Here is a 57,671-nt window from a genome sequence, read left to right as displayed (position 1 = left end):
GGTCACGACAGCATCATCGGGAACGGCTGGGTCGCGGTCCGCGACGGGCGCGTGGGCGCCGTCGGCGAAGGTACGCCGCCGGCCGCCCGCGAGCGGCAGGATTTCAAGTCAGGCATGATCCTGCCCGGCGCCATCGACGCACAGGTCCACTCCCTGTCACAGCGCAACCAGGAAGACTTCGTCTGGTCGACGCGCTCCGCCGCAGCCGGCGGTGTGACCACTATCGTCGACATGCCCTATGACGAAGGTGATCTGGTTTGTTCCGCTGCTGCGGTCGAGCGCAAGATCGCCCATGCGAGCAAACAGGCGCGCGTGGATTTCGCGCTCTATGGCACCATCGCCCCCGAAGAGGGTCCGGCACGCATCGCCGAACAGGCGAAGGCCGGCGTCGCCGCCTTCAAGTTCTCCACCTTCGGCACTGACCCCAAGCGCTTTCCGCGCATCCCCGCGCCGCTGCTCGCCGACTGCTTCGCCGCCATTGCGCCGACCGGCCTCGCCGCCGGCGTCCACAACGAGGACGACGAATTCATCCGCGATGCCGTCGCCAAGGTGAAGGCCAAGGGCGTCACCGACTGGCGCGCCCATGCCATGTCGCGCCCGCCGCTCGCCGAAATCCTCGCGATGCTGCAGATCTATGAGACCGGCGCTGAGACCGGTTGTCCCGCCCATGTGGTGCATTGTTCTGTCGCACGCGGTTATGACATTGCGGCGTGGTATCGATCCGAGGGTCATCACGCCACGGTGGAATGCTGCATCCACTATCTCGTGCTCGACGAGGAGAACGACGTCTCCCGCCTCGGCGGCAAGGCCAAGATCAATCCGCCGGTGCGCCCCCGCGCCGATGTCGAAGCGCTGTGGGCAGAGCTTGCAGCCGGACGCGTCTCGCTGGTCTCGACCGATCACGTCAGTTGGTCGGAAGATCGCAAGATCAATCCGGACATGCTTGCCAATGCGTCCGGCGTCCCCGGCCTCGAAGCCATGGTGCCGCTGCTGGTAAAGGGCCTCGTCGAACGCAAGCTGCCGTTGACCCATGCCGCGAAGCTGATGTCGTTCAATCCGGCGCGGCACTTCCGCATCGACGATCGCAAGGGCGCGCTGGCGCCTGGCCTCGACGCCGACATCACCGTGCTGGTGGACAAGCCCATCGTCTATGACGGTGCCGCAAGCGGCAACAACGTGGTCGGCTGGTCCCCCTATAACGGCATCACGCTGCCGTGGACCGTGGCTGCGACCTACGTGCGCGGCCAGCTTGCTTTCGATGGCAGCAAGGTTCTCGCCGAACCTGGCAGCGGACAATTCGTGCGGCCACCGCTGCTTCTCTCAGAGCGACTGCCGGTGGCGTGACGCCCGCCGTTCCGATCACCGACCACGTATCGAACACAAGAACATCTGCCGAGGAGACATTCCGATGGGACGTATTCTGACCGAACGCGATATTGAAGCCGCCGTGCGCGGCGGCGGCGTCTACGCTGCCGGTGGCGGCGGCTGGGCGGATCACGGGCGCATGCTCGGCCGCGCCGCGATTCTCGTCGGCAAGCCCGAGCTCGTGTCGATCGACGAACTCAACGACGACGACTGGGTCGCCACAGCCGCTGCGATCGGTGCGCCGGCGTCGACCACCGCCTGGGAGATGCAGGGCAAGGATTACGTCCGCGCGGTGCAACTGCTACAGGACGCGCTGGGTGAACCGCTGAAAGGCCTCATCATCGGCCAGAATGGCAAGTCGTCCACCATGAATGCGTGGCTGCCATCGGCACTGCTCGGCACCAAGGTGGTCGATGCCGTCGGCGATATGCGCGCGCATCCGACCGGTGACATGGGGTCGATCGGCCTTGCCGGCTCGCCCGAGCCGATGATCCAGACAGCCGCCGGCGGCAACCGCGCCGAGAACCGCTATATCGAGCTCACTGTGCGCGGCGCCACCGCCAAGGTCTCGCCGATCCTGCGTACCGCGGGCGACATGTCTGGCGGCTTCATTGCCTCCTGCCGCAATCCGGTGCGCGCGTCCTATGTGCGCGACAACGCCGCTTTGGGCGGCATCTCGCTCGCGCTGCGCCTCGGTGAAGCCATCCTCGCCGCCGAGCCGAAAGGACCGACTGCCGTGATCGATGCGATCTGCAAGGACACCGGCGGCTCCATCCTCGGCAGCGGCAAGATCACTGCGAAGAACGTCGTCTATACGCCGGAAGCCTTCGACATTGGCACCCTGACCATCGGCGAAGGCGACCGCGCCATCACGCTGCATGTGATGAACGAATATATGGCGATCGTCGATGCATCGGGCAATCGTCTCGCGACCTTCCCGGACATCATCGCCACACTGTCCGACGAGGCTGAACCGATGAGCGTGGGCCATCTCGAAGTCGGCATGAACGTGCATCTGTTCCATGTGCCGAAGACAATCATTCCGCTTGCCTCCAGCGTCAAGGATCCGGCGGTCTATCCCTCCGTCGAACGCGCCATGGGCATCGAGATCGCACGCTACGCACTGGCCTGAGACACGACAGGAGTCCGTCATGACATCAGCGAATCCACGGCACCCCGATTTTCCGATTCCCGGCGGCCCAAAGCTGCGCGCCAAGGGCTGGCGGCAGGAAGGTCTGTTGCGCCTTCTGGAAAACGTGCTCGCGGTCGGTGAGGATCCGTCGAACCTCGTCGTCTATGCGGCGCTGGGGCGCGCGGCCCGTAACTGGCCCGCACACAAGGCGATCGTGCAGGCTCTGACGACCATGGAGGAAGACCAGACGCTCGTCATCCAGTCCGGCAAGCCGGTCGGCCTGCTGCGCACGCACGCCAAGGCGCCGCTGGTGATCATGGCGAATTGCAACATCGTGGGCCAATGGGCGAAGGCTGAGATCTTCTACGAGCTCGAGCGCAAAGGCCTGATCTGCTGGGGCGGACTCACGGCCGGCGCCTGGCAGTATATCGGCTCGCAGGGCGTCATTCAGGGCACCTACGAGATTTTCATGCGCATCGCCGAGCGCCGTTTTGGCGGCACGCTCGCAGGGCGCTTCGTCCTCACCGCCGGGCTCGGCGGCATGGGCGGCTCGCAGCCGCTGGCAGGCCGCATGGCCGGCGCCGCGATCCTCACCGTCGACATCGATCCGGAACGCGCGCGCAAACGCAAGGAGATCGGCTATCTCGAAGAGATCGCGCCGGATCTCGACACGGCACTCACGATGATCGAGGCAGCCAAATCCGAACGCCGCGCTCTGTCGGTCGGGCTCGTCGGCAATGCCGCCGATATCTATCCGGAGATCGCCCGACGCGGCATCGTTCCCGATGTCGTCACAGACCAGACCGCGGCCCACGATCTGGTCTATGGTTACGTACCGCGCACGCGCTCGCTCGAGGAAGCGCGCATCATGCGCAAGACAGCGCCGGAACAATTGATGGAGGAGAGCCGCGCGTCGATTGTCGACCATGTGCGCGCCATGCTGACCTTCCAGTCGCGCGGCGCGGAGGTGTTCGACAACGGCAATCTGATCCGTACCCATGCAAAAGACGGCGGCGTTGCCAACGCCTTCGACATCCCCATTTTCACGGAAGCCTATCTGCGCCCGCTATTTGCGCGCGCCATCGGTCCGTTCCGCTGGATGGCGCTTTCGGGCGACCCCAAGGATATCGCTGCCATCGACGATCTCGTGCTGCGCCTGTTCGGTAACAATCAGATCGTCTCGAACTGGATCAAGCTCGCTCGCCAGTATGTGCCTTTCGAAGGCCTGCCGGCACGCATCGCCTGGCTCGGTCATGGCGAGCGCAGTGAACTGGCGCTGGGCGTGAATGAACTCGTTGCCAATGGCACGCTCAAGGGACCGGTCGCCTTCTCGCGCGATCATCTCGACGCCGCCGGCATGGCGCATCCGAACATCATGACCGAGAACATGCGCGACGGCTCGGATGCAATCGCTGACTGGCCGCTGCTCGACGCGATGGCGCTGTGTTCATCCCAGGCCGATCTCGTCGCCGTTCATTCCGGCGGCGGCGGCTATGCCGGCTACATGACCAGCGCCGGGGTCACCCTGATCGCCGACGGCACAGCCGCCGCGGCAGAACGACTCGCCATGGGCCTCGACAACGACACCGGCCTCGGCGTCATTCGCTACGCGGATGCGGGGTATGGCGAGGCCATCGACGAGGTCTCGCTCAAGCACATCCCGCATATACAACTCTAGAACGGTCGTTCCGAACACATTCTATGGCGTGTTGGGCGAGTGCCCGCGCCCGCGGACAGGCTTCGGCCGAGCGCCAGCTCCCAGTCCGTATCGCGCATTATGCAACCGTGAAAATCGGAAAATTCAGGGCGTCAGGGGCTCACGCGCGCCGGCAGAAGCCGACACCCCCAATTGCACAAAAGTCAGTCGCATCCGGAAGCGGGGAACACCGCTGGCAGGTGGTTGAAATTGCGGAGCTCTCTCTATAGACCGACGGAGCCAAAGCGATCCGCGGGCCCAGCCCGCCCTTTATCGCCTTGGCCTTTGGGGCGTCGCCAAGTGGTAAGGCAGGGGATTTTGATTCCCCCATGCGGAGGTTCGAATCCTCCCGCCCCAGCCATTTTTAGCAAGCGATTTCAATCCCTTATCGACTTGACGCCATTTTTGTTCTGAACAGCTTTCCTGCTTCGCCAGCTTGTGCGCGTGCCGCTTGCGGGTCGCCGACAAGGTCAGGCCTGAAGCCTCCGAGCGAGATGCTGACGGTGTGGATAGAGCAGTGCCATCGGCCTTGGGGGTCCTTCCAATAAAAAAGGCCCCGCTACTGCAGGGCCTCACATTTTCTGGTTGGTATTGTTCAAGCCCGACAAGTCGCCGTATGCACTTACGTTCCAGCGGACAAGCAGAGAGCTTGAATATCAGCCTTTGCCTGCCCAGGCCGGGCGTTCCCCTAACCATGGCGGCAGCGCCTCCCACTCGGCAGATCTCATCCGGCGCTCCTCGCCGCCAACATTGATGAAAACAAACGGTGCATCTTCCTGCCCTGTCTTGGAACCGGCGAACATCGCTGGTGTACCGTACGCATCTCGAATAGCCGTCTTGATCGACATATTTTCCTCGATCTGTGAGCTTGCGATGTCATGACTCTGACGCATCATCACTGCGTCAGCAGGCGCGCAGTTCGATAACTGCTGGAAAGTCCCGCACTAGCACGACAGAATCGACACTACTTCTTTCTGACCGCGCCCAGCGCCGGCATGATCTTGGGACCGCCGCCTTTGAGGCTCTCTGCAGCAGCGATCGTCTTGACCGGCACCTTCTTCGGTTTCTTGGTTTCGCGATTTCCCTTGGCCATATTGTACTCCCGCTGTGTGAGCCCGAGCGTTACCACGGCTGGCACTGAAAGACCGATTTATTATCACCGCTCTCTCGCTGACCTCCCACCGACTTGTTCCAACTTCCACACCTCGAAGATACTGATGGCTATTCGCGAAGAAAGAGCGCACCCTGCGCTCGCGCGCCTTGATGACCCTGATGGTCCCTGCCGAGCGCGCGCTGCTTTTGTCACGAAATTGTCCGATATGCCGCGGCTGGCGCAGCATTGCCAATTTTGAGCGATTGCCCTTTCAACCTTGAAATCGCGAGGCAGCAGATTGACGGTGTTCAGCCGCATTGCATTCATTGGCAATTCACTTCCACGCCGATGTGGAATCGCCACGTTCACTACCGATCTGCAAAGCGCAGTAGCAGCCGCCCGCGCAGACTCCAAAACCACCATCGTGGCGATGACCGATCACGGTCATATCTATGACTATCCAGCCACCGTTGGCATTCAGATCAATGACGGGCTGATCAACGACTACATACGTGCAGCGGAATTCCTGAACAGCGGTCATTTCGACGTGGTGTCGCTTCAACATGAATTCGGTATCTTCGGCGGCGAAGCCGGGAGCGATATCATCCAGCTTCTCTCGCTGCTCAAGATGCCGATCGTGACAACACTTCATACGGTTCTTGCAGAGCCCACCGCTGCACAAAAAGATGTCTTCACACGCGTTGTCGAGATGTCGTCGAGGGTGGTGGTGATGGCGGAGAAAGGTCGGGAACTGCTTCGGACCATCTATCAGGTCGCCGAAGAGAAGATCGAGATCATTCCACATGGAATTCCGGAATTCGCTTTTGTGGAGCCCGACGATGCAAAAACGAGGCTCGGTTTTGCCGACAGGTCTGTCATTCTGACGTTCGGCCTGCTTTCGCCCAATAAGGGCATCGAATTCATGATCGATGCGATGCCGTCCATCCTGAGCACCTGTCCGGATGCAGTCTATGTCGTATTGGGTGCAACCCATCCAAATCTGGTACATGACGAAGGCGAGACCTATCGCGAATCCCTCATTGCAAGGGCCCGCGAAGCTGGCGTCGCGGATCACGTTGTCTTCCTTGATCGTTTCGTTGACCAGGAGACCTTGCTCGATTTCATCTCGATGTGCGATGTCTATGTCACGCCTTATCTGAACGAATCCCAGATGACGTCAGGCACCCTGGCCTATAGTTTTGGCTTGGGAAAGGCCGTGGTATCGACTCCCTATTGGCATGCCCGCGAATTGCTTGCCGATGGCCGCGGCATTATCGTCCCGTTCGCGGACGCGAATGCGATCGGCGTCGAGATCGAAAAGCTCCTGATCAATGCGCCACTGCGCCAGGCGATGCGCAAGCGCGCCTATGCCAGCAGCCGCTCCATGACCTGGGAACGGACGGCCGATCGATACATGTCCGTTTTCGAGAACGCGGGTCGCCGCCACCGGCTCAAGACCATTGCAAAGTCGGATACGAGTACGCTCCTGCGAGATAGTCGCGCACCTCCCGAGATGCAGATTGGTCACTTCCTGTCGATGTGCGACGACACCGGGCTGTTCCAGCATGCGGTTCACAGTGTTCCGGATCGCTTGCATGGCTATTGCATCGACGACAATGCCCGCGCGCTATTGCTGGCATGCGCGTTGAACACTCCGGGGGAACTGCGTCTGTCGGAAGTCCTGACCTCCCGCTTTGCAGCTTTCGTCCAGCATGCGTGGAATCCTGAGACGCGCCGGTTTCGAAATTTTATGGCTTTCGATCGCAGCTGGCTGGAAGAAAGCGGATCGGAAGACAGTCATGGGCGCACGCTTTGGGCGCTGGGCGTTTGCGCTCTTTCGGATGCAAACCCCTCTCGGCGGACCTGGGCCGCAGCACTCTTTGCCGAGGCCTTACCAAAGGTCGGCGATTTCCTCTCGCCCCGTGCCTGGGCGTTCGTATTGCTGGGACTCGATGCGTATTGCACGGCCGTCACCGACAATAGCCGTGCCAATGCAATCCGGACGGTTCTGGCCGACAGGCTCGTCTCGCTTCTTGAGAAAGTCGAGACGAGCGATTGGGTGTGGTTCGAAGACGGACTTTCCTATGACAACGCTAGACTCTGCCAGGCTTTGATTCTCACCGGCACTGCAATGAAACGGCCGGACTATCTCAATGCCGGGCTGAGAAGCCTGCGCTGGCTGCTGACGCAGCAGACCTCGGCCAGCGGTCAGTTCAGGCCGGTGGGCACGGAGGGATTTCACGACATCCGGCGCCAGCCACGCAGCTTCGACCAACAGCCTGTCGAGGCTGCTGCCACCATCGCGGCCAGCCTTGCGGCGTGGCGCGCCGACCAAAACATCGAATGGAAGAGCGAAGCCGCCCGGGTCTTCGCGTGGTTCCTCGGCAGCAATGACCTTTCTATCCCGCTCGTCGATCTTGAGACAGGAAGCTGCCGGGATGGACTGCATCCGGACCGCGCGAATGAGAACCGCGGTGGCGAGTCAGTCGTATCCTACCTGCTCGGACTATCCGAAATTCGGCACATGGCACGTATCGCCGAGGATCAATCCAAGTCCGCGACCCGCGTGGCCTGATCACGTTGCACTCCCCCTCTCAGCAGACAATTGAGATTCCTTTTGCCCTCATCTCCGATACTGAATCGCCAGGCGCTCTATCTCCGGCCCGATGCGTCCCGAGTCATCGTACGGCCGTTTAAACCTGCGACGGAGCCACGTGATCTCAATCCGACCGAGAAAACGCGCGCCAATCATATTGTCGACCGGATCCTTGCGCTCCATCCTGAGCAGGCAGAACACCAGTTGGCCGACGTGCTCGAAAATTTTATGGGTCGCCACCGGAATTTGCTTCAGACGTTCGAGGCCCGCGCCGACGAAATGGAAGATGCGTTCCATGACCATAGCCAGTTCACGACGATTCAGCGTCAATTGATCGGCGCTTATTTCCTGAGCGAATACTCGTTTGAAGCGTCAGCACTCTTCAATCCGAGCATCGTGCCGCACCCCGATCAATCGGGAACGGCAGCCGGCGCCCTGCGCTTCATCCTCAGCCTGCGTGCCGTCGGAGAAGGCCACGTCTCATCCCTGACATTTCGCACTGGCCTTGTGGACACCGACGGGACCGTCAGCATCGATCCGACCGCACGCCTCGCATCAAATCCAGCAGTTCAACGCCTCGGGTCCGGGCCTGGCGGCGAGGATGTCGCCGTCACGTTCCGCAGCAGCGAGGATATCAGCGAGCGGGTCATTTTTCCGATTACGGAGTCGCAATCCAACGGCATCGAGGACGCGCGCTTCGTGAAATTCGAGCATTCGGAGCGAACGGTCTATTACGCCACATACACAGCCTATAACGGCAGGGCGATCCGCTCCGAGATCATCGAAACATCCGACTTCGTCTCGTTTCGTCTTTCGGCCATGCGAGGCAGCGCATCACACAACAAGGGCATGGCACTTTTCCCCCGGAAGATCGACGGGCGGTTCGCAATGATCGCGCGGCAAGACAATGAAAACCTCTACCTGATCTATTCGGATGATCTTTATACATGGGATGGCGGCACGCCGATCCTGAAGCCTGCCGCCCCTTGGGAGTTCGTTCAAATTGGCAACTGCGGCTCACCTATCGAATTAGATGAGGGCTGGCTATTGCTGACACACGGTGTCGGCCCGGTCCGCAAATATTCGATAGGAGCAGCACTGCTCGACAAAAACGACCCGACGAAGGTGCTGGGGCGCCTGGACGAACCGCTACTTCGACCTGCGCCGTCCGAGCGCGAAGGATATGTGCCGAACGTCGTCTATACATGCGGCGCAATGCGGCATGGCGATCAAATTATCTTCCCGTATGCGATTTCGGACAGTTACTCGAACATCGCGACGATCGATATAAGAAGCCTGCTCGCAGCGATGGACAAATAAGAGCTGACTTAGCTTTACCGTAGATGCAATAGGACGTGGCTTCTCTTCACGCCCAGCTCATCCGTGGTCGGTACCTCACCAAACGGCAGGTAGAACTCTGGGGAGACGCATAATGACCGGCGAAAAATCAAGGGCGCTCGTTCTTGGAACGACAGTCTTTTGGAAGAACGATAAAGATGACTTTGGCACCGTCATCGCCAAGGACTGGAGCAGCGTCACGGTCAAATGGGATAGCCGCGCCAGCCAGACCATCATGCACAACGATATGGATAGCTGCACGGCCGCCTGAATTTACTTGGCCCCAACGAGTATACCTGACCATCATTCGCGAGAGCCGACGCGACACCAACCGGCCGCTGAAATCATCGCGAAACGCCCGCCGGGACAAGTCCGACGGGCTGCCAGTTATGTGGTCATTTGGGCGACAGCCGGGCGCCACCAGACTTGCGGCGCCAGGCAAAAAGAGGCCGATCAGCCAACCCGCAGGTTTTCTGCCGACGTCTTGCCACGGTTGGCCACTTCCTCGAAGCTGACCTTGGCCCCTTCATTCAAAGTGCTCAGCCCCGCCTTCTCGACGGCCGAGATGTGAACAAAGACGTCCTTGCTGCCATCGTCCGGCTGGATAAAGCCGAAGCCCTTCGTCGCATTGAACCATTTTACTACGCCAGTGGTCACTTCAGTTCTCCCGTTTGTCTCTGGAGGATAGCAACGCTGAATTCAGGGAGGAGTCAATCAAGCAAACTTCCATCTCCTGAATTGATGCGGCTGTCTGCTGCCTGGACGACGGGTGGCGGTCATCCATCCGCACTGCCGCGATGCGACAGCGGCTTTCGGCAACATAATCTCCGGGAGACCCAACCGACGTGCTAGTGTCACCGAAGCCCAGCGCGGGCGGAGGACCAAACCATGGCTAAAGGCGAACAACGGAACAATCGCGAAGTAAAGAAGCCCAAGAAGGACAAGGCCAAGACGATCGCAGCAGCCCCGACCATGAAGGGCCTGATGCACCCCGAGGCGGAAAAGCCCCGAAAGAAATAGTCGAACAGAGCGCATCGTCAGCATAGCTGCGGCATCTGAGGTCACGGGCACCCGGCGCATGATCCATGCGCTCGACCGCGCTACTGTGTTCGCGACGATCGAGAACCAGCAAATTCAATCAAAATGTCCAATCCCCTTCCGGGGCGCTCCGACGCGCATCGGCGATCATGCCAGATGGAGCAATTATGACACATGAAGACCTGGAACTGATCCGTGAGATCGTTCTGCACGGCGGCGCAAAATATACGGCTGGCAATATCGATCGCAGCAAATACCAGCGCCTTGTCGATCTCGGGTGGCTGTCGCCCCTCGTCATGAACAAGACAGACATTGCCTATGAGACGACAAAAGCGGGCGAAGTGGCAGCGAGCTGACCTAGCCCCCCCCCCCGGGGAGCGGCTCTAGCCGCGCGCGACGATTTTTCCGGTCGCGAACTGCTCCAAAGCGTAGAGCGCACTTTCCTCATACGTCGCGCCCGGCAGCGGTTCTGCGACCACGATCAACTGGCCAATGGTCAATTGAACCATGCCATCCAGAATGTCGTAACTGGCTTCGTACGTCACGCCGGCCAATACCAATTCAACATAGCCATGCCAGAAACCCTTCAACTCCGACTCCCAACCAGGTCGATAAACGTCTGAAGCTCTGCAGAAAAGCGCTCGGCCTGCCCGGCATCCAGCCATAGTTTTATGGTCGACGTCGCCGACAGGACAAAGGCAACCCCGAAACCGCCCGCATTTGGCACACACAGCGCCGACCAGCTGTCAGCTTCGCTCACGATCTTCCGTTCGTTGGGAGTTCCCGTTTCCAGGACGTGATTAATCTGGATCTTAAGCTCGATTGCATCGTCGAACGACAGGGAAATCTCCTCTCCGCTGAAGTTCAAAATTAGCCAGCAATCTTTTTGCTTGGATTTGACGTCGGAGGTGAAATTGAAGGCCATGGTGGAACCATGCGCCTATGCCCGTGACGGTCAATCAAATTCGTCGCGACACTATGCGACTTGATGCACAGCCCTTCCGTAATCGCCTAGCTGCCTGCCAATCGGGAGCAAGTTTCATGTGGCAGCCAGGGTCTGCACGCTTTAACTGGACGTTGCGGCCTCGCGTTTGAGTCGCACTGAGGCGCAGACAAAGGGGCGATCAAATGGGCGACGGGTGGCAACCAATCAGCACCGCACCGAAGGACGATGAAAGGATCATCGTTGCGGGTGGAACATGGATACGCGGAAACAAGGACAAGCTGCCTCAGACATTTCCATGCCTCGTCATCTGGGACGAAACCGAGTGGCTCATTTGCGACAATGAAGGGCCGCGAGCGCTCATACGGGGTCCCAAAATCTGGATGGCAATCCCGCCCGCTGACTTGCCTTCAGCATCGGAATTGCTGAAGACGATCTGACGCATTTCATTAACCATACGATGCTACCCGTCCTGTAGCGCGGGTCTTGTCGAGCGTACCGCGCCAACTCTGGAGTCGCAGATGCAGGTCATCGAAATCACGGACCTCGTCGAGGCTAGGCGCGCTCGTCTGGCTCAATATCACGGGCTGCCGCGCGCACTTCAGCTGAACGGTCAAACAGTCACGGGATCGGTGAGATCCGTCGTGATGGATGCATCGGCAGAAAAGTGGACTGTAAAGCTCGTTGCAACGCCACCTGTCGTCGACAGAAAATATCGTCTGCGCCGCTCCGCCTAGAACCGGACGCGGACCCGCACGACGACATCCGACTTTCTTCACCTACGCCATACCGCGGTCGCATGTATCCGTAGGCCCCCTATTCTCCTGAACCAGCCACCCAAGGCACGGGCAGTCCAGCGGATTGACCTCAGCGATTCCGGCGGCAAATCAGAACCTTCGAATTAGGTCGACTTCCGAACATAAAGGGCATCTACTGCACCGCATCATCGCCCGTCCTTAGGCATTCACCGGTGACAGAGAGTTCGGTCGCGCTCCCGCCCAATGTCTCGGGACTGCCATGCCTACCTCCGAATGTACTTTGGAATCGCAACAGCACAGGTCCGGACGGTGAAGGCTTCTCACCTTGAAGCTGAGCACGCCGCGATGATCGCGCTTGCGGCAGCTGCTCAACTCCCTCACGGAGACGAGCGAACGCTTGCCATGCGAAAAGCCGGACAACTGCAACTAATCGCAGATGCGAGGAAGCATCGGCTACAGAAACCGGAAGCGACACAATTCGTGCTTCCAAAATAATATCCTCCATTCGTAATTTCCGACTGGAAGCGTAAGATCTAAAGATCATCGCAAGAACCACGGCTTCTACCGGCGTCTGTAAGCACTGTTTCCCCCTCAACAAGGGGTGGCCATATCAGAGCGTTGGACGATCAATATCCGGGATCGGCCTCTGCCTTTGGTACTACTGTCCCTCCTCTTGGCTCTTCTTAATTGTTGCCGCCGTCGTTATTCAGCAGGGCTAAATCACCTCCGGTCAGAACGCGTCATAATCTGCGTGACGCCAAATCCTCGATTGAACGGAAGCAGATCTTGCACGATCTCAACTTGAGAGGGTTTCTCAATGTCAGAGCTGGAATTCAGTGCCGTGAATGACCTTCAACACACGCCGCAGCACGCCAGATGTAACGAGCAGTCCGAATATGATGCGGCGGTCGAGGTTGCTGCGAAGGCAATCAGAAAGACCTGGGATACGATGGGCGACATGCCATCACCGCTTTACGAAGATGAAGCGCGGCAACTCGGTAGAGCAGCACTCGATGCCATTATCGCTTCGCAACCAGTCACTCGAACGACCACATGACCTCCATCAGGCTGGCAGACACGCAGCATCTGACGACGGCCTTTCCATGAACGGCGCGCGTGCTGCTCGGTACAGACGTTTGGCAGCCGCCCAAAGCAGTCCCGAGGTGTACCGGCTACTTATGCTTCTTGCCGACGAAGCCGAAAAAGGAATCCTCTGCATCTCAGCCTTCAAACACCGACGACCACCCCACATTGTCGCAAAATCAACGTGAAACGCGTGCGCGGCACGTAGTCATCGCGTCGGACAACATCAGCTTTATTTCTTCCACCACTGCAAGGACATGAACCGTTGAATTGGCTACCTATAGACACCGCACCACAAGACGGAACGCCAATATTCCTGGCTGGCGGATACGATGACAATTCGGATCATGCCATGGAATCCGAGGCGGAAAAAATGCGAACCGCCTGCCGCGCATGGTGGAACGACGGCGACTGGATTATTACCCTGGCTGAAGCAGGATGCGTCAACGTTACCCGGATTGATCCCACGCACTGGGCGCCTATTGAAGAACCGCGCTAGCCCAGCAGGATCGGATTGCGTTGCGGCACTTTTAACAATCAATCAAACAGAGGCTCAGAGTAAAATCCGCCTGCCAGGACCTCGAAGAGCGCTGCGTTTCCATCATACCGAGCCTTCCATCGCGTGCTGCTGAAGCCACTGTTGAACAGATCACCATCGTCCTGCACCTGCCATTCCCAGAAAAGCAGGGGATGTGGAGTGACTGTGACTTCCAGGTTTGGTTGGCGATACATAGCCACCATGTCGAGCCTCACTTTCGAAACAGCATTTACAAAAGGTCGCTTCCTGCCTGTTTATCTGAAGGCGCCGCGCGCCGTTCTGCAGCGATCGGGGCGCTTGCTCTTGCAGATGACGGGCGGAGTGCCTCTCATTCTGCAGTGATGATGACACCATCGAACCAGCCATCGATGACATTCACCATGCGCTCCTGAGTCGTCGCGTCAATCCAATTTACAGCGGGCCTCCACCAATCCGTCGGCCATATATCCGCCGTGCCCGGATTGACATACCTGATTATCCACCATCCATCCTGCGAGGCTAAACACGATGCGTGTCGCGATGTTAGCGCCTATATCCTGGCGAACTCCTCCCCGGCACTACGGCCCGTGGGAACTCGTGACGAGCTTGCTGACGGAGGCACTGCTCTTGCGGGGAGTTGACGTCACACTGTTTGCCACCAAGGACAGTTTGACATCGGGAAATCTCGCAGGTGTCGTCCCGGCACCATACTCTGAGGACCCGTCGCTCGACGCCAAGGCGTGGGAACTCCTGCATGTTGCAAATGTCTTCGAGCGCGCCGGCGAATTCGACATCATCCACAATCAGGCAGATTTTGTACCGCTGGGCTTCTCTCGCCTTGTGGACACGCCAGTCGTCACAACCATTCACGGCTTTTCATCAGCCCGTATCGTTCCGGTTTTCAAGGAATATGAGGATCGCGTCCATTATGTCGCAATCAGCGATGCCAATCGTCATCCCGACCTTCGCTATGCAGCAACGATCCATCATGGCATTCCGATCGACGAGTTTCCCTTCGATCCGCTTGGCAGCGACGATCTTTTATTCTTCGGTCGCATTCATCCCGATAAAGGGGCTGCGGAAGCGATAGCAACTGCCGAAGCGGTTGGCCGCCACCTCATCATGGCCGGTATCGTTCAGGATGCGGACTATCATCGACGTCATGTGGTGCCAGCACTGGGAAGGTCCGCGACTTATCTCGGTCCGGTCGGAGGTCTGGAGCGGACACGCGTTCTGGGATCCGCACGGGCATTGCTTCACCTGATCAATTTCGACGAACCATTCGGGTTATCAGTTGTTGAGGCGCTTGCCTGCGGAACACCGGTGATCGCGCGTAACCGCGGATCGATGCCCGAATTGATCACAGATGGCGTGACAGGTTTCCTGGTCAATAGCGCCCTCGAAGCTGTTCAAGCCGTTGAGCGCATTGGTGAACTGGATAGACGCGCCTGCCGGGCGGCGGTTTCTGAGCACTTTACCGTCGATAGAATGGCAGATCGCTACCTGGCTCTATACCAATCTATCCTGGGCTAACCGACGGAGAGCGAGATCGCCTTCAGGCCGTTTGCCGCCCTCGTCCACATATATTGAACACATAGACGTCGTAATATTCCTGGAGTTCGGGTTTTCGCCGAGCTTTATGGATCCAAACATGATTGCTATTTCGACACAGGTTCAGGCGCCTGATGACTTTCAGCGCGTGGCGTTCGACATAAGACACGGCAACCGCCGGATTGCGTGTACCCTGACGACCAAGTTTCCAACCAAAGATCAGGCCAAAAGGTACTTCCACGCCAACAGGCCGCTGATCGAGAAACTGGCGCGCGAGCAGATGGAACTGGTTGCAGCCAACGACGGTGAGATCAAGCTGGTGATGATTTAGAAGTCGCCCGCCATACTTGCCGTTTCTGCGAAACTAAAGGCCCGATCTGATCTTCAGGGTTGGCTCAAACGATGACGCAAGGAAATACCCACTATGGCGAAGTCGCTGCTTTCCAGACACGACCTCGAACATGCGGCATTGCTGCAAATCCGCAGCTGCTACGGGTGCGAAGATGTCACGGCCGTGATCATTGACGAGATCGCAGACCCTCGCTTTGAGACGAACTGGGGCATTCTCTCACTTCACCGAGCAGCCGACGTGCAATTGAGGCTCACCGCAGAGCTCAATACAGTCCGCGCGATTGACGGCACGCAAGAAAGATTGCGCAAGCTCTACAACCTCAAGACCAACTGAGCTCGCCTAACTTCTGGTGAAGCGCATAGTCCAGATCGACGGGGAGCGGTTCCGCCGCCCCAGGGCGAATTCCGTCGGGGGCCACCGCCTTTTCAGGAGGGTGCCTGGCAGCGCATTTTTGACCTCCTCGCGACACGCATCATCGACCAGCAGAATGTTCCCTTGCATGACGCGTGATAGGCAATCCCAGGATTATGTCGACTTCGGATGTAAAAATCGCTAGGTTCCTTCACATCACCTCGGTACGATAGGCGCTCGGTGACTGAGGGCCGTGTGTGCTCCCGCCTTGATGGGAGCAGCTTAGGTGTCATCATTTCGAGATAAGACCAACGTGCTTGTCGTCGAAGACGAGATGGTGCTGCGTATGCGAGCGGTCGACATCGTTGAGGATGCAGGATTTACGGCCGTCGAAGCGACGAATGCCGATCAAGCCATCAGCGTGCTTGAGGCGCGATCCGACATTTCGCTCTTGTTTTCGGACATCCAGATGCCCGGTAGTATGGATGGATTGAAGCTTGCTCATGCGGTCCATGAACGCTGGCCACAGATCAAGATCATCCTGGTATCCGGCCAGATAACCCCCTCAAGCGACGAGAAACCGGAAAACAGCCGCTTCTTTGGCAAGCCCATCGACAGCAAGGAAATGATCGCCGAACTGCAAGACATGATCGGTGCAGGCACCCTTGAGGTCGTTTCTGGCCAGGCAGGTTTGACCGTCAATCCGACGCGGCCAAGCCAGTCTGTCGCGGAAGAGACACTGACGGCCGAGAACGACAGCTTACGACTATTGCTGGAACAGGCTGGAATAGATGCCAAGCTGTTGCTCGCACAGGCCGGCATAGACGCCAAGGAGCGGGAAGCAGCCGACAAGCTGCAAAAGCTTGTGCTCGGCGAATTGCACCACCGCATCAAGAATACCCTCGCAACTGTAAGTGCGATCGCTTCACAAAGCCTTCGGACCGCCACCAGCGTTCAGCATGCGCAGCAAGCCATCGAGGGGCGGCTTCTTGCGCTCGGTCGAGCTCATGACCTCCTGATGCAGGTCAGTTGGGCGAGTGCCGGACTCGAGATGACAATCCGTAATGCCACCGAGCCCTATGACAACAAAGGAGTTGGCCGCTTCGCTGTCTCAGGACCGGAAGTAGATATGGGGTCGGGCGCAGTTATCGCCCTGGCGATGACGCTCAACGAACTTTGCACCAACGCCACCAAGTTCGGAGCGCTTTCGGACCCGAGTGGCATTGTTAAGGTCGACTGGACGATCGACGAGGCGTCGCAGCAACTGACCTTGAGCTGGATCGAAAGTGGCGGCGCGCTGGTCAATCCGCCCGTCCGCCGCAGCTTTGGCACACGCATGATGGAATCGCTCGGACGGCAACTAAGCGGCACTGTGCGCTTGGCCTACCCACCATCAGGCTTCACCTACACTCTGGAAGTACCGATAGCCTCGCTGAACAAATGAGTCGGTGGGTGGCTTGTTTGGCTCAATCTGTCGAGATTGGCCTGCATTTAGCGGCTTTTCTTACAAGCGAGAAGGTCGCTAGGTGGCAAAACCGGTCCCAGTAGCTGTCCAATTCCCGGAAGTCTCCGGCTAGCGCCGCGCTGCCAGAGAGACCGAAGGTCACCAAATAGACCTCGACTAGTCGGCAGCGTGCTCGGTCGGGCGCCATTACCCGCCAGAACCGTTCGAGAACACCCGGCTCGCGAGCACATCCGAAGCCTCCAGTGACATGATGTCATCGACGCTCAGTACGCGGTCGAGATCGGCGACAAGCCGATTGGCCTGACGCAACCGCATGCGATCGAGCGCGTTGCGGATCGAACGGGCGTTGGAGAACAGCGGCTGGGTCTTGCGCAGCGCGATGTAGCGGACGAACGCTGCGCGCGCATCGGCGCTGAATTTGTAGTTCATATCCCCAAGCATCAATTCGGAAATGGCGAGCAATTCGTCGTCGGCATAGTCGGGGAAATCGATGTGGTGGGCGATGCGCGAGCGGAAACCGGGATTGCTGCCGAAGAACTTGTCCATGCGGTCGCCATAGCCGGCGAGGATCACCACCAGATCCTCGCGCTGCGATTCCATCACCTGCAGCAGGATCTCGATCGCTTCCTGGCCGTAATCGCGCTCATTATCAGGCCGATGCAGGTAATAGGCCTCGTCAATGAACAACACGCCGCCCATCGCCTTCTTCAGGATCTCCTTCGTCTTCGGCGCGGTATGGCCGATATATTGCCCGACCAGTTCGTCGCGCGTCACCGACACCACATGCCCTCGCCGCACGAAACCCAGCTTATGCAGGATGCTGGCGATGCGCAGCGCCACCGTAGTCTTGCCGGTGCCAGGATTGCCGGTGAACGACATGTGCAGCGTCGGGTTGCCCGACGCCAGGTTCATGCGCTTGCGGATGCGCTCGACCAGCAGCAGCGAAGCGATCTCGCGAATCCGCGTTTTCACCGGCTTCAGCCCGATCAATTCGCGATCGAGCTGATCGAGCACCTCGCCGATGCCGACCTCGTCGAACTCACGGCGCAGATCGACCTGCGTCGCCGGCGGCGCGTCCCCGGCGCTATCGACCACCGTCAGCGTGCTCACGACCCACCGTAGCGCTGGCCTTCGGGGCGATCGACGGCATAGGATTTGGTCGTATAGCGGATGTTGCGGCCTTCCACCTCATGCCGCTCGAGCCGGAAGCCTGGCTCTTCCTTCGGACGGTTGACGATGAAGGAGAGCCGCACCGATTCCCAGCCATGGCTGGAATCGAATGCCGATAGCCGGATGTAGCGATCACCATACACCTTGCGGCATTCGGTCAATTCCATCAGCACGCCGGCGGCGTCGCGCAGATCGAACATCGGCAGGCCCCACATTTCCCAGAAATTGTTGCGGGGATGCGGATCGTCGGTGAATTCGATGTTCACGGCCCAGCCATTGGCGAGGCAATACTGCACCTGCTTTGAAATCTGCTCATCAGTGAGATCGGGCAGGAACGAGAAGCAGCCTTGGGTAATGCGCATGATCGTGCTCCTTACAGCGAGACGCTGGCGGTGGGGGCGTAGTCGGGCATGTCAGTGGATTCGTAGTTGAAGGTGACGTTCTTCCACGTCTCCAGCGCCGCCTTCAGCGGCGTGCAGGTCATCGCCGCCTTGGCAAGAATCTCCTCGCCTTCATGCAGGTAGTCGCGACCTTCGTTCCGAGCGAGGATCATCGCTTCCAACGCGACACGGTTGGCGGTGGCGCCGGCCTGGATGCCCATCGGATGGCCGATGGTGCCGCCACCGAACTGCAGGATGACGTCTTCGCCAAGGTGATCGAGCAACTGATGCATCTGGCCGGCATGGATGCCGCCCGATGCGACCGGCATCATCTTGTTGAGGCTGGCCCAGTTCTGCTCGAAGAACACGCCGTGTTCGAGCCGCATCGGATTGTAGTCTTCGCGGCAGATGTCGTAATAGCCGCGCGTCGTCGCCGGATCGCCTTCAAGCTTGCCGACGACTGTCCCGGCATGGATATGATCGACGCCGGCGAGCCGCATCCATTTGGCAATGACGCGGAACGAGACGCCATGATTGCGCTGCCGCGTATAGGTCGAATGCCCCGCGCGGTGCAGATGCAGGATCATGTCGTTCTTGCGCGCCCATTTCGCCATCGACTGAATCGCAGTGTAGCCGATCACGAGGTCGATCATGATGATGACGGAGCCGAGCTGCTTGGCGAATTCGGCGCGTTCGTACATGTCCTCCATGGTGCCGGCGGTGACGTTGAGATAGGTGCCCTTGATCTCACCGGACGCTGCCTGCGCCTTGTTGACCGCCTCCATGCAATAGAGAAAACGCTCGCGCCAATGCATGAAGGGCTGCGAGTTGATGTTCTCGTCGTCCTTGGTGAAGTCGAGCCCGCCCTTCAGCGCCTCATAGACGACGCGGCCGTAGTTACGACCGGACAGACCCAACTTCGGCTTCACAGTCGCGCCAAGCAGTGGGCGGCCGAACTTGTCCATACGCTCTCGCTCAACCACGATGCCGGTGGCCGGGCCCTGGAACGTCTTCACATAAGCGACTGGAAGCCGCATGTCTTCCAATCGCAGAGCCTTCAGCGGCTTGAAGCCGAACACATTGCCAATGATCGAGGCCGATAGGTTGGCGATCGAGCCGTTCTCGAACAGGTCGAGATCGTAGGCGATATAGGCAAAGTACTGGCCGGGCGAATTCGGCACCGGATCGACCCGAAAACACTTGGCGCGGTATTTTTCCGCAGCCGTGAGGCGGTCGGTCCACACCACGGTCCAGGTCGCAGTCGAGGATTCGCCGGCAACTGCGGCCGAAGCCTCGATCGGATCGACGCCGTCCTGCGGCGTCACCCGGAACAATGCGATGATGTCAGTGTCCTTGGGTACATAGTCGGGCTCCCAATAGCCCATCTTCTTGTATTCCATGACGCCGGACTTGTAGCGATCCTTGCCGCGGATCGTGATCGAAGCATGTTCATTCATGGTGGCCTCCTCGTTTGGATCCGGCGTCACCGGATGGAATAAGGTCTGTTCACTCGGCAGCTTGCGCGATGTTGCCGATCTTCGGGTCGAGCGCGCCACTGCGATAACGCTTCGCCATTTCGGCCAGCGGAATCACCTTGATCTTCGCGGCGTGGCCCGCGGTGCCGAATTGTTCGAAGCGTTCGCGACAGAGGTCGCGCATCGCGTCCATCGCCGGTTTCAGAAATTTTCGCGGATCGAATTCGCTTCTGGTTTGCGCGGCAACCTTCCGGAAGGCGGAGGTCATTGCGAGGCGGCAGTCGGTGTCGATATTGACCTTGCGGACGCCGTGCTTGATGCCGCGCACGATTTCCTCGACCGGTACGCCCCAGGTCTGCGGCATCTCGCCGCCGAATTGATTGAAGATGTCCTGCAGCGGCTGCGGCACCGATGACGAGCCGTGCATCACCAGATGCGTATTCGGCAGCCGGCGGTGAATTTCTTCGACGACCGTCATGGCGAGAATATCGCCGTCCGGCTTGCGCGAGAACTTATAGGCGCCGTGCGAAGTCCCCATCGCGATCGCCAGCGCGTCAACCTTGGTGGCACGGACGAAATCGACCGCTTGATCCGGATCGGTGAGCAACTGGTCGTGGCTGACCTTGCCCTCGACACCGTGGCCGTCCTCCTGCTCGCCGCCGCCATGCTCCAATGAACCGAGTACGCCGAGTTCGCCTTCGACAGAGGCGCCGATCCAGTGCGCGATATCGACCACGCGACGCGTGATGTCGACATTGTAATCGTAGTCAGCAGCAGTCTTGGCGTCGGCCTTCAGCGAGCCGTCCATCATGACCGAGGTAAAGCCGTGCTGTAGCGCGGTGGCGCAGGTGGACTCTTCGTTGCCGTGGTCCTGATGCAGGCACAGCGGAATCTGCGGATGCATCTCTTCCAGCGCATCGATCATCCTCGCCAGCATGAAGTCGTTGGCGTAGGAGCGCGCGCCGCGCGAGGCCTGGATGATGACCGGCGCATCGACCTCGGCGGCGGCCTCCATGATCGCCAGACCCTGCTCCATGTTGTTGATGTTGAAGGCCGGCACGCCGTAGCCATGTTCGGCGGCGTGATCGAGCAGCTGCCTCAGTGTAATGCGTGCCATAGGTCCTCCATTTCGTTGTCTTGTCCCGAACAACTCATTCGGCGGCAGCGATGCGCGAGCGGGCAATGCAGCGCATCGCCGCCGTTGCGACCGCCGCGGCGGTGATACCGAATTCGCGATACAGATCGTCCGCAGGCGCCGAGGCCCCGAATCCGATCATGCCAACGAACTCACCGCCATCGCCGAGCCAGCGCGCCCAATCGCCCTCGATCGCCGCCTCGACACCGACGCGCGGAGCGCTGCCGAGAATTGCGGCCCGATAGTCGCCGGGCTGTTGCCGGAACAAATCGAAACACGGCGCCGATACCACCGCGGCGCGAATGCCGTCATCGGCAAGCAGCTTTGCCGCAACAATCGCGATCGACACTTCGGAGCCGGTCGCGATCAGGGTGACGTCGCGGCCACCTTCCGGCTCGATGACGACATAGGCACCGCGCGCGACCCGATTGGTGGAAACGATGCCATCGCGGAACACAGGCAGCGCCTGGCGCGACAGGCAGAGCACCGACGGCGCATGGGGCGTCCGCAATGCGCAATCCCAGGCCTCGGCGGTTTCGACGGCGTCACCGGGGCGGAACACCAGCAAATTTGGAATCGCACGCAGGGAAGCCAGGTGCTCGACCGGCTGATGGGTCGGGCCGTCCTCGCCAAGCCCGATCGAGTCATGCGTCATCACGTGAATGACGCGGATGCCCATCAACGCGGCCAGCCGGATAGCAGGGCGGCTGTAATCGGCAAAGCACAGGAAGGTGCCGCCATAGGGAATTAGGCCGCCATGCAAAGCGACGCCGTTCATCGCCGCAGCCATGGCATGCTCGCGCACGCCATAATGGACATAGCTGCCGTCGAAGGCATCGTGCTGGATCGGCGCCTGCATCCTGGCGCGCGTGAGGTTCGAATGGGTGAGGTCAGCCGATCCGCCGAGCAGATTCGGCAGGACATCGGCAATGACATCGATGACGAGTTGCGAGGCCTGCCGGGTGGCGATCTTCGGCCGCTCCTGCAAGAAGTGGGCGCGAATCTTGGCCAGCGCATTGTCGTATCCGCCGGAAAGCTGGCCCTTCAGCGCGGCCTGGAAGTAGTCCCGCACAGCGCCGTCCAGACGCGCAACGCGCCCCGCCCATTCCGCATGCGCCGTCTGTCCGCGCGCGCCGACCGCGCGCCATTGTCCCGCCACCGCATCGGGAACGTGGAACGGGGCGTGTGGCCAGTGCAGCGCGTCGCGCGTCTTCGCGATCTCGTCCGCGCCCAGCGGCGCGCCATGCGCCTTCTCACTGCCCTGCCGATTTGGCGCGCCGAAGCCGATCACCGTGCGGCACGCGATCAGCGACGGGCGGTCGTTGTCGCGCGCCTGTGCAATGGCCGCGGCCACGGCCTCGGGATCATGGCCGTTGACGCGGTTGGCCGACCATCCCGATGCGATGAATCGCGCAAGCTGATCGTCCGAACACGACAGCGAGGTCGCGCCGTCGATCGAGATCTGGTTGTCGTCGAACAGCACGATCAGACGATTGAGCCGCAGATGTCCCGCCAGCGAGATCGCCTCGTGGCTGAGGCCCTCCATCAAGCAGCCGTCACCGGCGATCACGTAAGTGTAGTGATCGACGAGACCGTCGCCGAAACGCGCATTCATCAGGCGTTCGGCCAAGGCCATGCCGACCGCCGTGGCGATACCCTGGCCGAGCGGGCCGGTGGTCGTCTCGACGCCCGCGGTGTGGCCGTATTCGGGATGGCCCGGTGTCTTCGAGCCCCATTGCCGGAACGACTGCAACTGATCGAGCGTCACCTCCGCCGATCCGGTCAGATGCAGCAGCGCGTAGAGCAGCATCGAGCCGTGGCCGGCGGACAAGATGAAGCGGTCGCGGTCTGGCCAGGACGGATCGGCGGCATCGAATTTGAGGAAGCGCGAGAACAGCACCGACGCCGCATCGGCCATACCCATCGGCATGCCTGGATGGCCCGACTTCGCCTTTTCCACCGCGTCGATCGCGAGAAAGCGAATCGCATTCGCCATATCCGCGTGCGGAACGGTCGCTTGATCCATCTGGGGAGCGGGACTCTGAATATTCATGCCGTGCGCCTTTTGCGTTCCATCAATTGCAGGATCAGCGGGGTGAGGATGAGCTGCATCGCCAGATCCAGCTTCGAGCCGTGGATTACGATCGAGTTGGCGCGCGACATGAAGCTGTTCGGGATCATCGACAGCAGATAGGGAAAATCGATGCCGCGCGGATTCTTCAACCGGATCACCACCATCGATTCATCCGGCGTCGGGATCCACCGCGCGATGAAAGGGTTCGAGGTGTCGACCGTCGGCACACGCTGGAAGTTGATGTCAGTCTCGGCGAATTGCGGGCAGATGTAGTTCACATAGTCCGGCATCCGCCGCAGGATGGTGTCGGTGACGGCTTCCTGTGTGTAACCACGATCCTTGCGGTCGCGATGCAGCTTCTGGATCCACTCCAGATTGATGACGGGAACGACGCCGACCTTAAGGTCAGCATGCTGGGCGATATTGACCTTGTCGGTCACCACAGCACCATGCAGGCCTTCGTAAAATAGCAGGTCGGACTTGTCCGGCAGCGGGCCCCATTCGGTAAAGGTCCCCGGTGCCGCCCCGTATAATTTGGCTTCGTCCTCGTCGTGCACGTAATGACGAGCGGTGCCGGTGCCGGATTCGCCGTAGTCGCGGAAGACTTTCTCCAGCTCCTCGAACAGGTTGGTTTCCGGGCTGAAGTGGCTGAAGTGCTTGTTGCCCTTCTCGCCTTCCTCCAGCATCTTCGTGCGCATCTCGACGCGGTTGTAGCGATGAAACGCATCGCCCTCGATATAGGCGGCGGCGACTTTCTCGCGACGGAAAATGTTCTCGAACGTCTTTTTCACCGACGTGGTGCCGGCGCCCGATGAACCCGTGATCGATATGATGGGATAGCTGCGCGACATTTTGCTCTGCCCCCGGCTCAGCGAAACAGGCCGCGCCGCGCAAACAGCGGCGCGTCGCTATTGTCGAACATCGGCTCGATTCCTTCGTGAATGGCGGCAACGTCGCGAACGCCGCGCATCGAGCCCATGATCAGCGGCACGCGCTGGTGCGGCGTTCGCGCCGAGACTTCGAGGATGCGGCGACGGCCGGTGGTTGCGGAGCCTCCGGCCCATTCCATGACCAACGCCATCGGGTGTGCTTCGTATAAAAGGCGGAGGCGCCCTTCGCGGTATCCAGGGCGCGCGTCGGCCGGATAAAGGAACACGCCGCCACGGACAAGAATGCGAAGTGACTCGGCGACCAGCGAGCCGATCCAGCGCATGTTGAAATCAACACCGCCGTTGCCGCCAATGCCGGCCAGGCATTCGTCGATATAGGTCCGTACCGGACCGTGCCAGTGCCGCCGGTTCGACGCGTTGATGGCGAATTCCGGCGTATTGGGCGCAATCCTGACGCCTTGTGCGACAAGCAGGAATTCACGCGCGCGGCGGTCGAGAATGAAGATGTCGACGCGCCCGTTGTGCGCCAGCACCAACGTGGTCTGGGGACCGTAGACCACGAAGCCTGCGGCGCATTGGGCTGTGCCGGGCTCGAAGAAGGTGGAAACCACATCGTTACCGCGCGGACGGATCGAGAAGATGGTGCCGACCGAGATGTTGTTCTCAAGATTGGCGGAGCCATCCAGCGGATCGATCGCGACACAGAGCGGCGCGCCGACATCGAGGATTTCGGGCAATTCCGCCTCTTCCGACAGAATCGCGGCGACAGGGGTCACGAGCAGCGCGCGGCGCATCATCCTGTCCGCGACAAGATCGATGTCCTTCTGCGCGTCGCCGTCGGAATTCACGCCGCTGAGACGACCGGTAATGCCGGCCAGCGGGCCGTCGGCAATGAGGTCGGCAAGGTCGATGGACGCGGCGGCGATTCCCTCGATCACGGCGGCGATCGCAAGCCGGTTCGGCGTCTTCGCCCCCGCACGATCGAGATGCGAACGCAATGTCACGCGTTCATCCATGGCCGTTCCCTCGTCGCTGCCCTCTGCGGGGCCATTTCAAAGCGTCGTGCCGTTCGGCCGTCCGCACGCCAACAACATCCCAGTTTGCAGAATTAGTAAAATATTCTTATCTTTGGCCGCGGCAAAGTTTTCCTTATAGAGGTGGCGACGATGGTGGGCCGGTTTCTGCGGGAATTGACCCTTCGCCAGTTGCGCGCTGACCGCCGTTCACCGCGATCGCTCGGTCACGGCTGCGGCCAAAAAACTGCATCTGAGACAGTCCGCGGTCACGCTGCAGATTCGCAATCTGCAGACACTGGCGGGCCACTGATTCAGGCAGCAGCAACGGCATGCTCCTGACCGACGCCGGGCGCGAGTGCTGGTCGCTGCGATAATTGATCTCGGTGCTCAGCGGCTGGTCGTAGATAATGATCGAGGCAACGCGGGCGATATCAAAATGCCTATCACCGGGCCGCGCGCTGCCGGCGCTCGGCGATGATCTGCCGCGCTTCGTCGGCTGACATGGCGCCAGCGCCCAACACCTGATAGGCACCGTTCGAATTCGAACTTCGTTGCTCCGTTGCTCCGCCTTGCCGCTGGTCATCCTGCTTGGCGGGGTCGCTTCCATCGCCGCCGCCATAGCCGAGAACTTCGACAATGATGATCGAAGGACGATCGGCTCCTATGCTATTGGTCGGCGCCTCCGTGCGGGTGGACGAGCCGGCGGTGTTGCCCGCCGCAGCAAGCGCGCTGATATTCGGTGGCTGGACGACCGGCACGCCGGTGGTCTGGCCTTGCACCTGGATGTTGAACGCATTGAGAATCTGCAAGGCGGCGATATTCAGATTTCCGGATGAGCGGATGCCCGCATCGCCCGCGTCCACGATGCCGGTTGGCGCGATCAGATCGATATTGCCGGCCGGCACGTCCTGCAGAGTTTGCAGGACACCGATGCCACCGCCGGTGGCAAGGCCCGCGAGATCGAGGATCGAGGATCCGGTCTCGGGATCAATCTGATAACGCGCAGGAGGCGCGGATTGCAGCGTCTTCGAGGCACTTCCGGCGGCGATATTGCCGGTGGTCGACCAGATGATCTCGTTGCCACCCTTGAAGGTGAAGATGCGCGAGGTGCCCACGGTCACATTGCCCTTGGCGAAGATCGAGATGTTGCCACCGCCAAGGGTGAGAATACCCTGATCGAGCGGCTGCTTGGAACCGAGGTCGAAGCCCACGACCAGTTGGCCGCCCGGCGCAAACAGGCTGATATCACCCCCGCTCGCCGTCTTGATTTCGCGCGCGGTGAGCAGGATATCGCCCTGCCAACGATCCGAGGGAAACAGCTTGGCGATAGCAGCATAGCCATTTTCGTAGTTCCGGCTGGCAGCGTCGGGGGCGCTGTGATCACGCCCTGCGTCGCGCAGTACGAGATAGAAGATATCGAGCACATCACGCGCCTTCCGGGCGGCAGACGAGGCATTGAACGCCGTCCAGATCTCCTGATTGCTGGCGCCGCGCATACCGAGGCGCGCACCCAGCTCCGGCAGATAGCGGTTAGCCATCGCACCCGCAGTCGCCGGATCGAGGAACGCGGAGACAAAGCCGGCGACGTCGAGACGGCTGCCGGAGAGACCCGCAGTCAATGTCGGGCCGAGGCCCGCAGCTGCGATGATGTTCGCGCCCGCATTGAACGGCAGATAGGGATTACGGCCGTTGCCGATGCTGACAATGCCAAGCCCCATGCCGGCACTGGCGAAGTTCGTCGCAGTGGCGGCGATGCTCGGCGTGCCGCCGAGATCGAGATTGCGCCCCGCCAAGACCTCCAGCGTGCCGACGCCGCCGATGGAAATGTCGCCCGTCATCGGCGCGACAGATCTGTCATCGATCTGCAGGATATCGTTGGCGCGCCGTGTCTTCGAGTTCTCGTTGAACGGGATGATATCGCGGCCGGCGATCACTTGGCTGGCATCATTCGGATTGAGATTCTGAAGATAGAAAGCAATATCCGTGATGTCGTGACCCGCGATTATCCGCGCGCTCTTGGCGGAATAAAGCTGGAAGCCAGAAATGTCCCCGGTCCCCGCATAGATGCGGACAGAATCCGGATCGTTCAGATGCAGCAGGGTCTTGTCGTGCAGTCCCTGCGCGACGGAACGCGGCGTCCCTTGCGTGGCGCCGGTTTCCCTGAACAAGGCAGTGAAAGCCCTGGTTGATATCACCGGACTGACGAGCGGCATATCGTATGGCACGAGCGGCAGCACGGAATTGGTGTAGATCAACTGCATCGGCGAACGAATGCCGGGAATGGCGGCCGGATCGACGTCCGACAGATTGATCGCGCCCGCTGCGTAGGGATTGCCATTGCTTGCCGTCTGCACGCGCTGAAGACCATCGACGGATCCGGCGGCAAACAGGCCGACAGTTCCGACCGGTGACGGTGTAAGCGTAATCGAGCCTGCAATATTGATGTTGTCCGAGAACGAAACGACTTCGAGACTTGGCGGCATCAATTCGAGTTGGCCGCGGTAGTCTCGCGCGATCTGCCCGATGCCTTGCGGCGTGTCGGGCTTCCAGGTCGTGCGGTAGAGCGACGAGCTGGTAGAATAGGACGCCGTCAACTCGGTCAGCTTGAGCCAGGGGCGGTTCGTCTTGGAGACAGTGGTTTTGGTGCTGACCGGTGTGGTCGCCAGCACGTTGCCGAACCAGGCCGCCAGCGTGCCCTGGCCCGGGACGTCGCTCCCCGAATTTTCCTTCAGTGTGATCGCGCCAGTCAGCGATGACACCGCAATACGATCGGCGGCGTCGTAAGTCGAGAAATAGGCCCGCGCCCAGGAGCCGTTCAATATGCCCTGCGGCAGCAGGAACGGATTGACGACCGAGCCTAGCAGCACATCGGCCCGTGCACTCAGAGTGAAGCTTCCCTTGCCGAGGAATAGCGTCGTCGGCAGCCAGTCGAGCGGGTCTTGCGAATAGGTCGCCGTCGATATCGCGGTGCCGGTCGCGCTGCGGGTCGCATTGGTCAGAATGCTGCCGCCGGCCTTGAGCACGCCCTGCCCTTTTTCAACATAGTAGACGCCGGCATTGATGTTGCGCCCGACATCGACCAGCAGATTGCCGCCGCCATATTCGAACAGCGGCTGGTGGGCCGCCAGATCATCCACGGAGCCGTCCGCGCGGATGGTCTGGACCGGCATCCATGCATTGGTGGGGACCACGCCATCGACGTTCTTGACGTCGCGTCCTGCAATCAGTTTCAGATTGCCGCCACCGAGCGTGCCAACGCCTTCGTAGAAATTGCTGTAATCGACCCACCAGGTCGTCGATGCCCTGTCGCCGTAATAGCCGCGGGCGAAAGCACCGTCCTCCACGCTGCTACGACGGTAGAGCCAGTTGATCGGCAATTGCTGTGACGAGTCGTCGGCGCCGTTCGTTGTCAGATGGATGATATCCCGGCCGGCGGCGATGCTGACATTGCCTCCGCCGGTGCTGTATTGCGGCGTGGAAAACGGCGCGGGCATCGTTCCGAACACGCGGGTGGTGGTCGAGCCGATGATGGTGGCCCGCCCGTCGCTGCCGACCACTGGCGTATCGAACACATAGGTCGTTCCGGACGCATCGGGCAGCGGCAGCGTTGCTGCAGCACCGCCGCCGCCGGTGAGCCCGAGCGTGCCGCCTGCTGACAGCGTAACCGAACTGCCGGCCGGCAGCGCAAACGGCGTGTTTGCGGCGAGCGGAACGGTCGCAACAAACTTGGCCGGAGCCGGCGCCGATGCGGCGCCGGGTGTATAAACGATTGTGCCGCCGCCGGCATCGAGTACACGCAAGGAGCTGCCGGCGGGCAGGTAGCTGAAGTTGAACGCATTGGCCGTTGTCGCGGCTGTCGCAGTCGTCAGGGTAAAGGCCCCTGCGGGAAGGACGAGCGCGCCACCGCCTGACGTGCTCAGCGCGCCGCCATTGGTCAGAACAATGCGGATCGAACTTCCGACAAGTGACGTCAGCGTGTCGCCTGCATTAAAGGCCGTCGCGACACCGTCGACATAGACCACGCCTGCACTGGTGGGAATCATGTCTGCGCCAGACGTAACATAAACTGCACCACTGGGAGCGATTCCGCCTATCGTGCCGCCTCCGTTCGGGAAGGTGAACGCAGCTCCCATCACTGTCGTGGTGATCTGGCTCTGCGTCACGATCGGCTGAACGTTGTTCGAGGTCCCGACACCCACACCATTGGCAAAGCTGTAGACCGTGCCGAACGGCAGTTGCAGCCCGCTTACGGGATTGATGATCGTGACAACGCCATCGACCGTGCTGGTGATACCGCCCGTTGTGCCGTTCGGAAAGAACACCGGCAGACTTGCGGCAATATTGACGGTGCCTCCCGGATTAAGCGTCGTGCTGGTCACACTGCCCGGCACGGTCTTCGTGCCCGCCGTGTAGATGGTGGAGAACTGGCTCAACAGCTGTACGTCGCGCCCCGCAGCGATATCGATGTCGCCCGTCCCGGTCCGGATCAACTGATCGAAACCGGCCTTGATCGTGGCGGTATTCGCCGGAGCCGTGGCGCTGCACGGCGACGGGCAGACGCCTTTATTAACGACGCCAACCTGGACCGAACCGGCGGTGTCGGCGAGCCGCACGAGCGGCACGACCTGACGGAATTCCGCGCCGCTCAGATCGGCTCCTGCGACGAGGCGATAGGACCATGATTGGGATCCGGCAGGCAGCAGAAGATTGCTGCCTGGCATGAAGCCATCGCTCAGCGAGCCCTTGAAGATGAGATTGCCAGCGGCGCGCAGCGTCAGCACGCCGGGCTCACCCGAACCCGCGACACCGGCAATCACGCCCGGGCCATAGCGCAGACCGGACAGATCCCAGACGGTGGCCGGCGACGTGGCGTTCGCCAGATTTGGCAATGTGAGATCGCCGCGGCTGACAAGCTCTTCGCCTGGACGAACATGAAACGCGGCGCCAAGGCCCGCATTCGGTGTACCGGCCAACAGGCGGCTGGTCATCGCCGGCGAACGATTAGCGAATGCCTGGGCGTTGGCATTGAGGTTGGCCTGCGCTGCAGCGGTGATCGTCGCGCCGCTGGTGAGGTCGAACACCTGGAAGCCCTCGACCACGACGCTTGAGGCGTTGCGGATACTTCCGGCGAGTTTCTTGATCGCGACATCGGTGCCGCCGGCCACATTGTTGACCAGCGTCGGGATCGGATTGCCCGATGCATCGGTGCCGGTGATCTGCGGCGCGCGCAAATGAAGCGTTCCGCCTACCCCGCCTGCGACCGAAAGATCGATGATCGATCCGGCCTGCAGATCGAGCCAGCCGACGCCTGACGTCATGACGGTGCCGATCTGTTTGGCCTGCCCGGTCTCGATATTGACGGTACCACCCTTGCCCGCGGCATCGAGCTGCTGCGCCGCGACGGTCAGCAGTGCCCCACTGGCCAGCGTGACGCCGTTATAGCCATAGAGACCAATCCGGCCACCGGTGACGCCCGCGGCATCGATCGTGCCGGTCACGGTGATGCCGCCGGAATCTGCAGCCAGCGCAAAATTTGTCGTCTTCGCATAGCCATCGATGACGACATTGCCGTTGCGCACGCGGATCGAGCGCGCCGCGTCGAAGCCGCCGGCATTCAGCGTTGCATTGAGCGCTGCCAGCGTCGGTTGGCTGCCAACATCGATGACAGCAGCACCGCCTTTTCCGCTTGCTCCGGCCTGCCCGGCAAGCGTGCCGGCTGCGGTGAACACGCCCTTGATTGCGGATACTTTGAGGCTGCCCGCGTCGCCCGCGACATCCGGTGCCGCAACCGAAACGATACTGCCCGTGACCAGATTGACCGAGCCATTGTCAGACGTGAGGACGATCTGGCCACCACCGGTGTATTTGACCTGATCGTAGAATGTCTTCGCGACACCGCTGACGTCGAGCGTCCCCCGGACAGTGACATCCGAACCGGCCGTGACGCCGGTCGCCTGCAATGTGAGCTGACCGCTATGCAGCGCGACGCTGCCATTCATGTCGACACGAGAACCTGCCAATGCGAGTTCGGCGCCGATGCCGCCGACGACCGACGGCGTCCCTCCCCCGGCATTCACGATCAGCGCACCACCGGCCTTGAGGCTCTGCTTGGCGCCCGTGCTGCCTGTGATCACAGCAGCGGTGCTGGTGAGATTGCCGGCCGTCGACAACCCGCCCGTGCCAGTCATCAACACGCCGCCCGATGCGATCAGATTGAGATCTGTATAACCGACGACATTGAACGCATTGCTGCCGACCTGGATGGTCTCGGCATTGAACGCGAGCGCCCCGCTCGGCGTGTCGTTGACGCCAGCGACCGCCGCGACCGGTGCGGCATTCGGACTGTTATCAAGTACGACCCGACTAGCATTGAACGTGACCGTGCCGCCATTGGCGTTGAAACCGCGAATGCCGGCGGCGTGCATGGTGAGGCTTTCGACGACGGGCCGTCCGGATGCATCGAGACCACCAATCGCACCGCTGCCGTAGAGGTCGATCGAGGAATAGCTCTGCAGCGTCAGTCCACCAATCATGGCCTGCAGGTTGCCCAACACGGCTGTCGGCAGCACCAGACCCGTGGTCGGCTGCAGCACACCGCCATTCTCCAGGAGGATGCTAATCTGGCCGCTGCCGAGGGTCACCGCTCGTCCCGACAGACGCGCGGCCGGGTTAAACGCGGTGAACCCTGTCGAATCGAGCATGACACTCTGGCCGGAGATTGTCGCACCTGCGCCCACTGACAGATTTCCCGACGTGCCGGGGCTGACGCCCGCGCGCACGATCCCCGCCGCAACATCGCTGCTGACGCGTAACAGCGCGCCGTTGCCGCTGCCGGCGTTTGCTGCATCGCCGATCAACAGCGTCTGCGCAGACGCTGACAGCGACCCGCGCTGTTCGACGACGGCGCCATCGCTCAGAGTCAGACTGTCGTTTGAAACCAGAATGATTTCGGATCCGTAGAGCGACGTGGCCGCATCATTGGCGATCGTGATGTTGCCGGTCATGACAGCAACTTTCGATCCCCCCGACGTGTTACTGCGGATGCCGCCGATCAGCAGACTCTCCGCACCGAAGGCGCTCAACCCCGTTGCATCGAGATAGAGCGTGCCGGAGGCATTCCCTGTCCCCGTGCCATTGACTTCGATGTTGCTGGTGCTGCCGATATCCACCAGCCCGCCGCGACCGCCGGTCGGCGCCCCCATCAGCGCCCGCCCCTTGATTTCCATCATGCGCGTTGCAACGAGGACCAACTGACCGGCATCGATCGGCAAATACGGCACGCTCGTATCGTGGTCGACTGCGCCCTTGCGCAAGGTATTGCTCGCCAGATACTCGTCATATTGCGCGCGTGCGCGCACGACCGAGCCCGAAGCAATTTCAAACAAACTCGGCAGCGAATCCCGCGCCTGCGTGAAGGCATCGCCGCGATATCCGGACACGAGGGTCGATCCGTCGGGCTTGGCGACGCTGACACCCTTGGCTGCGCCCATGGGCGTGACGAGGAACGCGCCCGGCAAGAGCGCATAGCGAGCCGGCAACAAAGTGTAGTAGCCCGCGGCCAGACCGTTGCTGGCATCGAGCCAGACACGATCGCCCGCCGCCAGCGCCGAGTTGCTCCAGCCTGCGATGAATGGCCGAGAACTATCGACCGCAGGTCCTGCCATCGCGACCAGAGGCGCGAAATCGGCCTGGTATCCGGGCAGGACTACAAAACTCGTCGACGAAGCAAGAATGTCCTTGCTGCCGCCAAGTCCCTTGACCCAGTTATAGGCTGTGAGATCACCGCCGCCGCGCAGATCGAGCGTCGCGCCGGTGCCGATCTGAATGGACTCGCTTGCGAGGTTGATGGTTTTGGCCGGCGCGCTGCCGGTGGTGATATCGTTGCCGTATGGATCGATCCACGACGTGCCGTTGATCTCGGTCCCGTAGGGAACGGTCAGGCTCTGCCCGGTGAGCGGATCGACCAGCGAGACAGACGTGTTGCTGTTCGCGCCCAGCGTTAGGGTGCTCGTGGTGGCGAATGTCTGCTGCATACCGCTGACGCCGGACGGAACTCGACCAACTTGCGGCGTGATGCTGCCAAGATTGATCATACCGAGCGGAGCCCGCAACACGCCGTTCTGATGAATGGTGCTGGCCAGGATGTTGAGCGTACCGCCCGCAGAGAGCGGCAATGCGCGGCTGCGTCCGGCGTTGATGGTCACCATGCCTGGCGTGCTGCCATTGTCGAATGCCGCGATGGTGAAGATGGTCGCCGTGGTTGGATAGATCTGCCCTGCCGTCAGGGTGATGTCGCCCTGTGCAACGAAGGTGCCATAGCCGCGGATATCGCCACCGGCGGCATTCAGATCGGCCCGGCCGATCGTTTGCAGCGCCAGCGAGCCGACATCGATCAATGCCGCGGACACGTTCAGCGAGCCGGCGCCATAGGTCGGATCGACCACAGTCCGCTCGACCGATCCGAACAGCGAGGTGACAAAGGTTGTCGCCGCCGGCAGGTAGGGTTTGTTGGTGTTCGGATCGACGGGTTGCGGCGCGAATGGCGCACCGATCGTGACATGAGGAGCCTGAAGACTGACCGTATTATCGGCACTCAGGAGCCCGCCCGTCGCCACCGCAATGCCGCGCCGCGCCGCTACCGCGACCGGCCCGGCGAAATGAACATTGCCGCCCAGGGTCAGCAGATCGAAACCACTGTCTGCAAACGTATCGACGGCGAATTGCGCCTCGCCGGACCACACCGTCGAAAGATGCGGTGACACGGCGGATACGTGCTGCGTGACGGTCAGGTTCGGCGCAATCGTGAGACCGTAGTCATTCACCGACACGGTCAGGCTGCCGCCGAGCCCCGACGCGGCGCCCGCTCCCCCGCGAAGCGTCGCAGCAATCGACAGTGCACTCTTTCCCGTGAAGGTGATCGAGCCGCCATTGCTCACCACATCGATCGGCTCGACGGATCGCTCCAATGATGCGCCGGGGGCGGCCATATCGATCACGGCGCTCGTGCCGGACACATCGAGCAGTGCACCGGGCTGCGCCACGATATTGCCCGACACCTTGATGCTGCCGCCATTCAGAACCTTGGCCGACGGAGGGCCAGACAGACGGAGTGTCTGCACCGTCGTTCCGGCCGCCGATAGCAGGCTGGTGGACCCAAGAACGACATTTGGCGCGAAGTCTGTCAGTTCAAGCGGAATGTAATTTCCCGCAACGGAGATCGTGCCTCCGGGCGCAATGATCGAGCCGAGAATATTGGCTGTGGCGAAACCTGACCCACTGTTGATATTGACAAGACCAGCGCCCACCTGGGTGGGATCGATGCGGATCACTGCACCCTCGGCTATCACGAGGTCGGCGCGCGTTGAGCTGGGTTTGAAACCTCCGGCGCTCAGCGATAGTGCGACCGTCGATCGTTGCTCGGCGGGAAGCAGCACCGGCGCCAATGCAGGGCCATCCGCCGTTTGCAAGAGACCATAGCTCTGCACCACCGGTGCAATCAGCGTACCGGGGGCAACCTGCAGCCCGCGCGCACCGGTCAGCGCGAAATCCGCAAAGCCGCCTCGGTTGAAGAAGTCGGCTCCCAGCAGCAGCGTTGCAGAATCCGCTGTCGCCCCGCCGATCTGAACCCGCGGCGCGGCAATGTTGAGTGAACCACCCTTGCCGGCCGCATACCCTCTGACTTCGGCACCGAAGTTGAAGTCGCCGGCAACGTCGGAGGCGATGCGCCAATCGACCCCACCGCTCAGCGCAATCGTACCGCCGCGCCCGCTGGTCGATTTTCCGGTAGCACCGAGACCAATGCCGGCTGACACATCGATGACACTGCCGGCCTTGAGGTCGAGATGAAACGCGCTCAGCGAGATTGAGCCGCCGTCCAGCGCGAGCGGCCCACGATCTGCCGCGAAGGCGCGGCCATCGACGATCAGACCTGCTGCATTCAGGATCACATTCGCGCCGAGAGCAACTTTGCCTCGCCCGGCAACGTCCGCGATCGTGGCAGAACAGTTGTCACTGCAAACCAGGTTGGGATCCAGATTGATCGCCTTGAAGCTGAGAGTGCCTCCCCGGAACACGATGTCAGCGCCGATATCGAGGTTTCGTCCAGCCAGGCTCAGCGAGCCCCGCACGCCACCAGTCAGCGCGCCCGCGACACGGATATCGCCATTGCCGCTGGTGATCGATACCTTGCCGAACCCGGTCTCGTCAACGAGGTTTGACGACAGATAGATCGGCTTTTCCGGATCAAGCGAAAGGGCCGCCGGATCGAAAGCCGCAGCAGCCTGCTGGTTGGCGCCCGACTGGAAGATCACATTCTGCGTAACCGTAGGCGTGACAAGCGTCGGAAGCGTCGGGCCGGATTCCTGGAGGGTCAGTGTGAACGAGCTCGCAGCAGGCGCGATCGAGCGCTGCCGCTCTCCGCTCACAACACTACCCTGCAGGGTGCCGGCAACCGCCACAGCGGGCGCCTGAAAACTTATCGCGCCACCATCGCCACCCTGAAGATAGCCTGGCTCGTAGTGTCCATTCTGCAAGAAACCCGTATAGGTCTCGCTAAACCCCCAGCGGGCATGGTTGACCGTAAAGCCGCCCAGGATGCCAACATAGACACGATCCGGCGTCGCCTGGCTGATGTCGTAGATACGCCCATCTGCTCCGACCAGCCGCGTGGTTTTGACAACGCCTCCCTGATATTCGATCCAGCCGTTCGAAACATTGATGCTCGCGCCTGGCTGCATCACGATGGATCCGCCGGCATTGAGATTGACCTTGCCGCCGCCGATGGTGAGTTCACCGACCGAACGTTTGATCAAGCCCACATAGCCGGACACGTTCGCCAGCGGCGTACCTATCCAAATCGAACCATCGGGATTGACGCCGGTCCGGCGGATATCGACCGTGATGGTCTTGCCGCGCAAAAAACTGGCGCGCTGGAGCGGCGCGTCCGCAAGCTGGGCGCCCAGCAGCTGCGCTTCGATGATGTTGCTGGACATCGGAGCCTGCATCACCGAGCCGAACACATCGATCGACGCTCCGGCGTCGAGATAGATCTGGCCGCCGCGATAGAGGAAGACCCCGTCAAGATAGTTGCCGACGGTGACTGTCACGTCGCCGCTTGGCGCCAGGATGTGGGCGTCCTTCCCGAAATAGGCTGCCTGGCCCGTGATATTGATCTGCGATCGCAGTGACAGGCTGGTGCCGACAGCGCGCTCCGTGCTGTCATATTCGGGCATGATCTGCGCCAGACTTCCGGCGCCAAGCGTGACCAGACCCGTCGCGCCCGGATACAGCTTTTCTACGTTATCAATCGTCTTCAGCACCGTGGAGTGAAGCGCCTGCAGATCGATCCTGCCATTGAGCGACACCGAGGTCGTGCTCTGAAGCACGCCCAGTTGGTTGATATTGGCGCCGGCCATAGTGATATTCCCACGCTCGGCCACGATCAATCCGGCGTTGGTGGCCGTACCGGTAACGATCCCGCTCACACTGGTCGGCGTTGCCAGAGAAGGTGAATCGACGCCAACGACGGGCGCCAGAATTGAGCCGACGTAAACATCAAGGCCGCGCAAGGCAGGATCGTCGGAGGCATGCGGCAGCAGAGCGACCTGCTGGCCGGCAGCGAGGATGGCCTGGCCGTTGGGTGTCTGAATGATACCTTTGTTGATCACCTCCGGCCCGATGAGCACAACGCGGCCACCATTGTTGCCGGCGCTGCTGACCGCCGATATTACTGCGCCAGCCTCGACCACGACCTTGCTCGTCTGCGAACTGTAAGTCGCAGCGGGAGCGCTGAAAGCGTCGGTCGGTCCCTTGTTGCCAGCGGTTTCGCTATAGGCCGAGAAGGTGAACTTTGAATCCGGATTGCTATAAAGAACACCCGTGTTCAGCAGAGCATCGTTGATCGGCAATGCCGAAGCAATCAGCGTACCGACATTGACCTGCGAAGTTCCGCCAAAGATGATGCCATTGCGGTTGATGACATAGACCTGTCCATCGGCTTTGAGTGTGCCGAGGATCTGGCTCGGCCTTGCATCCGACCCGAGCACGCGGTTCAACGTCACCCAATCGCGATTGCCGTACTGATTGAAGGTCAGATCGGTCTTCGCGCCAATATTGAATGTGTCCCAGGTCAGGACCGCCTTTGGCTGCGTCTGATCGATCGTGACCTTGGTGCGATCCCCCTGCGGGGACTCGATCGGCAGGTTCGCGCCCTGCCATAGCTCGGAGCCCGCGACGGCGCCCGGCGCGACCTGCAATCCGCCCGACCGCAAACCGTTCGCCACGATGTTCGGCATTGCATTCATTTGCAGGCTCGCCGCATCGCGCGCGGCCTGCTGCGCCGCCTGCATGGCCTGGATCGCCTGTGTTGCCCGCTTCAGCGATTGCTGCGTATCGCGCGCGACCCGCGCGGCTTCCTGTGCGCCCGCTTGTGCGGAAATAACCGCCATGCCCGGCACGGGCCCCGCATTCGATCCCAAGGACTTCGCGTATGCCCTCGGCGTTGCTGACAGCAGGGCAACCGCACTGACACCGGCGAGCAACGCCCCATAGTGGAACAGGCGATAACGGGCGGGGTTCTGGGTCACGCAATGCAGACGATGGGACAAGGCGGATACTCGTACTGGAGAGACGGCAGCGACCCCGATCACCGTTCCGATGCCCGCGGTCCCCTCCCTGATCCTTCTCGAAGACCGAGACCGAAAAAATAGTCCGAGATAAATTGCGTCCGTCAGAGAGAATAATTTTCCAGCTTGCGGGCCTCTCCGCGCCGTCTCAGCCGAGCAGCACGATATCGCCGGGCAAAGTGGTCACCGACGCTCCGAAAACCTGTTGGATTTGCGCAACAACGCTGTCGATATTCGCGATCTGAAACCATGCATTGAACAACCGGCGCCCCAGCGCTGCATTGGTCACAATGATGCGGCCTGATCGATAGCGATTGATTTCGGCGACAGCTTCACTGAGCGGCGTCGACTCAAACATCAACACGCCTTGCTTCCAGGCGGTCGCAACGGCTGGGTCGACCGCCGTGACCGCACCCAATCCGCGCGCAGAATAGGTCACCTGCTCGCGTGGATGAAGACGAACCTTACCATTGCCCTGAATAACGTCGAGTTCACCCGCAACGCATGTCGTACAGACGACGTCGCCTTCATAACGAACATTGAAACTCGCATCGGCCGTGGCGATGCGCCCGTCTGCAGCGACCACCTCAGTCGAGCGGCCATTCTCGCGCTGTGTTGCAATCGCCGCTTCCCCGCCGATCAACTTGATGCGCTCCACTGCATCTGCCGGCGCCCCGACAACGATGCTCGTGCGCGTGTTCATTTCGACGGATGAACCTCCGGACAGCACGATGCTGCGTTGCTCACCGGGCGCCGTTCGATAGTCAGCGGCCAGTTCGGACAATGAGGGCCAGAGCCCCAGCGGCGGATGCACCGCGAAGTACAATGCGCCGGCAGCCGAGGCCGCAAGCGCCCCGCCAAGAAATGCCCGCCGTCCGACAGATATCCTTTGCCCGGGACGATGCAGCTGGGGTGCACCCGCCAGCGCGTCACCAGCTGGCCCGATCGCTTCCCAAAGCTTGCAAGCGCGGGCGAACGCCTCCGTGTGCGCAGGGTCGCTGGACGACCACTCCTTGAAGACAACCAACTCAGCCGCGGTGACATCGCGCGCTGCAAAGCGCGTCAGCCAAGCGTGCGCTTCACTGTCCACGCCGGTCAGAAATGACGCCGGATGCTCGGGAATGTCGGCAACCATCGTGTGTCCATTGTCTGCCAATACGGGCGTCGCAGCACCGGACATCAGACCGGCCCCTGCTCTGTCGGAGATTCGTCAGGTTGCTTGGGGCCAAACCTTCTTATGACTTTTCTTTCAAGACGCAACTCACAATGGGCGAGGGCATGCTTCAGCTCGATCTCGACGAGACGCTGCGAGATGCCAAGATTCTCGGCTATTTCCCGTAGCGGAACGTCCTTGAGTCGCGAGGCCAGCAGAATGTCGCGGCGACGCGGCGTCAACTCCGCCAGAGCACGCACAAGCGCATCCAGCTCCGAGCGCGCGATCGAGGCGCGCTCGGGATCTGGCTCATCATCGGCGAGACCGATCGCCATCTTGGCGTCCGTGAGAGTCACGAAGCGGCTTTCAGCGCCCCGGCGCTTTAATGCGACGTTGCCTGCCATCTGCAGCAGATATTGTTTGGGGCTAAGGACGGTCACGGTCGAGGCCACGTTCTCGATCCGCAGCCAAGTCTCGTGCAATGCGTCACTGGCCAGCTCGACCGATCCCAGGCGGCGCGTCAATCTGATCCGCAGCTCGTGATAGCCGTGCAGAAAGAATTGTCGCAGCACATCGCGGCTGGAAATGCTCACGGGCGGCCCAACATGCGCATTCAGCGTCCCGCCATTGTCGTGGAATCGATGCAGCCACTTGGCTCGCCGGCGGTCCGGGCAAGGATAGCGACGATCACGGGCTGCGGCATTCCCGGCGGAGGCGCACCACCGATCGACAACCCGCTCAGCGCGCCGGCAAACACCTTTTCACTGCCGCGATCATCCGCGGGATCGAGAAATTGTGTGCGTTGAACGATGCCTGACGACGCGATCCATATCCGCAGCAGCGTGTCGCTGTTGCTTGGTCGTGTTTCGGCGCGTCTGCAGAGCACCTGGGAGACGCGAGTCTCTACTGCTGAAAAATAGGACTGATAGGTGATATTGGCGGCCCGCGATGGCGATGCCGCGGTGATAGTGAACCTGTCCGGACCGGTCGACCGTGTCACAAGGCCGGTCCCGACAAGCAACTCACGCAGCGCATCCTCCGGCATTCGTAAACCTATGACGGCACTGGAATGCCGACCAATTGCCAACTCGCCATCGTAAAAAATCTCGAGACCCGACGCCGCGCCGTAGGCGCTGAGTGCGGACGCAAGCGGCTGCGCGGCAATCGCGAACTGATGCAGTGACTTCGTCTGCGCAAACGCGGCATCGCCAAACAGCGTCAACGACAGGCCAAACATGAGCGTGCGGCATAGCCCCACACTCCGGCCCTGCATGCGAAGTCCTGCATGCCGCGTCAACGCACACCCTCATTTTCACAGAAATGTCACACCCTAGGCGTGTGAAGCTATGCAGTCACTGTTACAGTTTAATGTCAGCGCGTGGCTGATCGAATTGCCGTCAAGGCGTTTGCGAGCGGCTACGATGCATCAATTCTTTAATAGCGCTTGGAATCACTTGCTCAGAGGCTGCCTTCAAAGTCCAAAAGCGATTGCCTTCGCTCGTGATCACTCCATTGGCTCTGCTTGGCCGTCTCGGAGCCGGCAGCTCTAATAAAAGCGATGCATCGACCTGGATAACATCGCCGGCTCCCGGACCCTGATCAATAGGAACCATGACGCCATTGGCAACACCGCGTGTGGTCACACATGATCGCCCATTATCCACAAAGTGTGAGCATCAACAGATCTGTCATTACAGCGTGTTGGCGCCGCCAAGCACGGCCGTAAATTCATGCGAGAAGGTGCAACCATTGCCATGAGCGATCGCGATCTCGGCATCCGCGATCTGCCGTGCGCCGGCATTGCCGCGCAATTGCTCCGTCGCTTCGATCAGCGTGAACAGCCCATACATGCCTGGATGTGCAAACGACAATCCACCGCCATTGGTATTGACCGGCAGAGCGCCACCCGGCGCGATCCGACCGCCGGAGACAAACGCGCCGCCCTCGCCTTTCTTGCAGAATCTCATGTCTTCCAGGAACATGATGACATTGATGGTGAAGGCGTCGTAGAGCTGCAACACATCTACGTCAGCCGTGGTGATGCCCGCCATCTCGAACGCGCGCGGCGCGCATTCCGCCGTCGGCGTCGTACAGAAATCCGGGATCTGCGAGACCTCGCGGCTCCAGCTCGCCCCGGCGCCGCCGAGGAAATAGACCGGCTTGTGCTTCAGCGCTTTCGCACGATCGGGACTGGTGACGATGACGGCAGCACCACCATCGCTCATCAGACAGCAATCCAGCCGCGAGAGCGGATCGGCCACCAGCGGCGATGCCAGCACGTCTTCGATGGTCAGCGGCGCCTTCATCGTCGCATCGGGATGCAGCTGCGCCCATTGCCGCGCGGCCACGGCAACTTCCGCCATCTGCGCGCGCGTGGTGCCGTATTCGTACATGTGACGGGCGGCACACATCGCGTACCCCGGCAGCGGTGACATCAGGCCGTAGACTTTCTCGAAGGTCGGCAGTTCGTGGATGCCGAAGGTGCCGGCCCCTTTGAGGTTGGAGCCATAGGCGATCAGCACCGTGGTGCAGAGCCCTGCCTCGATGGCCATGGTCGCCTGCAGGAGATGTGACAGGAAGGACGAGCCGCCGGTCATGTCGGAGCACGCCCATTTCGGACGGATGCCGAGATATTCCCCCATCGAGAGCGTCGGGAACATGTGATACAGCGTGCCACCGCAGATGCCGTCGATGTCCTTCAACTGCAGACCCGCATCGGCGACCGCGCGCGCAGTGGCGCCGGCCATCAGATCCATCGAGGACAGACCGGGCGCGCGGCCGAGGCCGTAGGAGCCGATACCGACGATGGCGCTCTTGCCACGCAACGACGATGCGGTCATGGCGCGGCTCCCACGGGACGAAACAGCACGATGGGCTGTTCGCTATTGGCATAGGCGCCGAAATCGACCAGTGCGATCACCGCCTGCACGCGCATGCCGATATGAACCTCGTCCGGAGCGCACTCGATGACGCGGCTAAGCATGCGGACGCCTTCGTCGAGATCAACGACGCAGGCATTGTGGTCGCCGCCATGCTTCGCGGGCCGCCGCATGATGGTGGTCGAATAGACCGTGCCGAAGCCACTGACTTCGACGAATTCGAGATCGTCTGCGCCGCTGCGGGGCGCGATCAGGCGCGGATAGAACACATATTCGCCGGTCGAGCGCGAACGCTGGATCATCAGTCTGCCGGCGCGCAGATGGGCCCAGAACTGTCCTTCGGGACCAAGCCCGGCCGCTGGCGAGGTTGCTGTCGTCATGTCCACTCCGCTTCCTGCAGCGACCGCCAGCTGATCTTGTTGCTTTCCGAGCGCGGCAGGCTATCGACCAGCACCACCGAGCGTGGCGTCTTGTAATTGGCCATGGCGCCACGCGCCCAGCCGATGATGTCGTCTGCCGTTGTCGACGCCTTGGCCGCATCATACAGGACCACCAGCGCCTTCACCGACTCGCCGCGATAGCTGTCCGGCGTCGAGATGATACAGCACTCCTTGATGGCGGGATGGCCATACATGATGGACTCGACTTCCGCCGGCCACACCTTGAAACCACTGACATTGATCATCCGCTTCAGCCGATCGACAGCAAAGAAATAGCCGTCGCGATCATGATATCCGAGATCGCCCGTGCGCAGGAAGCGCTTGCCACCCAGCGTGACGAATGCGGCCTCGTTCGCTTCGGGCTTGTTCCAGTAGTTCTGCAGCACCTGCGGGCCGTTGACGACGATCTCGCCGATTGCGTCACTGCCGAGCTCGGTCAGCGTGTCGGGATCAATGATCCGCGCGTCGGTCTGGTGCACGGCGATGCCGAGGCACTGGCGCCTTGGCGCTTCCATCGGATTGATGTGGGTCGGCGACATGGTCTCGGTCATGCCGTAGCCCTCAACGAATTCGAGGCTAAAGCGGGTCTTCAGCCGCTCGGCCACCGCCACCGGCATCGCCGCGCCACCTCCGGTGATGACCTTGAGCTTCGCAAAACATTCTTCGCGAAATGCCGGGCTGGAGAGCACGTCGACGATCATGGTCGGCGCCGCATTCCAGAAGGTCACGCCATGGGCCTCAAACAGATCAGGAATCAGGTCCTTGTCCCAGCGCGCCATCAGCATCAGCGTCGCGCCGACCGAGATCGCCGCATTCATCGAGCCCTGCATGCCCGCCACATGAAAGAACGGCTGCGCGCCAGTCAGCACGTCATCCCTGCCGAGCCGGTACCAGCGCGCTTGCAACACCGCCGTGAACAGCACGCTTGAGTGCAGATGCATGCAGGCCTTAGGCTTGCCTGTCGTGCCGGATGTGTAAGGGAACAGGCAGAGATCGGCGGGTGTGGCGGTCATCGGCGACGGCGTCTCGTTGCGCGCGATCACATAGTCCCAGGCGCGCCAACCCGGCGCCGTGGGGCACGCCCCGTTTTGCGTCACGCAGGCAGGCAGCGTGTAAGGCGATGTCTCGGGTACATAGTCGTGATAGTGCGCGACGATGATGCTGTTGATGGTGTTGCCAAGCAGCGGTGCAAAAACATCGACGAGATCGCTGCCGACGATCGCCATCGTGGCGCCGCTGTCGGACGCGATATAGTCGAGTTCGGCGGTCTTGTTCATCGGGTTGATCGGCACGACCACCGCATCGGCCCGCATGACCGCGTAATACGCGATCACATATTGCGGCGAATTCTGCAGTGCGACCATCACGCGGTCGCCGCGCTTCACGCCGCAGGCATTCTGCAGATAGCCGGCGAGTGCGTCGACCTGCCGTAATAATTCCGCGTAAGTGAGAACTCCGCCGTAGAACAGCGTGGCCGGATGATCCGGCCGCGCCGTCGCCGCCCGTACCAGCGCATCGTAGAGGACGCCCTCGGGCAACGGCAGCGTGTGCGGCTCACCGGGTGGCCAGAACGGAGAGACGTCACTCACGGCAAGCCTCCTGACACGGTCCTCATGCAGATACTCAGGCGAAGAAGTGCCAGACCTTGGCAATGATCTGCCAGCGGCCGTCGATCTTGATGAAGGAGAGTTCGTTGACGAAGCGCTTCGGCAGATACATGTCCTTGACGCGGGCATGGGCCGTTGTCGGCGATGCCACAGACACGCTCACGATCTCGTCCTCGCGCGGGTCGCCCCGCGACGCCGATGACGGCCGCGCGGCAACCATGCCCATATAGGTTTCGAGATCGAGATTGACGAGCGTGCCATCGGTTACCGAGGACAGCCGCACCTGCGGGTGCAACACCCGACGGAAACCGGCAACATCACCGTGATACAGCGCTTCGAAATAGCCGGCGATGACGGCGCGGATGTCCTGTTCGTCTTGCATCTTCAAGTCTCTGTTGTCGTGTATGTCAGTTGAGGCCGCCGGAACGCGCATGTTCCTGGTCGGCAAGTTCGAGTCCGTGGTCGAGCGCTGCGAGCAGCCGCTCAGCATCCTGCTCGCTGATGATCAGCGGCGGCGCCAGGAACAGTGAGGTCTGCTCGCCGCTGGTGCCGATCACGGCTCCGGCTTCCATGGCCCGTGCGGCGACGCGTGAGGCGATCGGATTTTCCTTGGTGTCGGCGGCCCATGAACGCCAGTCGGGCCCGTGCAGTTCAACGGTCCAGTGCAGGCCCTGCCCCGCGACGCGGCTGACGCTTGGATGACTGCGCGCAATCTCAAGCAGGCGTTTTTTGAAAAACGCTTCCATCGCACGCACGCGCGCCAGGATGTCTTCTTCCGTCACCACATTCAGATAGGCGCTGATGGCGGCCATGCTGATCGGATGGCCGCGCAGCGTGCCGTAGTTCTGCCAGCTCGATCCCTTGAGCCGCTCAACGATCTTCTTGGACACGATCACGGCAGCGACCGCCGCAGCGCCGCCGCCGAGCGACTTGCCCATGGTGACGATATCCGGACGGCTCTTGGCGCCCTGGAAAGCGAACCAGCGGCCGGAGCGGCCGGCGCCGGTGACGACTTCGTCGGCAATCCAGATCGAATTCGCCTTGGCGGCGTGATCAGCGACTTCGTCCTGATAGTCGCCGTCGTAGTAATTGCCGCCCTGCGTGTAGTCGATGATGGTCGCCGCTGTATCCGCCAGAATAGTGCCAGCATCGGCGAGCACGTCCTTGACCGGCTGATTGCTGAGCGGCGCGCCATAGATCGCCCCGTCAGGTGCGGGCAGGATCTTCACCGGCGCCATCGGGGCGGGCAGACGCGAACCGCCGGCCTGCACGGCGAGCCCACCATGCCAGTGCGGCTGCACGGTCATGCTGCGCGACAGACCGACGAGGCCGTGATAGGCGCGCTCGCGCGTCGCCAATGCCGTCTTCTGCGACAGGGCTTGGCACAACGATAGCGCCATGTCGTTAGCCTCGCTGCCGCTGATGCAGAAGCGCACGCCGCCGACCCAGTCCTCCTCGCCCGCAAAGGCTGTGCCGATCAGATCGTCCGCGGCTTTCTCGCGGCCAATCCAGGTCCAGCCCTCATTCACTACCGGCGTATCCGCGGCTGCACGAATGGCTTCCACCATTTTCGGGTGGCGATGACCGAGCCCGCCACCGGTGTTGCTGCCGTCGATCAGGCGACGCCCATCTTGCAGATGGAAATAGACGCCTTCGCCACCGACCACGGTCAGAGGGGCGCTGTCGCCGGCATTGAGGCCCGTCCGCAAAAGTCTGCTCATCGATTATCCTTCTTGCACTTGCGGAGGTGCATCACGCGTGGCCATAGCCGCCGCCGCCGCACATCTCGATGGTGATGACATCGTCCCGTTGCAGCACGAGGTTCGACTTGCCCTCAACGTCGATTACCTCGCCGCCGCGCGTGAGCGTGAGGCGCGCGGTCTTGCCGGGTGCGCCGCCCTTCAAACCGAACGGGGGAATAATCTTGCGCTCGACACAACTGGTCAGATGCATGCTGGGGGCAAGGATGCGGTAGCTGCGCACGACACCGTCGCCGCCCGGATAGGCGCCTGCCCCGCCGGAGCCCCAGCGGATCGCCTGCTGCTCGACGCGAATATTGTAGTTGGCCTCGATGGCCTCGGCCGGCGTGTTGGAGGTGTTGGTCAGGTGCACGCGGGTTGCGGCGCAGCCGGCGCGATTGTGCCGCGCACCCTCGCCGCCGGCATGGACCTCGTACAGCATCTTCCAGGAGCCATCCTGCCGCGGCTCGGCGAAAGAGAGCATGCCGGACGTGGTGGCGCCGCCCGACGACAGCCGCTCCGGTATCACATCCTGCATGGCCAGGAAGATCGCATCGACGATGCGCAGCGACGTCTCGTGATTGCCGGCCGCCACCGGCGCGGTGAGACCGGGTTCGAAGATCGAGCCCGGCCGGGTGATGATGGTGAGCGGACGCAACGCGCCACCATTCTGCTGCATATCGCGCCCGCTCATGATACGCGCGCTATAGGCCACCGCAGATTTCGCGATGAAGGACGTGGTGTTACAGAAATTCGAGACCCGGTCGCAACTGCCGGACAGATCGAACGTCGCTTGGTCGCCCTTGATCGTGATCTTGACATGGATACGGGCCGGCTCGTCGCCTGGGCCGCCGTCGTCGAGGAAATCCTCCCCTTCATAGACGCCGTCAGGTAGCCCGAGAATGGCTTCGCGCATCTCGGCTTCGGAGAGATCGTGCAGCCGCGACAGCGCTGCCACAAACATTGCCTTGCCGTGCTGCTTGCACAATTCGACGATGCGCTTTTCGCCGGCCAGTGTGCAGGCGATCTGGCCGAGCAAATCGCCCTCGCAGGATTCGGGATCGCGGACATTGACCTTGAGGAACTGGACGATGGCATCGCTGACGCCTGCTGCCGTGGCGATCCTGATCGGCGGAATCCGCAGTGCTTCCTGGAAGGTATCGATAGCCTTGGCGAGATAGCTGCCCGGCCATGTGCCACCGATGTCCGGCCAATGCGCCAGGCTGACGGCGAAAGCGACGATGTCGCCCTCGAAGAACACCGGGCGCACCACCTTGACGTCGTTGAGGTGATTGCCGCCGAGCGCGCCCAGATTGTAGATCAGCACGTCGCCTTCGCTCAGCGTCGCAGCCGGCACGACTTTCAGTAATTCGCGGATCGTATAGGCCATGGCGCCGAGATGCACGGGGATGTCACGGCCCTGCCCGACCAGTTCGCCCTGCGCGTCGGTGATCGCCGAGGATAGATCGCCGGCCTCGCGCAACAGCGGTGAACGCGCCGAGCGTGTCATCACCAGACTCATCTCTTCCGCTGCGGCCGACAGGCCATGGCGGATCACTTCGACGGCAAACGGGTCGAGCTTCATGATGCCACCTTCGCGAGATAGAGATTGCCGTTGCTGTCCGGCGTCGCCTGCCATTGCGGCGGCAGCACCACGGTGGACCAGGCATCTTCGATGATCGCAGGGCCAATAATGGTGTCGGTCATCGCGCTGCGATCGATCACATCGGTCATCACATCCAGTGCGCCATCGAACGAACAGCGGCGTTTGGGAGTCGCCATGGTGCGCAGCGCCGTCTTTGGACGGCTGACTTCGGTGGTCGAGGGCTGGCGGGCCTGCGCGCGCACGGATTCAATCACGCAGCTCTCGCTGGTCGCATAGCCGAACAATTCGCGATGCTTGACGAGAAAGTCTTGCCGCAATGTATCAACATCGAGTGGCATCGTGAAAGGTACGGGGATCGCATCGGCCTGCGCGGCATAGCGCATCAGCGCGACCAGTTCGATCTGGATGGAATCGCGCGGGATCGCATTGGCGAGCAGAGGCACGAGGGTCTGCTCGACCAGCGCTTCGATACGCTGCGTGACCTTGGCCGGATCGATGCTATCCAGCGCAACGCGCAACGTCTGCTGCTGCAAGAAGCTGAAATCGGCAGTCAGACATCCCAGCGCGGAGAAGGCACTGGACGCAGCGGGCACCACGACCTCTGTGATCCCGTAGAGTTCGGCGAGACCCGCCGCATGCATCGGGCCACCACCGCCAAACGCCAGCAGCGTGCAGTCGCGACCATCGATGCCGCGCTCCACCGTCACGCGGCGTAGTGCCCGCGCCATGGTGGCATTCGCCACGCGGATGATGCCGAGCGCGGTCTCGGTAAGGCTGAGCCCGAGGCCCTGCGCGATCGGCTCGATGACGCGGGCTGCGGCATCGACGTCGATGCCGATGCGGTCGCCGAGCTTGGTTTCAGGGTTGAGATAACCGAGCAGCGCATTGGCATCGGTGATGGTCGGCTTGGTGCCGCCACGGCCATAGCAGGCCGGGCCCGGCTCGGAGCCGGCACTTTCCGGCCCGACGGTCAGACCACCTGCGCCGGCGCGCACGATGGAGCCACCGCCGGCGCCGATGGAATGCACCGCGAGCATCGGCTGACGCAGCGGGCGATCGCCAAGCATCTTGCCGTCGGCCATCTCGGCCTGGCCATCGACGATCAGACAGACATCGGTTGTTGTGCCGCCCATATCGAAAGTGAGCACGCGGGATTTCTTGAGCTGGCGCGCGATGCTGACCGAGGCCGCGACGCCGGCGGCCGGGCCGGACATCGCCATCACCAGCGGGCGGCGTTTGACGGCAGAAATCGGGATCATCGCGCCGGCGGAATGAAAGACCTGCAGGCCCGGACCGATGGGCAGACGCTCTTCAAGCTCGCTCAGATATTCCACTGCAATCGGCATTGCCGCTGCATTGAACGCCGTCGACGACGTGCGCTCATATTCGCGCGCCTCAGGATTGATCTCATGCGATAGCGAGACATGCGGCACGATGGCCTTCAACCGCTCGGCCAGCATCTGCTCGTGGACAGGATTGGCATAGGCATGCAGCAGCGAGACGGCGACGCTTTCCACGCCGGTCTCCTTCAGCCAGGCGATCAGGCGCTCGATTTCGGCTTCGGCCAGTGGCTTCAGCACCTGACCCTCGTGATCGAGGCGCTCGTCGAGCGCGAAGCACAGCTCACGCGGCACCAGCGCCTTGGCCTTTGGCGCGATATCCAGGCGATAGAGATCGCGGCGGCGATATCGTGCGATCTCAAGAACGTCCTCGAACCCCTTCGTCGCGATCAACGCAATCCTGGGCAGGCGTTCCTCGACAATTGCATTGGTGATCCGGGTGGTGCCGTGAATGAAGCGCTTCACGTCGCTCTTGCGCAGACCAACAGCCTCGATGGCTTCGAGCATCGCCTGCACCGGCGCGTGCGGGCGCGACGGCACCTTCGCGATCCGCGTCTCTGACGTGTCGCGCCGGATGGCGATGATATCGGTGAAGGTGCCACCGATGTCGGTTCCGATTTCCCAGATATTCGTCACGCGCGTTGGTCCCGCTTTCGTTCAGGGCCGGCGATGCAGCACAAGGGCTACATCGCCGGGTCGTTCGTCTTCGCTTACTTGCGGGCGAGATCGCGGAAATCGACCTGACGGTGGAACCAGTAGGTGTAGCCGTCGAGCTGCGGGATCATCACGGCGTCCTGATTGGCCTGCCACAGCAGAACCAGCGGCACTTCCTTGACGTATTCCGCGATCATCTGCTTGCCCATCTCGTCATACTTGGCCTGATCCTGCTCGAACCGAGCCTGATTGGCCAGTTTCACCACCAGCTCGTCATTCCAGGAGCTGTAATTCCAGCGCTGGTTACCGGTGAAGAAATTGCGGAAGAAGTAATCGGTGGTCGGCAGCCAGGCGGTGGAACCTTCGGTGAAGAACGGCAGCTTCTTCTCGGTGATCTGCGTCGACATCTGCGAGTCCGGCAGCTTCTGCACGTCGACCTCAATGTTGAGCTTCGCCAGCGCCTCCTTCAGCAGCGCCGCCATCGGCTCGGTGACGGCGGCGGAGCCGACATTGATGCTGAAAGTGGTCTTGAAGCCGTTCGGAAAGCCGGCGTCGGTCAGCAGCTGCTTGGCCTTGGCCATATCGGTCTTCGCCGGCATCGGCTGCGGGAAATCGCCATTCGGCGGCGACGTCCACGATGCACCGAATAGCGGAAAGCCACGTTTGAAGATTGCTGCGCTGAACATGTCGTTATAGGGCAGCGCCATGGCGATGGCCTGACGGACCTTGAGATTGTCGAACGGCGCCATCTGCGTGTTGAAGGCAATCATGGTGAAGCCGTTGGTCTGCGGTGACGACTCCACCTTGACCTTGCCGCGCTGCTGCAGCGACGGCACGTCGCTGGCCTGCAGATCGATGGCGATGTCGGCATCGCCCTTCTCGATCAGATTGGCTCGCGTGGCGGGATCGCCGATGGTCTGTTCGATGACGCGCTTGAAGTAAGGCAGCTTGCCGTCACGGCCGCTCTTCCAGTTGTCGTTACGCTTCAGGATCAACTGTTCACCCGGCTTGAACATCTCAACCGTATAGGCGCCGGAACCGGCGGTATTAGTCTTCAGCCATTCCTGCGCCCAGGGATCCTCGGCGGTCGCGTGCTGCTTCGCGAGCTTGCTGTTGAAGATCGGCGCCAGCGGCGTGGCGAGATTGGCCAGCGCCAGACGATCCGCCTTGGGTAGTGTTACAGTGATCGTACGATCATCGACAATTGCGAACTGCTCGGCCTTGGTCAGCGATCCCGTGCCCATTTGCCCTGCGGCAATGGATTTGGCCGTGACGGCACGATCGAGCGACCATTTCACGTCTTCTGCAGTGACGGGCGTACCATCGTGCCACTTGGTATCGCGCAGCTTGAAGGTGATCTTCAATCCGTCCGGGCTGACCTCATAGCTTTCGGCCAGTTCGCCGCGGATCTTGCTGCGATCGAACACCCAGACGCCGTTCTCGTCGCGCTTGCGATCGAAGGCCACAAGGCGGTCATAGATGCTGGTCGAGACGCCAAAGGCCTCACGTGTCGCACCCGGGGTGGTCGGGTCCAGCGTCGGGATATTGTTGCCAGTCACCTGACGCAGCGTCTCGGCCCGCGTCTGCGCCTGTGCCGCCGCTGGCGTGAGCGCCATCAGCAGCACGCTGCCCGTCAATCTCAACAAACGCCCGCGATCAGCCATCATCTGCCACCGTCCCCTGTCGAACCTCGTTCTGCAAAATCTTGGCGCATCGCGCGCATCGGGATAGAGCCAGACTCGCTGGAAACGACTAGGCCAGATTGCCGGACGCAGGGTAACGCACGAGCGAGGCGCCAAGGTGCTTTGTTACAGTGCAAGCGCTGCACGCAAATGCAGCAACGATCTCATCGACGCGCCTATCCGCTCAGATGCAGGACGTGCGGCGGTTGTCGCGCTATCGATGGCTCGACGAGATCGCACCTACGCGGCGGCAAGGGAGCTATCCCGCCGAAGATTGATCAATTCGCGGGCGCGTGACCACTGCCGGGAAACGCATATGGCGGATCGGATTATTTTTTCGCTGCAGATGGCTTCACACCGAGAATCTGCGCCATTTTCGCGATCAGGCGCGTCGCATCGGTGGGCTTGAGGCTGCCGTAGCCCAATACGAGGCCGGCATAGATCGGCGTCTCCAGATGGTTCTGCGATAGCGGCTGCACGTGGAGACCCGCCTGCTTCAACAACCGTGCCGCCTCCACATCGCTCATCCGCGCCTTCAGGCGCTCGGTGAACAGAGCAACGAGATGAAGACCGGTTGCGCAGGGAGCGACGGTGAGATCATCAGGCAAATACTGACGGATCGCATCCATCAGGGCCTTCTGCCGCTCCGCATAGACTTTTCGCATGCGGCGGAGATGGCGCAGCAGATGGCCCTCGCGCATGAATTCGGCGAGCGCGCGCTGGCCGATGCCGGAACTGTGCACGTCGATACGCGCACGGCCCTTGGTGAAGATCTCGACGAAGCGCTCCGGCGCGACGATATAGCCCAGGCGCAAGCTCGGCATCATGATCTTGGAGAAGGTGCCGAGATAGATCACGCGCTGCTCGCGGTCGAGCGACTTCAGCGACGCGATCATACTGTCCTGATGCCGGAACTCGGAATTGTAGTCGTCCTCGACAATCCAGACATCGTTGCGATTGGCCCAGTCAAGCAATTCCAGCCTCCGCTCGAGCCCCATGCTGACGCCGAGCGGATATTGATGCGACGGCGTCACCACGATCAGCTTCGCATTCGGCGCGCGGCGAATGCCCTCGGTGACGCACAGCCCCTTGTCGTCCACCGGTATCGGCACCAGTTTACCGCCCGCCGCTGTCAGCGACCACTGCGCCTCGACGAAGCCGGGTTCCTCCACCCAGACTTCGTCGCCATGATCGAGGATCATGCGGCTGCACAGGTCGAGCGCGCTGGAAGTGCCCGAGGTCACGACGATCTGCTCGGGCGTGCAGACGAGACCACGTACCGCGCCGAGGAAGTCCGCGATCTCGCGCCGAAGCTCGGGAAGCCCGGCGGGGGACAAATCGAGGCATACCTCCTTGTCGGGGTGCAGCGACGTCTGACGCAGCAACCGAGCCCAGTCGCCGAACGGAAAGGTCGAGATATCGGGCGCACCGGGGCTGAAATCGGACGCCCAATTAGTCTCGTAGGTGAAGCCAATCAGCGACTGCCAGCGCTGAGAGATGGGACCGGCGATACGAGACGTATCCGCAGACGCGCCCGCCGGCGATGCCGCGTTGCGGCTGACTGCGGCGACCGAGACACCGCCGCGCGGCATCGATTCCAGATAGCCTTCGGCATAGAGGATGTCCCAGGCACTCAGCACCACCATGCGCGAGCAACCGAGCTCGCGCGCAATCTCCCGCGAGCCGAGAAACTGGGTGCCCGCCGGCAGCGTCCCGTGCAGAATCCCGTCGCGCATCTGCGCCGCGATTTGCTGGGGCAATGCCACTGACGAAGCCCGGTCGAGACGGATGCCCGCCAGCGACATCCGCCTCCTCTGGCCAGTGGAATTCTGCATGCGAAACGGGGCCCGGACAAACGATCAAGATGAATGCGACCGAACAAGTAGCAGCACGGAAGGCTGGACGTCCACATCGCCCGTACAACCCCGATGGCCGAGCTCGCCAGGCGCCCTGCACACGGGTTGAGATCGGAGCCAAGACGCTTCCAGCACGTTAAAATCTCGATCGCAATACAGGCTCACGCAATACGCGAGATCCGGACCTCTACCTCAGCTCTTCGAAGAGATCCGGAGCCTGGAGGCATCGGGCGTATCAGCGATCTGCAATCACGGCCTGCACCAACGGCACCCCCTCCACAAGGGCTCGGATTTACGAATGAAGGTCCGCTTTGCGCCAAAAGCGGACAAGCCAACCATTGCTGATTCCGAAGTCAGAAACTCTGGGTAGTCCAAGAGACGAGCTCTTTGGCAAGGCTTGAGAAAGCGGAGTCGAAAGCCCGAACGGTTCCTGGTGCATCCAGCTTTTCGATCCTCTGGCTCTGGCGAAATATCCGTGAAGCCATGACCTTTCCATCCTTGTCCAAAATCTTTGTAGACAACTCAATCTCTGCCGCAGGCGTTTCATCGGGCCCAACGTCAAATCGTCTGACATCAATCAAAAGCTGATAATCGGGCTGAACGCCGTCCAGCGGCCGCGTGGGTGCATGCGTTACGTCGTAGTTTTCAAAACTCTCCAAGATCTTGGCCTGGATGAGCTTGGGAATGCTGTCTGCCCACTGCGCATCGGGGAAGGCCGCCGTGTCCTTGGGCTGCGAAAACAAGAATCGTTGCGTCTGCAAAAGGACGACAGCTGTTGGCTCGGGTATCGCGAACTGCCCCTTAAGTATTTTGGTTGGTGCCGGGAAATCAACAGCAGCGTGAAGATTATAGGTCACCTTAGATACCGGAGAAGCGCCGCCGCCGGTCATTCGCTCCAGACCGCTGACAATTCCGTCGAGCTTTCCAGTGTTGCGAGCGAGTCCTTCTGAGAACACTTGAAGATTGGAGATCGTGCTTTTGAGCGGCGCGGCATTGTCCGCCAGAACGCCGTCGACCCGCCCAAGGGCATCGCGTGCCGCTTGTGTCATACTGCGGCCAGCGCCGGGTTCGGCTACCAGCATCGTCACGGGAGCGGAATTCGTCAACACTTTACCTCCCTCCAATGCGATTACCGGCACCCCCGTCAGTCCCTGGAAGTCCAATCCCACCTTTGTGTCACTGCGAACGGGAGTGGTGTTCACAACCGAGATGCTTGCATTGACGCGACTGGGGCTATCGGCCGCCAAATCGAGACGCGTCACCTCCCCTACGCGAATGCCGTTAAAGAGCACCGCGGCACCCACCAGCAGACCCGGCACAGAGCCGTCGAACTGAATCTGATAGGCAGTCCGCGGACCTGAATTTCCGGTGCTATGCAGCCAGAATATAAAGCCGAACACCGCAGCGATAGCTGCGAGAACGAATGCGCCGACGATGACGAAAGGAGCGCGCGTTTCCATATCAAATCGCCTTTGGTTGGAGCATGAGGGAGCGCTTGCCATGGAAATAAGCCTTAACCCATGGATGCTCGGATCGAAGCAGCTCGCTCATCGGTCCGATCGTGACGATTTTTCCATCAGCCAGGGCCGCAACGCGATCACAAACGGTGTTCAGACTGGCGAGATCGTGCGTGACCATGAAGACCGTCAGTCCCAGGGTCTTCTGCAACGTCTTGATCAGCGTGTCGAAATCGCCCGCCGCGATAGGATCAAGGCCGGAAGTCGGTTCATCGAGAAAGACGATGGCCGGATCCAGCGCCAATGCGCGTGCAAGCGCGACTCGCTTTGTCATGCCGCCGGAAAGCTCTGATGGAAACTTAGCACCGTCCTCAGGTGCGAGACCCACCATTTCAAGCTTGGCATTCGCAATCTCGGCCATGAGTTCGTCCGAGAGCGTTGCATTCTCACGAAGCGGAAACTCGACGTTCTGCAATGCCGTAAGTGACGAGAACAGTGCTCCCTGCTGAAACAGCACTCCCCATTTTGCAGCGACATCCCTTGTCCGGCGCCCGGGCGTCAGACCGATATCGCTCCCCATGACCTCGATCTTTCCGCTATTCCGCTCAATCAAACCAATCACGGTCCGCATCAGCACCGATTTCCCGCCACCGGAGGCACCGACAAGCCCCAGGATTTCGCCGCGCCGAACATCGAGTGAAAGACGATCGATGACGATATGGCGGCCGAAACCGACAACTAGGTCCTCAACATGGATGGCAACATGCGTGTCTGTCTCCTGCATCGCTACATTCCTATCGATGCGAAGAACACCGCGAATAGTCCGTCGAGAACGATGACGAGAAAGATCGATTTCACGACAGACGTCGTTGTTTGTTTGCCTAGGGATTCAGCGCTACCTTTCACGCGAAGCCCCTCGCTACACGCGACGATCCCGATCACCAGCGCCATGAATGGCGCCTTGATGATGCCCACTTCGAAATGCGTCACCGAAATCGCCTCATGTAGCCGGGCTATAAATGTTACCGGCGACATCCCCCCATAAAACCAGGCGACGAGGCCTCCCCCGTAAAGCGCCGCCACCGCCCCTACAAAGGCTAGGATCGGCAATGCGACGATCAACGCGACGACGCGAGGCAGGATCAGCACATCGACCGGATCAAGACCCATCGTCGATAGAGCATCAATCTCCTCGCGCATCTTCATTGAGCCCAGTTCAGCGGTGTAGGCGCTCCCGGATCTTCCGGCGACCATGATTGCAACGATCAGAACCCCCAGTTCACGCAACACCAGGATCCCGACCATATCGACCACATAAGCCTCCGCGCCGAACTTGCGGAAGTGGAAGATGCCTTGCTGCGCGATAATGGCGCCGATCAGAAATGTAATCAGCACCACGATTGGAAGCGCCTGCCAGCCGACCCGATAGATCTGATAAACCAGTGATGTCAGCCGAAACGATCTCGGACGTCGAAGCACACCGACAGCGGCCAGACAAATCGCGCCGAGCATTTGAAGGAAAGTCGACAGATCTAGAACTGCCGCCAGCGCCGCCCGACCTAGCATTTCGAATCTGTCGGCGATGGAGTTACGCTCTGTGGGACCCGGATTGCGTCGTCGATTGACCTGTCTTAATTCCTCGATCAGATCGATATAATCTTCTGCAGCTCCCACAATGTGCGCGCGTTGGCCGCCGCTGGCCAAATGTCGCGATAATCGCTCGATCAGCCAAGCGCCCAACGTGTCGAGCTCCCGGACGCCGGACATGTTCACGGTTACCGACCGTGCCCGCGCGAGCTGCGGCGCTATGCTGGCAGATAGTTGCTCCAGAGTTGCCGCATTGACGACGGTCCAACTTCCTGTTGGGCGTAATTCGAGCTCATCGCCACTGGCGCTGGCTATCAGCAAAGGTGCACTCATCACGACGATCTCCTGCGCTTATGCCAAAATAGGCCAGTGGAGGTGCCATCGAGCGTCGTCAGCAGGACGACACGCGGGTTGAAGTGGAGGCCACATGTTGGGTGACACGGATCGCCCTCGCATCATACAAATAAGTTCCTTCTGCATGATCACCGGAACGAAACTCCGTTTATCGTCGGCTTATAACTTATCTTCGGAACTTCCGCCGCTCTGGCGGTTTGGATGAAGTGAACGAGGTCATCACACGCGTTTTGGTCTTTTTCAATTAGATCGTTTCTGACGTGACGGCTGTTTGACGTATGTCAAACGGCCGCTCGCCGTTTGCCGTACTGTTCTGCGACGATATTTCGCAACAGCAAGCATGTACCTCGCTTCTGCAGAGGATAACACGGCTGCAAGAGCAAGTTAGACGCGAAAGCAAATCGCAAACAGGGAAACAGGATGCATCATTATCATGCGGTCGTTTGGATCGACCATCGCGAAGCGAAGATATTCCATGTCGGCCTCACCGGGACAGATCAACTCGATCTCCATCCGACATTCGAGACACGCCACATTCATCACAAGGCCAACGAAATCGGAAGCGGTCATGTCCACGAAGACAAGGGGCTGATGAAAGACGTGGCGGGCGCGGTGAGTGATGCCGGTGAGATTCTGATCATTGGTCCGGCGCAGGCGAAAACCGAACTGGCGACCTATCTGCGAGCGCATACGCATATCGGCAGCCGCATTGTCGGCGTCGAGGCCGTTGACCATCCCACCGATGGCCAAATCGTCGCTTACGCAAAGAAACACTTCAAGATCGGTACATTGCACGGCGACTCGCCCGCAAGCCGCTGAAATTTACGGCAAAGCTATTGCGAATATTGGCGGCAATATTTGCCGCTGCGCGGCGACTGGATCAAGGTGCAGCATATGCCACGTTATGGAGAAGCTTTCCTCAGTACCGGCGAGGTGCAATTGATTGATCGCTATTGGCGCGCCGCAAATTACCTGTCGGTGGGTCAGATATATCTGCTCGACAACGCCCTGCTGCGCGAGCCGTTGCGCAAGGACCACATCAAGCCCCGGCTGCTCGGCCATTGGGGAACCACGCCTGGGCTAAACTTCATCTACGCGCACCTGAATCGCGTTATTCGAACCCACGACCTCGACATGATCTATATCTGCGGCCCCGGCCATGGCGGCCCGGGGATGGTAGCAAATACATATCTGGAGGGTACCTATAGCGAGGTCTATCCGGACATTACCCAGGACGAAGACGGACTGCAGAAACTGTTTCGACAGTTCTCGTTTC

General features: G+C 60.9%; 46 protein-coding genes and 1 tRNA gene (2 of these 47 running past the window's edge). 19 read left to right on the top strand and 28 right to left on the bottom strand.

The window, feature by feature from the left end; genetic code table 11:
• From ertD to CHC01_RS20475, 4 genes are all read left to right on the top strand, one after another.
• On the top strand, positions 1–1,344 hold the 3' portion of the coding sequence (ertD, locus tag CHC01_RS20490) for a hydantoin-5-propionate amidohydrolase (RefSeq protein WP_089266063.1). The gene continues 36 nt to the left of window position 1, outside the view; 1,344 of the gene's 1,380 nt are visible here — the last part of the coding sequence; its start codon lies off the left edge, out of view; its stop codon occupies positions 1,342–1,344.
• A 64-nt stretch (positions 1,345–1,408) separates the two neighbouring features.
• Positions 1,409–2,497 (top strand): thiohydantoin desulfurase, encoded by a 1,089-nt coding sequence (gene ertC, locus CHC01_RS20485; RefSeq protein WP_089266062.1) that lies wholly within the window; start codon positions 1,409–1,411, stop codon positions 2,495–2,497.
• A 19-nt stretch (positions 2,498–2,516) separates the two neighbouring features.
• Positions 2,517–4,175 carry a thiourocanate hydratase gene (ertB, locus tag CHC01_RS20480; protein ID WP_089266061.1) on the top strand — a complete coding sequence of 553 codons (1,659 nt, stop codon included), beginning with the start codon at positions 2,517–2,519 and terminating at the stop codon, positions 4,173–4,175.
• Between the two features lie 304 nt (positions 4,176–4,479).
• Positions 4,480–4,554 (top strand) — tRNA-Gln (locus tag CHC01_RS20475).
• A 295-nt stretch (positions 4,555–4,849) separates the two neighbouring features.
• Here the strand turns inward: CHC01_RS20475 and CHC01_RS20470 are convergent.
• Both CHC01_RS20470 and CHC01_RS33345 read right to left on the bottom strand, forming a co-directional pair.
• Positions 4,850–5,089 carry a hypothetical protein gene (locus CHC01_RS20470; protein ID WP_244558444.1) on the bottom strand — a complete coding sequence of 80 codons (240 nt, stop codon included), beginning with the start codon at positions 5,087–5,089 and terminating at the stop codon, positions 4,850–4,852.
• Between the two features lie 68 nt (positions 5,090–5,157).
• Positions 5,158–5,286 carry a hypothetical protein gene (locus tag CHC01_RS33345; RefSeq protein WP_256461248.1) on the bottom strand — a complete coding sequence of 43 codons (129 nt, stop codon included), beginning with the start codon at positions 5,284–5,286 and terminating at the stop codon, positions 5,158–5,160.
• Positions 5,287–5,584: 298 nt separating this feature from the next.
• Here CHC01_RS33345 and CHC01_RS20465 point away from each other — a divergent pair, with 298 nt between their 5' ends.
• The 3 genes from CHC01_RS20465 to CHC01_RS32670 all read left to right on the top strand — a co-directional run bounded on the left by CHC01_RS20465 (position 5,585) and on the right by CHC01_RS32670 (position 9,491).
• Entirely contained in the window at positions 5,585–7,861 is a 2,277-nt protein-coding gene (locus tag CHC01_RS20465) for a glycosyltransferase family 4 protein (RefSeq protein WP_089266060.1), read from the top strand.
• 42 nt (positions 7,862–7,903) lie between these two features.
• Positions 7,904–9,202 (top strand): glycoside hydrolase family 130 protein, encoded by a 1,299-nt coding sequence (locus CHC01_RS20460; protein WP_089266059.1) that lies wholly within the window; start codon positions 7,904–7,906, stop codon positions 9,200–9,202.
• Between the two features lie 112 nt (positions 9,203–9,314).
• Positions 9,315–9,491 carry a hypothetical protein gene (locus tag CHC01_RS32670; protein WP_158005705.1) on the top strand — a complete coding sequence of 59 codons (177 nt, stop codon included), beginning with the start codon at positions 9,315–9,317 and terminating at the stop codon, positions 9,489–9,491.
• Between the two features lie 182 nt (positions 9,492–9,673).
• On the opposite strand, the gene CHC01_RS20455 is transcribed toward CHC01_RS32670, so the two are convergent.
• Positions 9,674–9,877 carry a cold-shock protein gene (locus CHC01_RS20455; protein ID WP_068734860.1) on the bottom strand — a complete coding sequence of 68 codons (204 nt, stop codon included), beginning with the start codon at positions 9,875–9,877 and terminating at the stop codon, positions 9,674–9,676.
• Between the two features lie 231 nt (positions 9,878–10,108).
• Between CHC01_RS20455 and CHC01_RS33340 the strand changes: the two genes are divergently transcribed.
• The gene (locus tag CHC01_RS33340) at positions 10,109–10,240 is read left to right on the top strand and encodes a hypothetical protein (RefSeq protein WP_256461247.1); all 132 of its coding nucleotides are present in this window, start codon (positions 10,109–10,111) and stop codon (positions 10,238–10,240) included.
• A gap of 185 nt (positions 10,241–10,425) precedes the next feature.
• Entirely contained in the window at positions 10,426–10,614 is a 189-nt protein-coding gene (locus tag CHC01_RS20450) for a hypothetical protein (RefSeq protein WP_089266058.1), read from the top strand.
• A gap of 27 nt (positions 10,615–10,641) precedes the next feature.
• Here the strand turns inward: CHC01_RS20450 and CHC01_RS20445 are convergent, their stop codons facing one another.
• Complete coding sequence (locus CHC01_RS20445; RefSeq protein ID WP_089266057.1) at positions 10,642–10,848, bottom strand: hypothetical protein; 207 nt, start codon at positions 10,846–10,848, stop codon at positions 10,642–10,644.
• Positions 10,845–11,183 (bottom strand): hypothetical protein, encoded by a 339-nt coding sequence (locus CHC01_RS20440; protein ID WP_089266056.1) that lies wholly within the window; start codon positions 11,181–11,183, stop codon positions 10,845–10,847. The genes CHC01_RS20445 and CHC01_RS20440 overlap by 4 nt, the downstream gene beginning before the upstream one ends.
• A 539-nt stretch (positions 11,184–11,722) precedes the next feature.
• On the opposite strand from CHC01_RS20440, the gene CHC01_RS31980 reads away from it, so the two are divergent.
• The 7 genes from CHC01_RS31980 to CHC01_RS20400 all read left to right on the top strand — a co-directional run bounded on the left by CHC01_RS31980 (position 11,723) and on the right by CHC01_RS20400 (position 17,257).
• The gene (locus CHC01_RS31980; protein ID WP_141137136.1) at positions 11,723–11,938 is read left to right on the top strand and encodes a hypothetical protein; all 216 of its coding nucleotides are present in this window, start codon (positions 11,723–11,725) and stop codon (positions 11,936–11,938) included.
• An 838-nt stretch (positions 11,939–12,776) separates the two neighbouring features.
• Complete coding sequence (locus tag CHC01_RS20425) at positions 12,777–13,016, top strand: hypothetical protein (RefSeq protein ID WP_089266054.1); 240 nt, start codon at positions 12,777–12,779, stop codon at positions 13,014–13,016.
• A 378-nt stretch (positions 13,017–13,394) separates the two neighbouring features.
• Positions 13,395–13,541 (top strand): hypothetical protein, encoded by a 147-nt coding sequence (locus CHC01_RS32665; protein ID WP_158596715.1) that lies wholly within the window; start codon positions 13,395–13,397, stop codon positions 13,539–13,541.
• A 615-nt stretch (positions 13,542–14,156) separates the two neighbouring features.
• Positions 14,157–15,092, top strand: coding sequence for a glycosyltransferase family 4 protein (locus CHC01_RS20415; protein WP_210421688.1), 936 nt, complete (start codon positions 14,157–14,159; stop codon positions 15,090–15,092).
• Between the two features lie 118 nt (positions 15,093–15,210).
• Positions 15,211–15,441, top strand: coding sequence for a hypothetical protein (locus CHC01_RS20410; protein ID WP_089266274.1), 231 nt, complete (start codon positions 15,211–15,213; stop codon positions 15,439–15,441).
• 93 nt (positions 15,442–15,534) lie between these two features.
• The gene (locus tag CHC01_RS20405) at positions 15,535–15,795 is read left to right on the top strand and encodes a hypothetical protein (protein WP_089266051.1); all 261 of its coding nucleotides are present in this window, start codon (positions 15,535–15,537) and stop codon (positions 15,793–15,795) included.
• Between the two features lie 304 nt (positions 15,796–16,099).
• A complete protein-coding gene (locus CHC01_RS20400; protein WP_244558443.1) occupies positions 16,100–17,257 on the top strand; it encodes a sensor histidine kinase in 1,158 nt (385 codons plus the stop codon).
• A gap of 207 nt (positions 17,258–17,464) precedes the next feature.
• Here CHC01_RS20400 and cbbX read toward each other — a convergent pair whose 3' ends face one another.
• From cbbX to CHC01_RS20365, 7 genes are read right to left on the bottom strand one after another with little or no spacing between them, the layout of a single operon-like run.
• Complete coding sequence (cbbX, locus tag CHC01_RS20395; RefSeq protein WP_089266272.1) at positions 17,465–18,379, bottom strand: CbbX protein; 915 nt, start codon at positions 18,377–18,379, stop codon at positions 17,465–17,467.
• A 5-nt stretch (positions 18,380–18,384) separates the two neighbouring features.
• Positions 18,385–18,810, bottom strand: a complete 426-nt coding sequence (locus CHC01_RS20390; RefSeq protein WP_068729086.1) for a ribulose bisphosphate carboxylase small subunit — start codon at positions 18,808–18,810, stop codon at positions 18,385–18,387.
• An 11-nt stretch (positions 18,811–18,821) separates the two neighbouring features.
• On the bottom strand, positions 18,822–20,285 hold the full coding sequence (locus tag CHC01_RS20385) for a form I ribulose bisphosphate carboxylase large subunit (RefSeq protein ID WP_089266271.1): 1,464 nt from the start codon (positions 20,283–20,285) through the stop codon (positions 18,822–18,824).
• Positions 20,286–20,334: 49 nt separating this feature from the next.
• On the bottom strand, positions 20,335–21,420 hold the full coding sequence (gene fba, locus CHC01_RS20380; protein WP_089266050.1) for a class II fructose-bisphosphate aldolase: 1,086 nt from the start codon (positions 21,418–21,420) through the stop codon (positions 20,335–20,337).
• Positions 21,421–21,454: 34 nt separating this feature from the next.
• Complete coding sequence (gene tkt / locus CHC01_RS20375) at positions 21,455–23,434, bottom strand: transketolase (RefSeq protein WP_244558442.1); 1,980 nt, start codon at positions 23,432–23,434, stop codon at positions 21,455–21,457.
• A gap of 53 nt (positions 23,435–23,487) precedes the next feature.
• Entirely contained in the window at positions 23,488–24,363 is an 876-nt protein-coding gene (locus tag CHC01_RS20370; protein ID WP_089266048.1) for a phosphoribulokinase, read from the bottom strand.
• Positions 24,364–24,380: 17 nt separating this feature from the next.
• Complete coding sequence (locus CHC01_RS20365; protein ID WP_089266047.1) at positions 24,381–25,418, bottom strand: class 1 fructose-bisphosphatase; 1,038 nt, start codon at positions 25,416–25,418, stop codon at positions 24,381–24,383.
• Between the two features lie 196 nt (positions 25,419–25,614).
• On the opposite strand from CHC01_RS20365, the gene CHC01_RS33400 reads away from it, so the two are divergent.
• Positions 25,615–25,728, top strand: coding sequence for a LysR family transcriptional regulator (locus CHC01_RS33400; protein WP_349636626.1), 114 nt, complete (start codon positions 25,615–25,617; stop codon positions 25,726–25,728).
• Positions 25,729–25,861: 133 nt separating this feature from the next.
• On the opposite strand, the gene CHC01_RS20355 is transcribed toward CHC01_RS33400, so the two are convergent.
• The 16 genes from CHC01_RS20355 to CHC01_RS20280 all read right to left on the bottom strand — a co-directional run bounded on the left by CHC01_RS20355 (position 25,862) and on the right by CHC01_RS20280 (position 56,377).
• A complete protein-coding gene (locus CHC01_RS20355; RefSeq protein ID WP_141137135.1) occupies positions 25,862–38,023 on the bottom strand; it encodes a filamentous hemagglutinin family protein in 12,162 nt (4,053 codons plus the stop codon).
• Between the two features lie 166 nt (positions 38,024–38,189).
• The gene (locus CHC01_RS20350) at positions 38,190–39,221 is read right to left on the bottom strand and encodes a FecR family protein (RefSeq protein ID WP_089266045.1); all 1,032 of its coding nucleotides are present in this window, start codon (positions 39,219–39,221) and stop codon (positions 38,190–38,192) included.
• On the bottom strand, positions 39,221–39,766 hold the full coding sequence (locus CHC01_RS20345; protein ID WP_283805462.1) for an RNA polymerase sigma factor: 546 nt from the start codon (positions 39,764–39,766) through the stop codon (positions 39,221–39,223). Before CHC01_RS20345 ends, CHC01_RS20350 begins: the two co-directional genes overlap by 1 nt.
• A gap of 41 nt (positions 39,767–39,807) precedes the next feature.
• On the bottom strand, positions 39,808–40,467 hold the full coding sequence (locus tag CHC01_RS20340; RefSeq protein WP_141137134.1) for an STN domain-containing protein: 660 nt from the start codon (positions 40,465–40,467) through the stop codon (positions 39,808–39,810).
• 418 nt (positions 40,468–40,885) lie between these two features.
• Positions 40,886–42,034 carry an acetyl-CoA acetyltransferase gene (locus tag CHC01_RS20335; RefSeq protein WP_089266042.1) on the bottom strand — a complete coding sequence of 383 codons (1,149 nt, stop codon included), beginning with the start codon at positions 42,032–42,034 and terminating at the stop codon, positions 40,886–40,888.
• Positions 42,031–42,453, bottom strand: a complete 423-nt coding sequence (locus tag CHC01_RS20330; RefSeq protein ID WP_089266041.1) for a Zn-ribbon domain-containing OB-fold protein — start codon at positions 42,451–42,453, stop codon at positions 42,031–42,033. Before CHC01_RS20330 ends, CHC01_RS20335 begins: the two co-directional genes overlap by 4 nt.
• Positions 42,450–44,102: a long-chain-fatty-acid--CoA ligase gene (locus CHC01_RS20325; protein ID WP_244558441.1), complete on the bottom strand. Its 1,653-nt coding sequence runs from the start codon at positions 44,100–44,102 to the stop codon at positions 42,450–42,452. Before CHC01_RS20325 ends, CHC01_RS20330 begins: the two co-directional genes overlap by 4 nt.
• Before the next feature lie 34 nt (positions 44,103–44,136).
• Positions 44,137–44,502, bottom strand: a complete 366-nt coding sequence (locus tag CHC01_RS20320; protein ID WP_176454650.1) for a nuclear transport factor 2 family protein — start codon at positions 44,500–44,502, stop codon at positions 44,137–44,139.
• Positions 44,503–44,527: 25 nt separating this feature from the next.
• On the bottom strand, positions 44,528–45,841 hold the full coding sequence (locus tag CHC01_RS20315) for an aminotransferase class III-fold pyridoxal phosphate-dependent enzyme (RefSeq protein ID WP_089266039.1): 1,314 nt from the start codon (positions 45,839–45,841) through the stop codon (positions 44,528–44,530).
• Positions 45,842–45,872: 31 nt separating this feature from the next.
• Positions 45,873–47,444, bottom strand: a complete 1,572-nt coding sequence (locus tag CHC01_RS20310) for a hydantoinase B/oxoprolinase family protein (RefSeq protein WP_176454649.1) — start codon at positions 47,442–47,444, stop codon at positions 45,873–45,875.
• Positions 47,441–49,441 carry a hydantoinase/oxoprolinase family protein gene (locus CHC01_RS20305; protein ID WP_089266037.1) on the bottom strand — a complete coding sequence of 667 codons (2,001 nt, stop codon included), beginning with the start codon at positions 49,439–49,441 and terminating at the stop codon, positions 47,441–47,443. Before CHC01_RS20305 ends, CHC01_RS20310 begins: the two co-directional genes overlap by 4 nt.
• Positions 49,442–49,515: 74 nt before the next feature.
• A complete protein-coding gene (locus tag CHC01_RS20300; protein WP_089266269.1) occupies positions 49,516–51,123 on the bottom strand; it encodes an ABC transporter substrate-binding protein in 1,608 nt (535 codons plus the stop codon).
• Between the two features lie 347 nt (positions 51,124–51,470).
• Positions 51,471–52,946, bottom strand: a complete 1,476-nt coding sequence (gene pdxR, locus CHC01_RS20295; protein WP_244558440.1) for a MocR-like pyridoxine biosynthesis transcription factor PdxR — start codon at positions 52,944–52,946, stop codon at positions 51,471–51,473.
• A 404-nt stretch (positions 52,947–53,350) separates the two neighbouring features.
• Entirely contained in the window at positions 53,351–54,457 is a 1,107-nt protein-coding gene (locus tag CHC01_RS20290) for an ABC-type transport auxiliary lipoprotein family protein (protein ID WP_089266035.1), read from the bottom strand.
• A 1-nt stretch (position 54,458) separates the two neighbouring features.
• A complete protein-coding gene (locus CHC01_RS20285) occupies positions 54,459–55,238 on the bottom strand; it encodes an ABC transporter ATP-binding protein (protein WP_089266034.1) in 780 nt (259 codons plus the stop codon).
• Between the two features lie 2 nt (positions 55,239–55,240).
• Entirely contained in the window at positions 55,241–56,377 is a 1,137-nt protein-coding gene (locus tag CHC01_RS20280) for an ABC transporter permease (protein ID WP_089266033.1), read from the bottom strand.
• 438 nt (positions 56,378–56,815) lie between these two features.
• Between CHC01_RS20280 and CHC01_RS20275 the strand changes: the two genes are divergently transcribed.
• Both CHC01_RS20275 and CHC01_RS20270 read left to right on the top strand, forming a co-directional pair.
• The gene (locus tag CHC01_RS20275) at positions 56,816–57,214 is read left to right on the top strand and encodes a translational machinery protein (RefSeq protein WP_089266032.1); all 399 of its coding nucleotides are present in this window, start codon (positions 56,816–56,818) and stop codon (positions 57,212–57,214) included.
• Positions 57,215–57,289: 75 nt separating this feature from the next.
• Positions 57,290–57,671, top strand: partial view of a phosphoketolase family protein gene (locus CHC01_RS20270; RefSeq protein WP_176454664.1) — the beginning only. 2,021 nt of this gene lie beyond the right edge of the window; the window shows 382 of its 2,403 coding nt (coding positions 1–382); its start codon is at positions 57,290–57,292; the stop codon falls past the right edge of the window.

The sequence above is a fragment of the Tardiphaga sp. OK246 genome (assembly GCF_900188215.1).
In the GTDB taxonomy this organism is placed as follows: domain Bacteria; phylum Pseudomonadota; class Alphaproteobacteria; order Rhizobiales; family Xanthobacteraceae; genus Tardiphaga; species Tardiphaga robiniae.
Note: the sequence above shows the minus strand (reverse complement) of the source record. Positions and strands in the feature narration are given on the sequence as shown.

Coding starts and splice junctions, on each gene's coding strand:
- ertC (WP_089266062.1), top strand. CDS start 1,409: ATGGGACGTATTCTGACCGAACGCGATATTGAAGCCGCCGTGCGCGGC.
- ertB (WP_089266061.1), top strand. CDS start 2,517: ATGACATCAGCGAATCCACGGCACCCCGATTTTCCGATTCCCGGCGGC.
- CHC01_RS20470 (WP_244558444.1), bottom strand. CDS start 5,089: ATGATGCGTCAGAGTCATGACATCGCAAGCTCACAGATCGAGGAAAAT.
- CHC01_RS33345 (WP_256461248.1), bottom strand. CDS start 5,286: ATGGCCAAGGGAAATCGCGAAACCAAGAAACCGAAGAAGGTGCCGGTC.
- CHC01_RS32670 (WP_158005705.1), top strand. CDS start 9,315: ATGACCGGCGAAAAATCAAGGGCGCTCGTTCTTGGAACGACAGTCTTT.
- CHC01_RS33340 (WP_256461247.1), top strand. CDS start 10,109: ATGGCTAAAGGCGAACAACGGAACAATCGCGAAGTAAAGAAGCCCAAG.
- CHC01_RS20450 (WP_089266058.1), top strand. CDS start 10,426: ATGACACATGAAGACCTGGAACTGATCCGTGAGATCGTTCTGCACGGC.
- CHC01_RS20440 (WP_089266056.1), bottom strand. CDS start 11,183: ATGGCCTTCAATTTCACCTCCGACGTCAAATCCAAGCAAAAAGATTGC.
- CHC01_RS31980 (WP_141137136.1), top strand. CDS start 11,723: ATGCAGGTCATCGAAATCACGGACCTCGTCGAGGCTAGGCGCGCTCGT.
- CHC01_RS20425 (WP_089266054.1), top strand. CDS start 12,777: ATGTCAGAGCTGGAATTCAGTGCCGTGAATGACCTTCAACACACGCCG.
- CHC01_RS32665 (WP_158596715.1), top strand. CDS start 13,395: ATGGAATCCGAGGCGGAAAAAATGCGAACCGCCTGCCGCGCATGGTGG.
- CHC01_RS20410 (WP_089266274.1), top strand. CDS start 15,211: ATGATTGCTATTTCGACACAGGTTCAGGCGCCTGATGACTTTCAGCGC.
- CHC01_RS20405 (WP_089266051.1), top strand. CDS start 15,535: ATGGCGAAGTCGCTGCTTTCCAGACACGACCTCGAACATGCGGCATTG.
- CHC01_RS20390 (WP_068729086.1), bottom strand. CDS start 18,810: ATGCGCATTACCCAAGGCTGCTTCTCGTTCCTGCCCGATCTCACTGAT.
- CHC01_RS20385 (WP_089266271.1), bottom strand. CDS start 20,285: ATGAATGAACATGCTTCGATCACGATCCGCGGCAAGGATCGCTACAAG.
- fba (WP_089266050.1), bottom strand. CDS start 21,420: ATGGCACGCATTACACTGAGGCAGCTGCTCGATCACGCCGCCGAACAT.
- tkt (WP_244558442.1), bottom strand. CDS start 23,434: ATGGCGAATGCGATTCGCTTTCTCGCGATCGACGCGGTGGAAAAGGCG.
- CHC01_RS20370 (WP_089266048.1), bottom strand. CDS start 24,363: ATGTCGCGCAGCTATCCCATCATATCGATCACGGGTTCATCGGGCGCC.
- CHC01_RS20365 (WP_089266047.1), bottom strand. CDS start 25,418: ATGGATGAACGCGTGACATTGCGTTCGCATCTCGATCGTGCGGGGGCG.
- CHC01_RS20350 (WP_089266045.1), bottom strand. CDS start 39,221: ATGTCCGGTGCTGCGACGCCCGTATTGGCAGACAATGGACACACGATG.
- CHC01_RS20340 (WP_141137134.1), bottom strand. CDS start 40,467: ATGCAGGGCCGGAGTGTGGGGCTATGCCGCACGCTCATGTTTGGCCTG.
- CHC01_RS20335 (WP_089266042.1), bottom strand. CDS start 42,034: ATGACCGCATCGTCGTTGCGTGGCAAGAGCGCCATCGTCGGTATCGGC.
- CHC01_RS20330 (WP_089266041.1), bottom strand. CDS start 42,453: ATGACGACAGCAACCTCGCCAGCGGCCGGGCTTGGTCCCGAAGGACAG.
- CHC01_RS20320 (WP_176454650.1), bottom strand. CDS start 44,502: ATGCAAGACGAACAGGACATCCGCGCCGTCATCGCCGGCTATTTCGAA.
- CHC01_RS20315 (WP_089266039.1), bottom strand. CDS start 45,841: ATGAGCAGACTTTTGCGGACGGGCCTCAATGCCGGCGACAGCGCCCCT.
- CHC01_RS20310 (WP_176454649.1), bottom strand. CDS start 47,444: ATGAAGCTCGACCCGTTTGCCGTCGAAGTGATCCGCCATGGCCTGTCG.
- CHC01_RS20300 (WP_089266269.1), bottom strand. CDS start 51,123: ATGGCTGATCGCGGGCGTTTGTTGAGATTGACGGGCAGCGTGCTGCTG.
- pdxR (WP_244558440.1), bottom strand. CDS start 52,946: ATGTCGCTGGCGGGCATCCGTCTCGACCGGGCTTCGTCAGTGGCATTG.
- CHC01_RS20290 (WP_089266035.1), bottom strand. CDS start 54,457: ATGGAAACGCGCGCTCCTTTCGTCATCGTCGGCGCATTCGTTCTCGCA.
- CHC01_RS20285 (WP_089266034.1), bottom strand. CDS start 55,238: ATGCAGGAGACAGACACGCATGTTGCCATCCATGTTGAGGACCTAGTT.
- CHC01_RS20275 (WP_089266032.1), top strand. CDS start 56,816: ATGCATCATTATCATGCGGTCGTTTGGATCGACCATCGCGAAGCGAAG.